The organism is uncultured Tenacibaculum sp. (assembly GCF_947502995.1).
In the GTDB taxonomy this organism is placed as follows: Bacteria; Bacteroidota; Bacteroidia; order Flavobacteriales; family Flavobacteriaceae; genus Polaribacter.
The window spans coordinates 115344-173014 of record NZ_CANNBW010000007.1 but is presented as its reverse complement, the minus strand read 5'-3'; the positions used below and the strand labels follow the sequence as shown (position 1 = coordinate 173014).

Below are 57671 nucleotides of genomic sequence, written 5' to 3'. Positions count from 1 at the left end.
AAAATTAGACGCTTTAAAAGAACTTGCTAAACAGGAAGGACTATGGAATCTTTTCTTACCAGATAATGTATTAGGACAAGGATTAAGCGTTTTAGAATATGCACCTCTTGCTGAAGAAATGGGACGTGTATATAATGCTGCTGAAATTTTTAATTGTAATGCTCCAGACACAGGAAACATGGAGGTTTTATATCACTTCGGAAACCAACAGCAAAAAGAAGAATGGTTACAACCTTTATTAGACGGAAAAATAAAATCTGTTTTCTGTATGACTGAACCTGATGTTGCTTCTTCCGACGCTACTAATATTGAAACTTCTATCATTGAAGATGGAGATGAGATTGTGGTGAACGGTAAAAAATGGTGGTCTACAGGATTAGGACATCCGAAAGCAAAACTGGCCATAGTACTAGGAAAAACAGATACTACACAAGAAAAACACAAACAACACAGTATAGTTTTGGTTCCTTTGGATACTCCTGGAGTAGAAATACAAAGAATGCAAAATACATTTGGAGCTTACGACGCTCCTGCGGGTCATGGAGAAATCCATTTTAATAATGTTCGAATTCCGAAAAAGAATTTAATCTTAGGTTTTGGTGCTGGTTTTGCTATTGCACAAGGAAGATTAGGCCCGGGTAGAATACACCATTGCATGCGTTGTATTGGCGCAGCTGAACGTGCTTTGCAATTGGCAATTATTAGAAGTGGAACACGACAAGCTTTCGGAAAACCTTTGGCTAAATTAGGCGGAAACTCTGAACGTTTTGCCCAAGCAAGGGTTGCTATAGATCAAGCTCGATTATTGACACATTATGCTGCTTGGAAAATTGATGAACAAGGTGTGAAAAATAGTATGACCGAAATTTCTGCAATAAAAGTAGCTGCTCCGAAAGTATTACAAGAAGTCACAGATATGGCAATGCAAATTCATGGAGGCGCAGGATTATCTGACGATTTTCCTTTGACTAATTTTTTCATTCAAGCGCGGGCTTTACGTTTAGCTGACGGACCAGATGAAGTGCATTTACGAATGATTTCTAGACTTGAATTTAAAAAATACTTAGGCTAATGTCGAACATTGTTAAAGATCTTGAAAAACAACAACGCTCAGGTGAAGAGTTAAATTTAGATGCTTTATTGCCTTGGATGAAAAATCATATTCCTAATATTGATTCTAATCCGGTTATTACACAATTTTCTGGTGGAGCATCGAATTGGACATATCGCTTAAAATTTGACGAACAAGATATTATTTTACGTAGAGCTCCTTTAGGTAAGAAAGCAGCTGGAGCCCACGATATGCCAAGAGAATTTTATCTTCAACAAAAATTAAAACCGCATTATCCTTATGTGCCAAAAATGATCGCCGTTTGTGAAGATGAATCTGTTTTAGGTTCTACTTTTTATCTGATGGAACGATTGGAAGGAATCATTCTTCGAAAAAATCCTCCAAGAGGAATTCATTGGGATGAAGAAACGGTTCGTAAGATCTGTTATTCTTTTTGGGATAAAATGATTCATTTACATCAAGTAGATTATAAGAAAGAAGGTTTACAAGATTTAGGTAAAGGTGAAGGTTATATTGAACGTCAAATTCTTGGATGGAATAAACGTTATGCAAATGCAAAAACATGGAATGTTCCGGCTGGGAAAAAAGTAATGAAATGGCTAGAATCAAACATTCCTAAAGAAGAAAATCTATGTATTATTCATAACGATTTTCGACTAGACAATGTGGTTATAGATCCTAGTAATCCAGAAAATATTTTAGGAGTTTTAGATTGGGAATTGGCTGCTATTGGAGATCCATTAATGGATTTAGGAAACAGCTTAGCGTATTGGGTTGAAGAAAAAGATGACTTTTTTGTAAAATCTATTCGAAGACAACCAAGTAATATTCCTGGTATGTTAACTAGAGAAGAAATTATAAACTACTATTGTGAAAAAACAGGAAGAACAATTGATGATTTCCGTTTTTACAGAGTTTATGGTTTGTTTAGACTAGCTGGAATTGTACAACAAATCTATTACAGATACTCAAAAGGATATACCAAAAACAAAGCTTTTAAAAATTTCTGGTTGGTTTCTATCTATTTGATTAAAACATGTGAAAATATTATTAAACGTAAAAAAAAACTGTTAACTAACAATTACTTTTAAGTATATATTTAATAGTAAATCTACGTCAACCTGAACTTGATTCAGGTTCTCATCATAAATTGTTGTTTAATAACACAATGAGATTCCGAAATAAATTCGGAATGACGTAAAGTTATCATTAAAACCTAGAACTGAAACTTAAAAAATAACCGCTAACTATTATCATTATGAATCTAAAAAAATTGAATGCTTTATATCCGAATAAAACTGCTTTTGTTACTGGAGCAGGATCTGGATTGGGTGCTGCTTTTGCAAAATTATTAGCTAAGAATAATTGGACACTTCATTTAAGTGACATTAATGAGAAAGCCTTAGAAAGTGTAATTCAGAATTTAAACACAAACGAGAAGGTATTTCAATATTCTTTAGATGTAAGTGATAAAAATCAGTTTGAAAATGTGGTTCATAAAGTTTATGAAAACAGTGAAACAGTAGATCTTGTAATTAATAATGCCGGAATTGGTGATGGTTTATTATTTAAAGATTATCCTATCGAAAAATGGGAAAAGATGATTGAAGTAAACTTGATGGGAACCTATTACGGTTGTCATTTCTTTGTACCTAGATTATTAAAACAGAAAAAAGGTGTTTTACTGAATGTTGGTAGTTCTGCTGGATTTATGAACGCTCCAGGAATGTCTGCTTATAGTGTTTCTAAAGCTGCTGTATTTTCACTTTCTGAATCTTTATATCATGAATTAAAACTGAATAACATTCATGTGAGTGTACTTACGCCTACTTTCTTTAAGACAAACATTATGGAAAATGCTAGTTCTAAAATGTTTAAAGGATTTGCAGAAAAGCAGATGAAACATTCTACTACCAATGCAGATGAAGTTGCTGCAATCGCTCTTGAAAAAGCTTCTGAAGGAAAGTTTCAAATTATCTATCCTAAAGATGCTAAAACTAAGTTTTTCTATAAAAAATGGTTACCAAAATTAGTTGAAAAGCAATATCAAAAAATGATGTCTAGATTGTCTCATCGCTAATGAATTACTTTTTCTTAGTGATTTCAACGCTATTGATTAACTTATCAAGTTCTTCCTTAGAGATAAAACTTTTCAGCATCATAACTGCTCCAAAAACGATCAATAAAACTCCCATTCCTTTTTTCACTTTGTAAATTACTAAAGGAGTTAGTTTAGAACGTAATTGTTTGGCTAACAGTATTTTTATTAAATCTAATGCAAAATATCCGATAACAACTTTAACAAAGTACCAGAAAATTAAATTGGGATCCATTCCTAAAAGCGGACCAACAATAACCATAATAGTTAACCAACCTGCTAAAACACCAATATTGATAAAGTTTAAGAAATAACCATTTAGAAAAAGCTTGAAATAGTTGTTGCTTTTTGGAACATCAACCTCAGATTCATCGACTTCCTTTTTGTTTTTCTTGTCTAGAAATGTGATAAATCCGTAGACTACTAAAATCAATCCACCAATTAAAAACAATCGTGGATCGTCTTTAATTTTCTCAAGTAAACTTCTACTTCCGAAATAAGCAATTAGAATGAATGTAACATCTCCTAATATCACGCCTATGTCAAAAGCAATAGCAGCTCTAAACCCTTTTAACGCACTTGTTTTTAACAACATGAAAAAAACTGGTCCGATCATTAAGGCCATAAAAGCTCCTACACCATATGCATTACTGTAATCTAAAGACTCCATTTATAGCAATTTTTGATTTATTTTAAACATCATCAAAATCTACAGTAATTGTAGGTGTTGTTGGATGTGCTTGACAAGTTAATATAAAACCTTCTTCTAATTCTTCGTCTGTTAAAATTTGGTTTTTAACCATTACGGCTTTCCCTTCAGTAACTTTTGCTATACAACTACTACAAACTCCACCTTGACAAGAATATGGTGCATCTATTTTTTTACGTAATGCTTCTGCAAGAATATCTGAATCTTGTGGCATTGTAAATGTTGTTTTTTCGTCATCTAAAACAACTGTAATTTCAGTTTCACCTTCTTTTACTTGGCTAGCTGCTGCTTCGTCAATTGATGCTGTAAACAACTCAAATAATACATTTTCTTTAGCAAAACCATTTTCAATAAGTGTTTCTGAAGCAATGTTAATCATTTCTTCAGGTCCACATAAGAAAGCTTTATCAAAAGATAGATCCTTGTAAATATTCTTTACAAAATAATTTACGTGAGCCTTATCAATTCTACCAAAAACAGCACTTTCTACATTTTCTCTACTGAATACATAACTTAAATTAAATCGTTCTGCATATTGTGCTTTTAATTCTGCTAGTTCTTTATAAAAAATAGTATCTGCGATAGTTTTATTTCCATAAACTAAAGTAAATGTTGAAGAAGTATTAGATTCTAAAACAGACTTTACCATCGATAATACAGGAGTGATTCCACTACCTGCAGCAAAACCAATATAGTTTTTATTGTTTTCTGGTTCTAAAACGAACTTTCCTTCTGGTTTAGAAACCTCTAAAAGATCTCCAACGTTTAATTTTTCATTTGCAAAAACAGAAAAAGTTCCATTTTCTACAGCTTTTACCGCAACCTTAACTTCACCACTTTTAGGTGATGAACATAAAGAATAAGCTCTTCTTACTTCTTCTCCATTAATTGATGTTTTTAATGTAATATACTGACCAGCAACAAAATTAAAATCATTAATTAACTCGGAAGTAATATCGAAAACTAAAGAAACTGCAGATGAAGTTTCTCGTATAACATTTTTTATCTTGATTGGGTAAAATTGACTCATCTCTAAAAAAATTTGAACACAAAAATACTAAAGAAAAGAGGAATCGGACGTATAAATCAACTTCAAAAACATACCTAAGATTTTTATGTATAAGAATTTTATGTATATTTGTATACCTAAGTTTTTTAGGTATACAAAAAATCTTAATCATGGGAAATCAAAAATTGTATAAAGGTTCTTTACAAACTATCATTTTAAAATTGCTTGCAGAACAAGACAAAATGTATGGTTATGAAATTACTCAAAAAGTAAAGGAACTTACGAAAGGAGAACTACAAATAACAGAAGGAGCTTTGTACCCGGCATTACATAAACTCGAAGCTGAAGGTTTGTTAGATGTAGAAGTAGCTAAAGTGGGAAATCGCTTGAGAAAGTATTATAAGTTGACTGAAACAGGAACTAAAGAAACTGTGAATCGGCTACAGCAAATGCAAGAATTTTTAAATACAATGCAGCATTTGGTGAACCCTAAATTAGGTTTAGAATAACTATGAAATTAAATGAAAAACATATTGAAAGAATAAATGATTTTTTAGAGGCAATTGGTGTCGAGTCTCTTGACATTCGATTAGAAATGGTTGATCATATTGCTTCTGAAATTGAAAATAGTGTTGATGATTTAGATACTTTTTTTAAAGATGATGGGTTTCAAACACCTTTTTTAAAATATATGTTAAGTCGAAAGAATGATATTCTAAAAAGATATAACAATCAAGTAAAACAATTGAATTGGTATTACTTAAAAAAGTTATGTAAAGAGCTATTTAATTTATTACTGAAACCTAAGTTTTTATTTACAATTACTCTTTTAATTTTAGTATTAATTAATTTTGGGTTTGTATATTTTAAAGAATTATCTATTCTATTTTTTACAACAGCAATTGCTTTATATGTTTACACTGCTGTTAAAATTCAGTTTTTCCTAAAAGGTTTTAAAGAATTACGATTTATTAAGTTTTACTCTAGAATAATTTCTCTTTTTTCATTGTTAATTCTAATTTTCCCAAGTTATATAGACGTTTACATTGAAGGAAACTATTCTGAGTTCATAATGTATCAGTCTTTATTTACTTTAATTATTACTGCTTTAATACATTTCAATTTCCATAGGAAAAGTGAAATGATTAAAAACAAGTATAACTTTTTAATTCAATAGCTATGGAAATTACAAATAAAGAAGTTACTTATATAGACAACCTATTAAAGAAAAATGGTATTAAATATTGGGATGTTAGAATTGAATTATTAGATCATGTAGTTTCTGAATTAGAAAACACAACTAATAATGTAAATTTTAAAACTGCTGTTTGGGAAGTGTTTAAAAAGTTAGGTTGGAAAGAAAATTTTAATGGTAGTTCTTTTGAAAAATTATTAAAACAACACAATGAAAATTATGCAAAAAAAGTCAGTTTAAAATTTAAAAAATATATTAAAAATTCATTTTCTAAATCTTCTATTAGTTTAGGTTCTATATTTTTTATTTACTCAATTTATTATGTTGCTCAATACAAAGAGTTATTAAAATATTTAGCTTTTACTTTCTTAGGCATAACGTTAGTTTTTATTGGGTATATAATATCTCGAAAAGCAACTTACAAATCTTTACATCTTAACCACGTAAGTAATGTAAGCTTATTTGCAATCAGTTTGTTCGGATTCATAATTAGTATAGCTGACGGACTTTTCGATGTAAATATTTTTAAACAACCAATATTAGTTTCACTAATCTTCGGTTTAACTATTATATATACAACTTTAGGTTTTTTATTTTACTTAAAAGAGTATCAAAAAACCGAATTGATTTATAAAAAATTGAAAACACTATGAAATTAACTGATACACAAATACAAGAAATTGATATTCTTTTAAAGAAAGGAGGAATAAAATACTGGGATTTAAGAATAGAAATGGTAGATCATATTGTTTCTGATATCGAACATAATGCTACTACAAATGATTTTCAATTTGAATTTGAAACTTCATTAAAAAAAGCTGGTTGGTATAAGAAGCTAAATTCAATTCACACAAGCGGTTGGAAAAAAACGAATGATATCTACAGAAAAAAATACTTTAAAGGGATACTTCAATTTTTCACTAACCCCATTAATCTGATCATATTTTCTATAGCTTTTTGTTGCTACTTTTATTTATCTACACAATTACCTTACAGCACATTCTCTAAGATTAATTTTGCTTTATTTTTTGTGCCAATTATTATCTTTTTTACTTATTCCATCATTATATGGAGAAAAAAGCTTGGTAATTCTGTAAACGTAAGTTATGGAATATTTTATTTTGGTTTAGCCTTTATGATATTGCAATCTGTTCCTAATTTCATCAAGGATTTATCAACAGATAGTCAAACTCTTATTTGGCTAATTCTTCTTCCTTTATATAGCGTAGCTTCCTATTCAGGATACAAACTATGTAAAGAATCTGTAGAAAAAATTGAAAAATTTAAAAAATTGCTAGCCTAATGAAATTAACAGATACACAAATACAAGACTTATATACATTTACAAGAAAACATTATGTTGAATATTATGATGTTCAAACCGAATTGGTAGATCATTTAGCGAATGATATCGAAGCTATTTGGGAAGAAAATCCTGAGCTATCTTTTGAAAAAGCTCGAGATACTTCTTTTAAAAAATTTGGTATTTATGGTTTTATGGATGTAGTTGAAGAAAAGCAACGTCAACTTTCAAAAAGATATTTGAAAATCATTTTACGTTTTGTAAAAGAGTGGTTTAAATTACCTAAAATTATCCTTACTTCTTTTCTAGTTTGGTTGTTTTATGAAGTTCAAAGCTTTAATCACGCATTTTACATTTATACTGCAATTTACTTTTGTATTATTTCTTTTGAGTTGATTAAAATGTTTCAATCAAGAAAAAAGATTGCTCGTAAACAAAAGGCAACTGGAAAAAAATGGATGCTTGAAAATATCATTTTAGCTCAAGGTGTAGGGAATTTAGCTCTGATTTTATTTTATATGGTTGATTTTTCTTTACCAAACAACCATAATTTTTTAGAATTAAGCCAAACTAGCAGATTTTTTTGTGCTGCCATTATAGTACTAACAATTATAATTGCTCACGTAACAGTACATGTTATTCCTAATAAAGCTGAAGAATTATTAGAAGAGCAATATCCTGAATATAAGTTAGTATAGTTTACTTTTTACCTTCAACAATAATTACAATCTCGCCTTTGGCAGGTTTCTCTGTGTAATATGATAGCACTTCTTTTACAGTTCCTCGTTTGGTTTCTTCGAACATTTTTGTCAATTCTCTAGAAACTGAAACCAAACGATCTTCTCCGAAGTATTCAGAAAAATTCGTTAATGTTTTTAATAATTTATGCGGACTTTCATAGAAAATTATGGTTCGAGTTTCTTCCGCAAGAAACTTCAAACGTGTTTGACGTCCTTTTTTTACCGGTAAAAAACCTTCAAAAACGAATTTATCATTCGGCAATCCAGAATTCACTAAAGCTGGCACAAAAGCTGTGGCTCCTGGTAAACACTCTACTTCTATATTATTTTGAATACAAGCACGAGTTAATAAAAAACCTGGATCTGAAATAGCTGGAGTTCCAGCATCTGAAATTAAGGCAAATATTTCTCCAGCTTGAATTCGCTTTACGATATTCTCAACTGTTTTATGCTCATTATGCATGTGATGCGATTGCATTGGCGTATTTATATCGAAATGCTTTAATAATTTCCCACTTGTTCTTGTGTCTTCAGCTAAAATATAATCAACTTCTTTGAGCACTTTTAAAGCTCTGAAAGTAATATCTTCTAAATTTCCGATAGGTGTTGGTACCAAATACAATTTACTCATGACACAAAGGTAGTTAATTTAATAGGTCGTTTACTATCTTCTATACTCCTATTTCCCGCAGAAGAATATTCTTCCTTTACGTAAATGAATCCAAAAAAAATGATTCCGATACGTTAATTACCTTTTTATTTATTGTACACAACACAAAAAAACTTGTTCACAACATTCAGATTATTCTAACTCTCTTTTACCCATAATTTTACAGAAGTATTTACTAAAAAACACTTTACATAACCATTTAAATAATACTATTATGAATTACTTATTAGAATTGGGCAACTGTAATCATCCCATTAAAAAAGAACTAGAAAACTTATTTGAAATCAAGAGCTATTCCCTAGAAAGTTTAAAGGAAACTGAAGCAATTATAATTGATTTGGATTCTGTAACGAAATTAGATCAAACAACTAAATCAGAAATTAAAAAGTTTGCCAAGCCTATTATTTTGATCAACTCAACAAGAGATAAAGATTTAATGAGCTCTCTATTAGGATTTGGACTTGAAACAGAAATTAGTATTGTTAATTTATACGCAAACAGTACATTTATAAATCCTCTTACAATTAACAACATTATGGAAATATCAGATGTTGTTGAAGAAACTAAAACAGTTTCAAATGAGAAAACCAAAGTCATAAAAACTTTAGGAAAATCAAAAAAAATCCCTTTAAAAAATACAAGTCAAGAAGATACACCTTCAGTTCAAGAATTGGCTCGTATAATAGAAGAGTCTATTCAAGAAGAACATTGGTTTAACAATTTATCTATAGTTAAAAAATCTGCAACACCTCCTATAAATTTACCTGCAGGACAATATAAAGTTTTTCATGTTCCTTTAAATAGAACATATAAGTTTAACGGAACAAGTCAAACAGCCGAAAATCAAATGCTAGTTGAAATTATTTTAGCTGCTTCTTTCAACCCTAAAAGTAAATATGTACAAATAAATACTGTAGGAGCGGGATTTAATCCTACAAGCGGGAAGAAAATGCAATGGGATGGCAAATACGATAGAGGATATTTTCAAAATACTATCGCTATTCACTTTGAACCTTTAAATTCTGATCGAGTAATTACCTACGAAACCTCGCCAAAAAACATTAATAAAGAATCGAGTTATACTGCTAGTAGTAGTTTTACTGTTGGAGTAGATATTTCTAAAAATCCAGGTTTCAAACCAAGCTATACGATTGGAAGTTCTGAAACCACTTCTATTTCAGATTTTGAAATTACTAACGAATCGAGTGGAAGTAAAGCTGATTGGACTTTCCAATTATCAGAAACTAAAAAATCTATGTGGGATATGTTTAAAGAACCTTTTATGAAAAAAGGACAAGTTAAATCTGTTCCTAATTTAGCTAAAAAGAATTTACAACCATTATGCAATGCTGTTTGGATGGTAAACGAAGATTCTAAAGCATTTAATGATAAAGTTGCCTATAATTTAAAATGGGAAGTAGATTATTATGAATGTTGGGTAACTGGTAATTGGACTAAATTCACAATGCATTATCAGCATTATACAGTATCTAAAATGGATAACTTTTCAGTGAATTATGCAGAAGTAACAGCATAATAAAAACTATTAATGCTCGTAAAACTCATTTCAGTTTTTTGCGAGCATTTTTAATTAACAAGTTATTTCTAATTTCCTTAAAATTATCATCATACTTTAAATAATATCTTCAAACACCTTTTCAACTGAACAATTATACGCATAACTTTATACTTTCAATTACAGTACAAATATGAAACTTCATTACCTTTGTAATATGCCAGAAAATCTATTACAAAGTATTATTTTTCCCGCTGACTTAAGAAAGTTAAATCAAAATAAATTACCCAAATTAGCTCAAGAATTAAGAGATTTTATTATTGATATTGTAGCTACTAAAGAAGGGCATTTAGGTGCTAGCTTAGGTGTTGTTGAACTTACCATAGCGTTGCATTATGTATTTAATACTCCTAAAGATTTATTGGTTTGGGATGTTGGACATCAAGCATACGGACATAAAATTTTAACGGGTAGAAAGGATAATTTTCATACCAATCGTCAACTTCATGGGATTTCTGGATTTCCAAAACGTAGCGAAAGTGAGTACGATACTTTTGGCGTTGGACATTCATCAACATCTATTTCTGCTGCTTTAGGAATGGCAATTGCTTCACAACTAAAAGACGAACATAAACATCATATCGCTGTTATTGGAGATGCATCGATAGCTAGTGGAATGGCCTTTGAAGCTTTAAATCATGCTGGAGTAACCAATGCTAATCTTTTAGTTATTTTAAATGATAATGCCATAGGAATTGATCCTGCTGTAGGAGCTTTAAAAGATTATTTAACTCGAGTTAAGTCTGAAAGAAGTGATGTTGAACAAGATAATATTTTTGAAGCTTTAAATTTTGATTATTCTGGTCCAATTGACGGACATAATTTAGAGGAGCTTATTCGTGAATTAGAACGTTTAAAGCATATTTCTGGACCTAAGTTTTTACATGTTATTACTACAAAAGGAAAAGGATTACGTCAGGCCGAAGAAGATCAGGTGAAATATCATGCTCCTGGAAAGTTTGATAAAGTTTCTGGAGATTTACTTCCAAAACCCAAGAGTATTCAACCGCCAAAATATCAAGACGTTTTTGGAAAAACTATTGTAGAACTTGCAGAACAAAACGATAAAATAGTTGGAATTACTCCAGCAATGTTAACCGGAAGTTCTTTAAAATTTATGTTAGATAAATTTCCTAATAGAACTTTCGATGTTGGAATAGCAGAACAACATGCTGTTACTTTAGCTGCTGGAATGGCCGCAGAAGGCATTATTCCTTATTGTAATGTGTATTCTACGTTTTTGCAACGAGCTTACGATCAAATAATTCACGATGTTGCTTTGCAAAATCTACCCGTGATTTTTTGTTTAGATCGTGCTGGATTAGTCGGTGAAGATGGAGCAACACATCATGGTGTTTTTGATCTTGCTTATTTACGTTGTATTCCTAACCTAACTATTTTCGCTCCACGAAATGAAATCGAATTAAGAAACATCTTATATACAGTACAGTTGGGCATAGAAAATCCTATAGCGATTCGTTACCCAAGAGGTAGAGGAGTAACTATCGATTGGCAATTACCTTTTGACACAATTGAATTAGGAAAAGGAGCTTGTTTGCAAGAAGGAAATGAAATAGCTATACTTTCTATTGGTTCTTTAGCTAAAAATGTCTCAGAAGCTTTAAAATCATCAAAAGAGAAGGATCAAGTTGCACATTACGATTTACGTTTTGTAAAACCACTTGATGAGAAGTTATTACATAATATATTTAAAAAGTTTGAAAAAATAATCACAATTGAAGACGGAACTGTAAAAGGTGGATTCGGTTCTGCCATTTTAGAGTTTGCAGCTGAACATAGTTATAAAAACCTAATTAAAGTTTTAGGAGTACCAGATGAATTTATACATCACGGAACTGTTGAAGAGTTATATGAGATTTGTGGAATTGATGCTAAGTCTATTTTATCTGAAATTGAGAATATGATATAAACAAAAGCGAATCCAAATGGATTCGCTTTTACTTTTCTATAAAAATAGTTATTCGTATAATTTCTTCTTTAAGGTTTAGATATACATATTTTTATTTATATCTCCTTACCGGAATAGCATCATAAAATCCATACCCTTTACTTGTAGAATTTTCTGATATTTCATCTTTACTTGGATTATAATAAAGGTAAATACCTTCATCAGGTATACTTTCATTCTGATTAGAAACCCAATACGAATTATCTCCAGTCAAAGCATTTATATCTACTAAACTTCTAATCACAGCACTCATTTCTTGAGAAGAAGGTAAAAACCAATTATTATATCCTCCTCCATCGTAATTTCTACATAATTTAGCAGCAAAATTAGAATCATTACAACTATTAATAATTCTTTGAGAATTAGCATAACCAGATCCAATATTTTTAGGCATACCTGGTATAGAAATATTTTTACATCCCCAAGTTACATTGTCAAAATAACCTGGTGCAGCCTCCATAAATCTCCAACCATCTGATTCACTACCTTTATCAAACACAACGTATCCTCCAGAAGGTCCTACATATCCAACAGTTTTAAATTTTAATTCTTCACCATATATTACTCGATTATCATGTGGAAAAGAAACATACGGTCTTATATAATAATCTGTATTAGGAGATAAATTATTAATTGTAAATTCAGTATCATTGAATGGAAAATGACTTGTATTTATAGAAAAATTTGATAGTGTTGGATTTGGGTTCACACTAAAAACATACCCTGTTTCAAACAAACCTGTTTCGTCATCTATTTTTTCTATTTTAGAAGATACAACCACACGTGTAGAAACAATACCTTCTATTCTAAAATTTTCAATACTTAAAACATCTTTGGTTGTAAATTCTAAATCATTTCCGTAAAACGTTTCTCCTAATTGCGTTGAAACCCATGCCCTAACATGATATGTTTGTAATGGTTCTATTGAATTTTTAATATCAATAAAAAAAGAGCCAAACCCACTCCCATCTACTACTTCTGTATAATCATTGGTTGTTGGATTCGAATTTAAGCTCCAAGCAAAACCTCTAGCCACAATTTCTACATCATCACCAATAACTCTACCATTGAACGTTAATGTTTTTCCTTTTAACTCTGTTACTGGATCAGTAATTACAGTTATTGAATTAGTATTATCCACAACGTTTTCATCTTGAGAACATGAGGTAATTATTATTAATATTAATAAAATAGTTTTTGAAAAAAAATTTTTCATAGTAAATGAATTAGTTGTTAAAATTTAGTTTAAATAAATAGCAATTATATGAAGGACTTAAAAAGGTTGTTCGTTCGATAATCTCGTTTTTTTATTTGAGCTGTACTTTTATTTTTTAAGCTCTACTGAAAATTCTTTTACACAATCAGATTGATAATTAGTTTCCACTCTAATTTTACCTTTTGTAAACCCATCGTTGATTTTGACAGTAAATGATCTTGACGTTGTTGATCCGACAATTTCTATATTAGTTCCTTCAATTATCGACCATTTCAAGTCTGTTGTATCCGGAACTTCATCAGAAATAGAAAATGTTTTTGTTTCTCCTACTTCAACTAAATTACTTTCATTATCTGATGTAATAAAATAACTACAAATTCCAGACAAGGCATTTGAATTATTTAATGTAGCATCTTCATCTTCACATGAAGATAGAATTATACTCAATATGAATATTGGTAATACTTTTAAAATTTTTTTCATTATGGATTAATTTAAATTATAATCATTTCACAAAACAAAACACACTATATATCTTTAGTATTAGTGTTTTTTATTTCATTAAAATGTGAATCTTTTAAAAGAAAAGTGATGTATTAATAGCTATTTTTTTGTTTTTCTTTACCGCAAAATTAATAAAACATAAAACTTAATAAAAAGTTTCACGTTACTTAATTGTAAAAATTATTAAAAAAAAGAGCAAACCTAATATTTAAAGTTTGCTCTCTATTTTTTTAGAAGCCAAATCCGCCTCCACCGCCTCCGGTGTTACAGTCTTGAGCATACAAAGTATATTTTTCTATATTACTTCCAGCACTATTTGATCTTCTTAAAGTTACAACATAAGTTCCAGGCTTATTGATATTCACTAAAGCTTCACTTCCATTAAAACTTGGTTGAATATTAGCATCAAAACCTCCTGGACTGATAGACCAGCTATAATTCACACATCTTTCTAAAGGCACATATAAAATATTAGCTACAGTTTTTGTACAAATGTAATTATTACCTAAATTATTAGGAACATACCCTTGTGGATAAGGTTGTAAAAAATCTGATAAAATAGGTGTTTGTGAAGGTGGAGTTGTAATTTTGCTACAACTTACTAAACTTACATCAAACTCTTTATTACAATTACCACTGTAATTTGTTTCTAAACGAATTGAACCTCCATTAAAACCAAGATTAAATTTTACAGTAAAAGATCTTGAAGTTGAAGAACCAATAACTTGAATTCCTGCACCTCTAATTACGCTCCATTTGAATCTTGTTGAAGTTGGAACATTATTAGAAACAGTAAATGTTTTAGTTTCTCCTATATTTACAGCATAACTGTCATTTGCAGTAACTATATTGAAGTCACAAATATCGCGATTAAAGATCCCTGATTCTACTTGTTTACTTGTTGAAGTTGTTTCATTGGTGATTAATTCTTCACCTTCATTTTGACATGCGTTGATTGTTGTTACCAATATGAAAATTGATAACAGTCTTAAGATTGTTTTCATTTTTTAATTATTTAAATTTAATAGGTTGTTATTTCTTAAATTATTTGATTATTTATGTATACTGAATAAACTAATATTCATAAAATAAATACTAGTTCAGTATAAAATATACTCAACAATTTAAGTGTAAAGAAAAGTGATTTTAATAGCTATTTTTTCTCTTTTCGGTTTAATCAAATTTAATAAAAAATAAAAACTTGTAAAATAATTTTATAGTTATTGTTCGGTGAAACTTATACGTAAAGTTTAACTTACGCTAACAGCATCTTCTTGATTTAGCAGAAATCATTTTTGGAAAAATAACTTAACTATTCTAAACTCTTTTTTAGTTTAGGATGGATATAATTAATCAAATCTGTATTAACTTACTAGAACCTCTTAATTAATAACATCTAAAATATCACTGTAACTATAATTCAAAGAAAATAGAAGTGCATTCTCATATTCAATAAAGATTATTTTATAAAATAAAAAAAAGCGAATCATTACTGATTCGCTTTCTAAATATATAAATAATAATATTTCTTAGTTGTTTAATGCTTCTGCTCCACCAACGATTTCTAAAATCTCATTAGTAATTGCAGCTTGACGTGCTTTGTTATAAGTTAATAATAAGTCGTCACGTAATTCCTTAGCATTATCTGTAGCCTTATGCATTGCAGTCATACGAGCACCGTGTTCGGCAGCAAATGAATCACGAATTGCTTTGTATAATTGAGTTTTTAATGACTTAGGAATTAATTCTAAAACTATTTCTTCTTTAGAAGGTTCGAAGATATAGTCTAAGCTAACATTTTTATCTCCCTCAACAGGCTTAATAGGTAAAAACTGCTCTACCATTGCAATTTGTGTAGCAGCATTTTTAAATTGATTATAGATAATTTCGATTCTATCGTAAGTACCTGCAACGTATAAATCCATTAATTGTTGAGCAACTTCAGCAGCATTATCAAAAGTTAAATCATCGAAAATACTATTGTTATTTTCAACAACATTATACTCTTTTGATAAAATGTCGTTTCCTTTTTTGCCGATAGTTAAAAGGTCAACTTCTACTCCGTTGTATGTTTCATTAATTGTACTAACAGTCTTTTTAATAATAGAAGAGTTAAACCCTCCACATAAACCTCTGTTAGAAGTAACAGCAACTAATAAAACTTTGTTTACTTCTCTTTGTTCAGAATAAGCTCCTCCTGTATTTCCTTCTAAAGTTGCACTTAAACTTTGTAAAAGTTCAGTTAATTTAGAAGAATAAGGGCGCATTGCTGTAATAGCATCTTGTGCCTTTTTCAACTTTGCAGCAGATACCATTTTCATGGCAGATGTAATCTGCATTGTTGATTTAATCGAAGTAATTCTGTTACGTATTTCTTTTAAGTTTGCCATCTATATGAACTTAAAATTGTTTGAATTTCCTCATTGAGAAATCAATGAGGAAATGTGTTTTAATTATGCTGAATATTTAGCAGAAATCTCTTTAGCTGCTTGTGTTAATACATCAGTTGCTGCATCAGTTAATTTTCCTGATTTTAACGTATCTAATGTATCTCTATGCTTTGCATTTAAGAACTCGATATAATTTGCTTCGAATTCTTTTACTTTATTTACAGGAACGTCTTTTAATAAGTTCTTAGAACCTGCATAAATAATAGCGATCTGATCTTCTACTGTAAATGGATCTCCTTGATTTTGCTTTAAAATCTCAACGTTACGTTGACCTTTAGAGATTACATTCATTGTAGCTGCATCTAAATCAGAACCAAACTTAGCAAATGCCTCTAATTCACGGTATTGAGCTTGATCTAACTTTAACGTACCAGATACTTTCTTCATTGACTTAATCTGAGCAGAACCTCCTACACGAGATACAGAAATACCTACGTTAATCGCTGGACGTACACCCGAGTTGAATAAATCAGACTCTAAGAAAATCTGTCCATCAGTAATCGAAATTACGTTTGTTGGAATATATGCAGAAACGTCTCCCGCTTGAGTTTCAATAATTGGTAATGCAGTTAAAGAACCACCACCTTTTACTTTACTCTTTAATGATTCTGGTAAATCGTTCATTTGAGCTGCAATTGAATCGTCATTAATAACTTTTGCTGCACGCTCTAATAATCTAGAGTGTAAGTAGAATACATCTCCAGGATACGCCTCACGTCCCGGTGGACGACGTAATAATAAAGATACCTCACGGTAAGCAACTGCTTGCTTAGATAAATCATCATAAATGATTAATGCTGGACGACCAGTATCACGGAAATACTCACCGATAGCAGCTCCTGCGAAAGGTGCATATACCTGCATTGGAGCAGGATCTGAAGCGTTAGCAGCAACAATAGTTGTATAAGCTAAAGCTCCTTTTTCTTCTAACATGTTAGCGATAGCAGCTACTGTAGAACCTTTTTGACCTACTGCAACGTAGATACAATATACTGGCTCACCTGCATCGTAAAACTCTTTTTGATTTAAGATAGTATCAATAGCAACAGTTGACTTACCAGTTTGACGGTCACCAATGATTAACTCACGTTGTCCACGTCCAATTGGAATCATTGCATCTACAGACTTAATACCTGTTTGTAATGGTTCCGTTACTGGTTGACGATAGATTACCCCAGGTGCTTTACGCTCTAAAGGCATTTCGAAAGTTTCTCCTTCGATTGGTCCTTTACCGTCAATTGGGTTACCTAAAGTATCTACAACTCTACCTACAACTCCTTCTCCAACTTTTAAAGAAGCAATTCTTTCAGTACGTTTTACTGTAGAACCTTCACTTACTCCAGTAGATGCTCCTAATAATACAACACCAACGTTATCTTCTTCTAAGTTTAATACGATTCCTTCTAAACCGTTACCAAAATCAACTAATTCACCATATTGTACGTTAGATAAACCGTAAACACGTGCGATACCATCACCTACTTGTAATACAGTTCCTACTTCGTTTAACGTAGCTTTTGATTCAAAATTTGTTAATTGTTCCTTTAAAATTGCTGATACTTCAGCTGGTTTAATTGCTGCCATCTTATATCTTTTGATGTATAATTAAATTTTTGGAATATAATGACTATTGTCAAATTCTCTTCTTAATTCGTTTAATTGGTTAGAGATACTTGCATCATACTGCACATCTCCTACACGTAAAATAAATCCTCCTAAAATATCTGGATTTATTACGTTTTCAATTGTTGCACTGTTTCCAGTAATTTCAACAATCTTCTTTTGGATCTTAGCCTCTAATTCTGAACTTAAAGCTACTGCAGTAGTAACTGTAGCAACTTGCATGTTCTTATAATAATCGAAAATGATAGTGTATTGCTTAGCAACACTTTCTAACATTGACATTCTTTTATTTTCAGCTAATAAGTTAAATAATCCTTTTCCGATACTATTTACTTTATCTCCGAATAAAGCATCTAATACTTTCTTTTTATCAGAAGCTTTAATAATTGGACTTTTAAGCATAGCATCTAAATCGTCACTTTCAGCAACAGTAGCAGCGATAAGCTTCATGTTATCGTTTACTTCTGCATCATTACCTTGCTCTTTAGCTAGGTTTAATATCGCTTTTGCGTAACGTAATGCTGGTCTTGACTGTTTCATTATGCTTAATTAGTTTAAAGTAACGTCTTCTAACATTCCTTCTACAAGCTTTAATTGATCATCTTGAGAAGCTAATTCTTTCTTTACAACTGTTTCAGCTATACCGATTGAAAGGTCTGCTACTTTTTTCTTTAATTCTGCAATTGCAGCTTGTTGCTCTTGCTTGATTGTTGCTTTTGCATTTTCAATCATTTTAGAAGCTTCCTCTCCTGCTTCCTGCTTAGCATCAGCAATAATTTTATCTTTGATCTCACGAGCTTCCTTCATCATTGCATCACGCTCTGCTCTCGCTTCTTTTAATAATTTTTCGTTATCAGCCTGTAAGTTTTGCATTTCCTTACGAGCATTCTCAGCTTGATCTAAAGCACTTTGAATACCTTCTTCTCTTTCATCAAGAGAACTTAAAATTGGTTTCCAAGCAAATTTAGCTAATAAAACTAATAATACGATAAGGATTACCGCTTGCATGAAAAATAACCCTGGCGAAAAATCATTTAATAACTGATCCATTATATTTAATTTATTCTTTTAAAAATCTTTTTTGTTTAATTTGAAAACATTTCCTGTAACCAACCGTTACAGGAAAATGTTTTGTTTTTGTTTCTTCTGGAATTATTTTCCTAAGATTAAAGCACCGAATGCTAATCCTTCTAATAATGCTCCGATGATGATCATCGCAGTTTGGATTTTACCAGCAGCCTCAGGTTGACGAGCAATTCCTTCCATTGCTTTTCCACCGATTTGACCTAATCCGATTCCTCCACCGATTACGATTAATCCTGCTCCTATTAAATTAAGAGTTCCTGTCATGATACTTGATTTATATAATTAAACAAATTCTTATTCTATATTAATGATGTGCATGATCGTGTTCATGCTCTTCTACTGCCATTCCAATGAATAAGGCAGATAACATGGTAAAGATAAACGCTTGTAAAAACGCTACTAATACCTCAATTACCATAATGAATGTTGCTAAAACAAAAGACATCCCTGTTGAAGCTACAGGACCAAAGTCCTTCTTTAAAACAATCATTAAAGCGATTAAGCTCATCACTACGAAGTGACCTGCTGTAATGTTTGCGAATAAACGAACTAATAACGAGAATGGCTTAATTAAAACAAACCCTACTAATTCGATTACTGCTAATATTGGTCTTAGTACTACTGGCACACCTGGCATCCATAGTGTATGTGCCCAGAAATCTTTAGAACCATTAGTTAAATATATTACCGCAGTAAATAATGCTAAACACATTGTAACTGCAATTTGACCTGTTACGTTAAATCCTATTGGAGTTAACCCTAACAAGTTTAATATCCAAATAAAGAAGAACACCGTTAATAAATATGGCATAAACTTCTTATACTTTTTCTCTCCAATATTTGGTCTAGCGATTTCATCTCTTACATATAACACCAAAGGTTCAAGAACACGACCAACCCCAGTTGGAATAGCTCCTTTTTTGTATCCTTTAGCTAAAGAACCAAAACCTAAAAACATTAATAACCCAGCGAATAACATTCCGAAAACACTTTTAGTAATCGAAAAATCTAACACTCTGTGTGCATTTGTTGCGTGATGAGTTTCATCAAAAGAAACATGCTCAGCACCTGCATCTAACTCATAAATCTTACTATGAATTTTAGCAAACTTAACACCACCTTTTTCTACAACTACATGACCATCATCATTATGATGAAATGCAGAAGACATGAAAGTTTTTAAACCTTTGCTCGTCCAAACGATTACTGGCAATGGAAAACCAACATGTTTTCTTTCACCTGCATCATTGGTATATGAATACAATGTAAAATCGTGTGAATCGGCTAAGTGATGTTTAATATAACCTTTAATAGATTCAGGAGTATTAATCTGTCCTCCTTTGCTTGGAGTTTCTCCTCCTCCAGCGAATGCGTTAAATGAAGTAAATACTAATGCTAGTATTGCTACAAACTTGATAGATTTTTTTGCTATCATCATACCTTACTAAATGTAGAATTATGGTCTCTAAATTTCCGTGCAAAGGTACACATTTAATTAAAACTACAAACTCTTTTTTGGATATAGTTTAATATCGTTCCTAAAACGTTATAGTTTAATTGAATTGCTTCTTATTTAATAGTTTAGAAATTGCGACAGCTTCAGTAATTAAAAACAGAAACAATGGCACCACTAAAGATACTCGTTCAGGTCTTGAAAGATTTTCTTTTGCAAACACAGATGCATTAAAAATTAGCACGAATAAACCTATTTTTATAAATATAGAAGCTAAATATGCATAACCTGCTTGATTGGGTAAAATACTTGCAACGAACTCAACAATTGCATAAACCACGAAAGCTGCAATAACATGAAATAAATATACTTGTAACAATGAAAAAGAAATAGTAAGTTCCTTTACTAAATAAGAATTTGTAAAATAACTTAACACAAAAAGTAATACAAGTGCTACTGCAAATAAAAGAATACGCTTAATCATTGTCTTTAGAAAAATTAATTACCTGTTTTATTACCGAGTACATGGCAATAAAAACGGCCGCTAAAGTACAAATTTTAGTATATAAGTTGTTTGAGTTAGGGTATTTATTGTCTAGCCATTCACCTAATAAACTTCCAAGGTAAATAGTAATTCCCATTTGAATGGCTATTCCACTAAAACGTGCGTATTGTTTAAGCTGACTTTTGTTTGTCTTTTTTGGCATCAGATGATTCGCTACTACCTAGCTCCTTAATTGCTCCTTTCATGTTGCATGTTGCATTGAATGCAGCACCAGGTTCAGTAGAAATTTGCCCTACGTTAACGTTACCTGTAATATTTGCTGTAGACTTAGCTGTTAAAATATTTGACACATTGAACTCCCCAGAGAATCTTCCTTCAACATCTGCATTATTACACTCTACAGTTCCGTTAATATATCCTTCTTGTCCAATGATTACTCTACCGTTAGTTTTTAATGTTCCTTCTAGAGTTCCATCTATTCTAAAATCTCCTTCAGAGATGAAATCTCCTGTAATTTTAGTTCCTCTACCGATTACATTTCTACTCGTAGATTTTCTTTCAACTGTATTGTCTTTTTTGTTTTTATTACTGAACATAAGGGAATTATTTTAAAAGTTGTATGATTTCATTTGCTTTTTGTCCTTCAATTTGATTTGCATACTTAAATGCAACAAATTCGAGAGCCTTTTTATACTCTTCTTTACTTTTGTATTTACCAATACACATTGCACGAAGTAAAGCAAATTTAGCAATTAATTCTGAATTCTCAATTTCAGAACTTAAATTATCTATTTGATTTACAGCCTCTTCATTCATATTGAACTTATACATACTGTAAATATTCTTGTATTTTTTATCTATTTCGCTAACTTCTTTTTTAGCCGTTAGCTTTGTATTTGGTTCTTTAATAATTTTTGCAAACTGAGAATCAGCGTATTTACTTAGAATCAGATTTTTCTTTTCTTCAGATTTTTCACTATCCGCTACTGTTTCGTACAACTGATACAAATGGTAATTAATTGGTAATTCTAACTCTGTTTTTTCATTCACTGCAAGTAAGCGTTCGAATTTTTCTATAGCTAAACTAGGGTTTTTGAATTGCTCTTTATAAATTAAACCTAATTGATATAGTGCTTCATTTCTATCTTTTGCTAAAGCTCTAAGTTCCTCTTTATCTTCTGGAATAGTTTTTAGATATGTAGCTACTTCGTATCTACTATTATCTTGTTTTTTTGCTTCAACTTCTTCCTCTTCTTCTTCAGACGGAACAGTTTTATCTGACCATCTCCAATTATCTTCTAAAGGTCTGCTTCCCCAAACCTTGGTAAAAGCTACTTTACCAAAACCTTTGGATTGAGAATTATAGAAATACCATTTCCCTTGATTTCCACCTCCAAAAGAAGCTCCACCACCGAATTGACTTCCAAAGTTTTGAGAATTTGCTAGTCTTTGACGTTTTTTCTCCTCTTGCTCTTTTAATTCTTCTATGTATTTTTCAAAATAGGCAGTTCTTTCGTCTGGACTCATTGCCGATAATTTTAAAATACTATCATTAGCCTTTACAATTTCTTCAAAAGATCTTAACTTATCTAGACCTTTCTTTTTTCGTTTTATTCTACGAATTCTTTTTTCATTTTCAAACTCTTCTGAAGTAGCTTGAATTACACTATCGTAAAAAGATCCTGCTAATAAATATTCTTGCTTGTTAAAATAGATGTTACCTAAACGTTCGTAGGCATACGTTTTCTGATAGTTATTATTCTTTTTAGCTTCTAATGATTTTAAATAATATCCTGTAGCTCTATCAACACTATCTCTTTTTTCCTCTAAAACACCTAAATGATAATAGAGTTCGTTATGATACTTTCTATTATCAGAATTTCTAATTAGTTTTTTAAATTTCCCTATTAAACCAATACTTGAAGAATCTTTTTCTAGATTTTTAACCAGTTCAATGTAAGCATGAATTTTATATTTTCTTGGTGTTCCTCGATTTCCTGCTAATAATTTAAAAACAGTTCTTGCAGAATCTTTACGATCTAACTCACTGTAAATCTGACCAAGAACAAATTTGTTTCTATATGATTGTTCATTCTTTGCTAAATCTGCTGACTTTTTTAAGTTATCTATTACTTTTTGAATAGTATCTGTTTTTTCATAAGCCATAGCTAAAGCAGTATGAGCAGCTTGAAGTTGAACTCCAGTTAAATTCTCTTCATTTGTATCTAAATCAACTAGTAATTTTAGTGTTTCAATTGCTAGTTTTTCATTTTCTAATCGAACATTAGCTTTAGCTCTCCAAACTTTAGTATCGTAGATTAAATCTGCTTTGGGGTAGTTGGCAATAATATAATTGAAAGCTTCAATAGCAGGAATAAAACGTTGTGTGTAATACCTTGATTTTCCTAAAAGTAAATACGCATCATCTATTTGACGGTTTTTTTCATAACCTCCAATATTCATTGAATGTTTTTGAATAGCCTTTGTAGCTTTTTCTTCAGCTCTATCGAAAGGAGTAGCTGGTTTATTTTTTTGATCGTCTTTATCATCAAAACCACTTCCTGGAGTTCCGAATTTTAACTCACCAATATTTCTTTCGTCAAACTTTATCGGTTCTAAAGGTAATCGTCTCCAGAAATTATCTGTGTAATTGGTTTCAATATTTTTTATCCCTTTTTCAAAAGCTTGCTCACCATTAAACAACACATTATATTTTGTGTTTAATACATGGAAATTTCTATTAATAACTGTGTCTTTCTTGGTACTACAAGAACACACTACAATTCCACAAATAATTAAAGCAAGTACTTTGAATAAATTTTTCATAAAAAAAAGCTCTACATGTACAACAACGAAATTTAAGCTGTTATCGTACAGGTGAGCGTAAAAATAGAAATAAAAACCTAATTTTCTAAGGAAGAGGAAAAATAGCTTTCTAATTCTTTTAAACTAAGTGCTGTTGTAGTGATATCTTTGACTAAATTTCCTTTTTCTAAAACTACAATTCTATCACAAACTTCAGTTACATGACTTAAGTCGTGACTAGAAATTAAGACTGTAACTCCTTTATTTTCTTTTAATTTTTTGATGATATTTTTAAGTCTTATTTGAGTTGTAGGATCTAAATTTGCAAATGGTTCATCTAAAATTACCACTTTTGGATTCCCCATTAAAGCCGCAATAATTCCTGCTTTTTTCTGATTCCCTTTACTTAAATCTCTTAAAAATTTCTTTTTTCCTAAGATTTCTCCGTTGAAAAACTCTTCAAATTGTTGTAAAAATGCATGAACATCTGCTTTGTTCATTCCTCTTAATTCACCTATAAATTCGAAGTATTCATTTGGTGTTAAATATCCTATTAAGAAGCTTTCATCTATAAAAGAACCTGTAAATGTTTTCCATTCTTCACTTTTATTAACCACTACATTACTGCTTGTAATTGATCCAGTAGTTGGTCGAATTAAATCTAAAAGCAAATTAAATAAAGTTGTTTTTCCTGCTCCGTTATTCCCAACTAAACCGAAAGATTCACCCGCTGGAATATCTAAAGATTGAACATTTAAAACTTCTGTTGATCCGTATTTTTTTGAAATATTTTTTACTTGTATCATAATCAATTTATTTTTTTTGGTTGAAACCGTGTATAGTTGCGTATTTATCTTTTATATATTTTTTTTCTATAAAGTTCATAATTGGATTTTTTAGAAGAATTCCTAATACACCAAAACTCGCAATAGCTAAAATACCTGCATTAAAACCTAAAAAGCTACTAACTGCCCAATACAGAATCATAGGAAAACCTGTTAAAGGAATAATGATTAAAAATTGAGTTGCACTTGTACCTTGCGTGTTTCCGAAACCATTAGCATCTAAATCTATTCTCTTTCTGTTAAAAGAACCTGACCATAATAAAAACAAGGAATTGAAACCTACATTAAAAATTGCTCCTGCAGAAATCATTAAAAACTTATCTACACCTAAATATAAATATGGAATACTTAATATGTATAAAACAAAAGTTACAGTAGACATAATTAGCCATTTACTTTCTAAGAATTTTCTATAACTAATATTTTGAGTCATAATCATCCTGTAATACTCACTATCCCAAGCCGGAATAAATTGCCCATAATTAATGGCAAAACCTCCAGTAACGAAAAGTGCTGCAAAAATTAACATGGCTGGTTTATCTGCATAAGCTTCTTGAGTAAAAAAGATTAATCCATAAAACAGGAAAATAAAAGACATTAGAAATACTGTTTTAGTTCTTTTGTTTCTCCAAATTAATCGCATTTCATTTTTTATAAAAGGAGCTAAATCACCAAATTTATCTACAAATGACAAGTCACTTGTATTTGCTTCTTTAGTTTTAGTTTGAATAGCATCGTCTAAATACAATTGACTTTTCAACTTTTTATAATTGATCACATAGAAAGTAATCAATAAAACAAATGGGATTAAAACAAAAAACCAATTAGTATATAGGCTATTAAAAATAGCAACGCTAACTCCTGTAAAATCATAAATTCCAAATTGCTGTAAAGCAACAATACTTCCTAAAAGCGTAACTAAAACGCCAAAAGCAATATTACTTTTATTGGTAATGAAATTTAAGTAGTTTGCTGCGAAAACAGTAGTTATAATTCCAATTAACCAACTTAATACGTTATTGGTAGGATAACCTTCTTTTATTAGGACAAATGAAAATGGAATAAAGAAAAATAAACTAAAAAAATTGAAAAATGATATTCCAGATTTTATAAGTGTGTAGTTAATTAATTTACTCTTTCTAATGTCAAGTATCAACAAGGGTTTGATATTCAACACAGGTAATTTCTGCATTAAATATCTAAAAATTAAATCTCCAATAACATAAAACAATAAAAAACCGTTTACAAATTCAAATGGGTCTTTATCTGGAAAAATGTCTTTGATTAAATAAAAGCCTCCTAATCCAATACCTAAAAAAGAAAGTATAATCCATAAAGCAAAAAGTCCCATGATAATATTAACTACTATTCCTTTTTGCCAAAACATAGAACGAAAAAATTGTTTCATTTCGAAACTTATAAAACGTGTAAACATAGCGATTCAATTAGTTAGGTTTTACATAAGTAGCTAAAAATTAAATTTTGTTACATAAAAAAAGCACCCAAAAAGGTGCTTTTTTATATTTCTTTTTAAAACCACTGGCAAATAATACCTCCCATTAACGCAAGAGTAACAATCCAATACCCAGCATTAATCGCGATGTAAATAAATGTTTTACGTTCAAACATAGCTTGAATAGCTAAAATTGGTAAGGCTATAAAAAAACCTAAAATACTACCATGTAATAATCCATGTTTAAAAGTTCGAAACCGAGTTCCATAGCTTTCCATTAGTGAAGTATACGTATTGTAAGCTTCTCCACTATTATTAATAAAATCTGGTTCACCAGCCAGCGTAGAATAAATTCCCATTTGATGAATTACAACTGGAAGTAAACCTAATGCTATTATAAAACTTAACACATAAGAAAGGCCAAAAATTACAGCCATATTACCACCTTTTAGGTTTTCTTCTGTAAAACTCATCTCTTTCATCCAAGCATTTTTAAATAATGGCCCATACCATATAAAACCTGTTATTAAAGGTACAAGTGCTGCTAGAGCACTAATTAAAAAATTGATTTTCATTGTTTTGTAAGTTTTAATGTTTGTTTAACTAAAAGTAAAAAAATATTCTAAATTTGTATATATCAACCAATAATCCTCAAAAAAAGTGAAAAAGATAATTGCAATCTTATACGTTTCTACAATATTTTCTTGTAGTAAAGACAACGGTATTGTTCTTAATGATAATAAAGATGATCAACCTCAAATTACCACTCCATGTAAACCCGATTTTTTAAACATTCAGTCAAATTCAACAATAGAAGTTAATTGCTTGTTAGATTTACAAGGAGAAACCATAATATTACCTTCTAATGTAAGCTTTGAGTATAAAGGAGGAAGTATTATTAATGGTGCGTTAAAGTTTTCTGGTGGAAATATTTCAGGAGAACTTTTAAATCATAAACTTACAGTTGAAGGTAATGTAAAACTAAAAAGCAACACATTCTTCTTTGAAAAAGAAAAATGGGATTTAACTGAAGGTCAAACAACTTCAGAAATTGCTTTACAGAACACTGCTAAACTTGAAAATTTATTCTTTTTAATAAAAAATCTAGGTGCTGATACTTTTAAAATTGATGAGTTAGATGCCTTCTTTGAAGTTACCAAAGTAACTAGTACAACTACTAATCAAAATTGGTATCCTTCATTAGAAGCAGTAAACCTCCCTTCAGACTTTAACTTAATAATGTCTGATAATACACATTTAAGAATTTTTCCTGCTGATCGTTATAACAGAAAATCGGGTGCAATTTTAGCAGTAAGAGATGCTGAAAACATTACTATTTCTGGTGGAAATTTTTATGGAGATAGAGATGAACGTGTATTTTCTCCTGATGATACTGGTATAGAAGGAAGTCATTTAATTCATATACATTCTGGGAGAAATATTGTTGTAGATGGAGGAAACTTTCAAGATGGTTCTTCTGGAACTTTTGCTATATATTCTTTTGGCTTTGCCTTTAATCCAGATTATAACCCAACTACAAATGTTACTATTAAAAATTGTACAATTAAAAATTCTAGAAGAATGGCAATTGCTTTAGTTGATGGTAGAAATGTAACTATAGAAAATAATACTTTTATTAATACTGGACAACCTTCTGCTAATACAGATGGAGGAGAGGTTGGTTATGCTATAAATATCGAACCAGAGCGTTTTAGAGACAGTAATGGAGAATTGAAAGAACGACAACGCGTATTTGATGTTTTAATAAAAAACAACACTGAAAGTGGAAGTAGAGGCGGTTTTTTAACATTAACTATTGGACAGGACATTACCGTAGAAGAAAACAATATTGGGACCAGAGTTGTAAGTTCTTTTACTTCTGGAATTCGTATTCGAAAAAATAAATTTAAGGCTTTAGGAGAAGCTACTGATAGTTGGGCAATGTTTATTGCTGGATCTGGTGAAACTGTTTTTGATAATGAAATTTTTGGAAATACTATTGAAGGTTATAGTTCAGGAATAATTGTAGGAACTAAAGATGCTTCTATTCATAATAATACGATACTAAATTGCGGAGCAGGAATACAAATTAGCAAAGCTGAAAATATTACTATCAACAACAATAATATAGATGTTTCTAAAAACGGAATTCAAGCTACAAATACGTATGCTAACAATATAACTTTTAAGGAAAACAAAGTGAAGACTTCAGGAAATTATAGTGTTTATTTTGCTCAAATGAATAATAAATCTGAAGATCAAAGTAAAACAGTACTTTTTGAGAAAAATACGTTTTATAATGATAAATCGCTTATTTTCTCAAATGCTTATGGGGTTACGTTCACAAATAATATAGTAAATGGTGGAATTACATTAAATAATGCTACGAATTGTGAAGTTTTAGAAAATGAAATTATCCCAATAGAAAAACACGGAATTAGTTTAAGCAATTCACTTAACAATATCAAAATAGCAAACAATCAAATTACTAAGCCAACAGGAACAACAAGTAATTACGAGTGTATAAAAAATAACTCAACAACTATTACCAACGTCACACAAAACAATAATAGTTGTAATTAAAATAAAACAGCCACCTGAATTAGGTGGCTGTTTTATTTTATCTAAGTCGAGTTTATTTAATTTTTAAAGATTTTGCTATTGCTTCTAACTCGAAAAGAAAATCTCTTTTATTTACAGACGGAGCATATGTAAATCCTTCAAAAACTACTAATCGATTATTCTTTTTATCTACAATTGTATAATTTAAAAAAGGACCAGCCATAAAATCGTTTTTCACTTCCCATTTACCACGTGTTTCATAAGCTTTCTTCCCATCTAAAGTAGTTTCATATGTGAATGGAGTATAAGCTTGTTCTGTAATCATATACATTCCTTCTCTACTTCCTGGAATAAATGCTTCTCCAATACTATCTCTAACCGATGTAATATTATCAGCAACTTTAGCTTCATCATCAAGTGGTAAAGAATAAATTAATAAATTATTAGAACCATCTCCTCTTGCAATTCCACTCATTAAATGATGACGCATCCATAAGAAATTATTTAAAGTATCTTGAACCAACTTATAACGTTCAGGAATGATGATATCAATCCCTAAATTTTCTACAGTTTTAAGTTTAGATGCATCTATACGCTCTCTTCTGAAAATACTTTGTGTAAACTTTATATCCTCATCTTTAAATAACTGTATAATTTCTTTCCCTCTTGTTTTTATAAGGTTTGTTAAATCATATTCGTCACTATACGTAGCTTTGATAACAATTTGAGGTCTTGCATCTTTATCTCTTTCTATTGAAATGCCAGTAGAATCAGATTTTTGAAATAATAAAATAGCTTTATTATTTTTAATGAACTTATTAAATCCTGAATGATCTATTTGATTTACTGAAAGTAATGTTTCTGGCTGTGGCAAACCTACTTGATGTTCACCAAAAACAGTTCTAATTTCTTCACCTGGCTTCCCATGCCAATCGGCACTTTTCATAACTACCAAAATCTCATTAGTGTTCCCTGTAGATCTTGGTAAAATTATGTCTGCTTTACTACTTCTTTTACAACTTAATAATCCTAAAGAAGTAACAAATAGTATTAATATTTTATTCATAATAGTTAGTTTTTTTAGACCTTTTACTTGATTAATCAAAAAGCATACCTTTTACATTCTTCTCGGATAAATATACAAACGTTGTCCTGCTCTTAAATTTGAATTTCTCATATTATTCCAACGTTTTATATCTTTAACTCGAACTCCAAATTTAATTGCTATTTTTCCTAAATAATCTCCAGATCTTACTTTGTAACGGATTCTTTTATCCATTTCAAAGTATTTAGGTAAAGGTTTTTCTCTTAATGAATCTTCAGTAGCTGCTAATGCATAAATTTCTTTTTCTTTCTCTAAGAAATCAATCATTTTATTTCTAGGTAAACGTATTGAGAATTTCTTCTTTTTTACAAAAGGTATAATGTCGATTTTATACTGTGGATTTAAGAAAGAAAGTATTTCAGTATTTACATCTATCTTCTCTGCTATTTGATCAAAAGAAACAGTTCTTTTTACCTGAATTGTATCAGTTTGAAAGTTAAATATTTTTGGACTTTCTGGATACAAACCTAACTCATCTGCATATTTAAAAATATACATTGTAGCATAAAAGGCAGGAACATAACCAGCTGTTTCTCTCGGTAAAAACGAACGAATATTCCAGTAATTTCTATATCCTCCAGATCTTTTGATAGCTTTTAACACATTTCCTGGACCAGAATTATAAGCCGCCAAAGCTAAATCCCAATCGTTAAAAAGTCCGTGTAAAAAAGTAAGATATTTACACGCTGCAATTGTAGATTTAACAGGATCTTGGCGTTCATCAACATAAGAGTTTACAGCAAGTTTATACTGCTTTCCTGTTCCATACATAAATTGCCATAATCCGGTAGCACCAACTCTTGATTTAATTTGTGGTCTTAACGAAGATTCTACGATCGCTAGATATTTCATTTCTAATGGAATATCATATTGATCTAAATATCTTTCAAACATTGGAAAAAAGTATTTTGCCCTAGACATTAATGCAGGATAATACTTCTTTCTATATTTTAAATAGTTATTAATAACACGCTCTAAAGCAGGATTAAAAGCTAAGTTAAATGGAGTTTCTTGATTGATTAATGCTAATCGTTCTTTTAGTAATTCTGGGGTAACAACAGGTGTTACATTAGTTACTAAATCTTTGTCGTTAATAATATAAGGTACACTATCGAAAAGTGGAGAATATAATTTTGCTTCCACTAACAAACTATCAATTCGTTTTAAATCGTCGTTTGTATAACGTTCCTTTACAATCAATTTCTTTTGTGGAATTGAATCTGTAGCTTTTAAAGATTTAATAGAATCAACTTTTGTAGCTATTTCTAATATTTCTTTCGTTCGCTGAATAGAATCTTTAGGAACTCCCTGAGCAAAAAGATTAGCAATAGTAAATAGGCTTAAGACAAAGAAGTTTTTCATTAAAATTTATACGTAACTAAAATTGAAATTCAACGGCAACTGGACAATGATCAGAATGTTTTGCTTCTGGTAAAATATAAGCTCTAGAAATCTTTTCTTTTAAGGGTTCTGTTACCATACAATAGTCTAATCGCCAACCTTTATTATTAGCTCTTGCATTCGCTCTATAACTCCACCAAGAGTATTCTTGTCGTTCTGGATTTAAATAACGGAAACTATCGATAAATCCACTATTAATAAACTTGCTTAACCATTCTCTTTCTTCTGGAAGAAAACCCGAAACACCTTTCATTTTTGGATTATGAATATCTATCGCTTCATGACAAATATTATAGTCTCCACAGATTACCAAATTTGGAATCGTTTTTCTTAATTCTGTAGCGTATTCTAGGATTTCATCCATGTAATTGAATTTAAAATCCAATCGATCACTATTGGTTCCTGATGGTAAATACATACTCATAATAGATACTTCGTCGTAATCTACACGAATATTTCTTCCTTCAAAATCCATAGATTCTATACCTGTACCATAAGCTACATGATTAGGTTCTTTTTTACAAAAAACAGCAACACCAGAATATCCTTTTTTATCTGCAGAAAACCAATATTGATACGGATATCCCGCAGCTTCAAAATCTTCAGCGTTTAATTGTTCCTTTTGTGCTTTTGTTTCTTGAATACAAATTACATCTGGATTAGCAGCTTGCAACCACTCTAAAAAACCTTTTTTTAAGGCAGCACGAATTCCGTTTACGTTATATGAAATTACTTTCATTAATTATTGAATAATTATTTTTTCTAGTTTATCTAATTCAGCTTCTATGCTTTTTAATTCTTTGAATTCCCCTTTCTCTATATTATAGATCGCCATTTTTGTTCTCTTGTGCTCTTCTCTAACCTCATCTCTATCAACATAATAAATATGTATTTGAGAATTACTATTAATAAACTCAAAACTTTGAATTTCAATATTATTAGTTACTTTCTTTAAATTCCCTCCACTTAAGTCAGACAAATACAAATCATGGTTATCACTTGAATTTAACTTACCATCTTGATTAGAATCTTCAAAAGCAATCATGTAAGCGATATATTTAATGGATAGATCCGGTTCAGGATTATTATAACCATTCGTTTTTCTTTGCTCCTCTATTTGTTTTATTGAAGCTTTTTTATTCACTAATGACCTTATGACTTTATAATTTTTATCAATAAAAATTACATTCACATATTTTAAAAATTCTTCATTAAAATCATTTGCAGAAGCTGCTGCCTTACTTAATCTCTTTTTTTCTTGATACGTTAGTAAAGAGACTGGTAAATACATATTTTCAGTATTGTATAAAGAAATAGGAGAATAATATCTTAATCCTTGTAGTGCAACACTATCTTTTTTTGCTTCTTCTAATTCTTCACCTAAAACAACACCTTGTTCATAACTATCATTATTTCCTTTAAAGAAGTCTTTTGAAATCTGATATAATACAAAGCATAAAATTAAAGGTAATAACGTACCATTAAGAATAATTAGAAATTTGATAAATTTGTTTTTCATAGCAATTAATTTCTTTTAAATATCCATTTCTGGAACGTCTCCATTCACAACCAAAGTTCCTTCAGTTGCAGCTTGAATTTCTTCTACAGAAACTCCAGGAGCTCTTTCTACCAAATGGAAAGTATTATCTTTAATTTCTAAGACTGCTAGGTTTGTAACAATTTTTGTTACACAACCAACACCTGTTAATGGCAAAGAACATTTTTTTAATAGCTTAGATTCACCTCTTTTATTGGTGTGCATCATGGCTACGATAATATTTTCAGCAGAAGCAACTAAATCCATTGCACCTCCCATTCCTTTTACCATTTTTCCTGGAATTTTCCAGTTTGCAATATCTCCATTTTCGGCTACTTCCATAGCTCCTAAAATGGTTAAATCAACGTGTTTTCCTCTAATCATAGAAAAACTTGTTGCAGAATCAAAGAAACTAGCGCCAGGTAAAGTAGTTATCGTTTGTTTTCCGGCATTAATAATATCTGCATCTTCTTCTCCTTCAAATGGGAATGGTCCCATTCCTAAAACACCGTTTTCACTTTGAAATTCAACTTCTATATCTTCACGTACAAAATTAGCTACTAATGTTGGAATTCCAATTCCTAAGTTTACATAGTATCCGTTTTTTACTTCTTTTGCTATTCGTTTTGCTATTCCGTTTTTATCTAAAGCCATGATTAGTTTCTTTGTCTTACTGTGCGTTGTTCAATTCTCTTCTCGTATTTCTCTCCTTGAAAAATACGTTGTACAAAAATTCCAGGAATATGAATTTGATTTGGATCTAACTCACCAACTGGAACTAACTCTTCTACTTCAGCAACAGTAATATTTGCCGCTCCACACATATTAGGGTTGAAATTTCTTGATGTACCTTTGAAAATTAGATTTCCAGCAGCATCACCTTTCCAAGCCTTAACAAAACCAAAATCTGCTTTAAATGCAGGTTCTAAAACATACATTTTTCCGTCGAACTCTCTTGTTTCTTTACCTTCTGCTACTTCTGTTCCGTAGCCTGCAGGAGTATAAAACGCAGGAAAGCCAGCTTGAGCCGCTCTACATTTCTCTGCTAAAGTTCCTTGAGGTGTTAACTCTACTTCTAATTCTCCAGAAAGCATTTGACGTTCGAATTCGTCATTTTCTCCTACATAAGAAGAAATCATTTTTTTTATTTGACGATTCTGTAATAATAATCCTAAACCGAAATCATCTACTCCGGCATTATTAGAAATACATGTTAGATTGTTTACTCCTAATTTTACTAATTCACTAATAGCATTTTCAGGAATTCCACATAATCCAAAACCTCCCAACATTAAAGTCATTCCACTTGAAACGCCTTCCAATGCTTCTTGGACATTATTTACTTTTTTATTAATCATTTATAATTCAGTTGTTTGTTGTTTTTTACGATTTAAAAGTCATCTGCATCACCATCTTTCTTTTCTTCATTTCCTTTTTCATCTTTCTTTTGTTCATGTTTTTCACAATCTACATTAATAGAAAGATCATTAGGCTCTTCAAAATCAGCCTTACTGATATTTAAACTTTTATCTTCATAACATTTACGCATAAAAATAGCCCAAGTTGGCAACGACATTGATGCTCCTCCACCTTTATCTAAACCAATAAAATGTGTAGAACGATCTTCACCACCTGTCCAAACACCAGTAGTTAAATTTGGAACAGTTCCCATAAACCAACCATCGGATTGATTTTGCGTTGTTCCTGTTTTACCTGCAATTGCATTATTAAACTTATATGGATAACCAGTGATATATTTTGGTCTATTATATGTAGTTCTTAATCTTGCTCCAGAACCAAACTTTGTTACACCTTCCATTAAATTTAGTACAACATAAGCAGATTCTTCACTAAGAACTTCTTTAGTTTTTGGAACAAAAGTTTCTAACACTGTACCGTTTTTATCTTCTATTTGCGTAATAAAAATTGGTGTTACACGCATTCCTTTATTAGCGAATGTTGAATATGCACTCGTCATTTCTAATAAGGTTAAATCAATAGCTCCTAATGCAATAGATGGATTTGCCTGAAACTCTGTTGAGACTCCAGCAGATTTAGCTAAACGCGCTACATTAATTGGTGAAACTTCATCAATTAAACGAGCAGTGATTACATTTACAGAATTTGCCAAAGCTCTTTGTAGAGTTAATTCTCCACCGTATTTATTTCCTGCATTTTTTGGAGTCCAATCGTCGTCCATTCCATATTTTTCTTTAGGAATTGTATATGGAGTATTTGGTAATTTATCGCAAGGAGATCTTTTTAATTGGTTAATTGCAGTTGCATATACAAAAGGTTTAAAAGTAGAACCTACTTGACGCTTTTGTTGCTTTACTGCTTCGTACTTAAAATGTTTGTTATTAATTCCTCCAACCCAAGCTTTAACATGACCTGTTTGTGGTTCTATAGAAACCAAACCAGAACGTAAAAAGTATTTATAATAACGAATAGAATCGTAAGGTGTCATTACTGTATCTCTATCACCTTTCCATGAGAATACAGTCATATCTGTTTTTGTATTAAAAGCCTTTTCAATCTCTTTATCTGATTTTCCAGCTGCTTTCATTCTTTTATAACGATCAGAGTTTGTTTTTGCTCTGTTGATAATTTTTCTAATATCATCTCGTTCTATGTCATAAAATGGCGCATTCTTATTCTTTTTATGCTCTGCGAAAAAATATTTTTGAAGATTCGACATATGTTCTGTCATAGCTTCTTCAGCATATTGTTGCATACGAGAATCTATAGTAACATAAACTTTTAATCCATCTTTATAGATATCATATAATTCACCATTAGCTTTCGGGTTTTTCTTCACCCAATCTTTCAAGAACTTTTTTAAATGCTCTCTGAAATACGTTGCTAAACCATCACTATGCCCTTCTGGAGTAAAGTTAATTTTTAAAGGTAATTTTTGTAAAGAATCTTTTTCTTGCTCGGTGATAAAACCATTCTTATACATTTGAGCAAACACCACATTTCGTCTGTTCAATGATTTTTTTCGTGATACTTTTCTATGTGGATTAAACTGGCGTGGATTTTTTAACATCGCCACAAGAATAGCCGATTCTTGTAAATCTAAATCCTTCGGTTCTTTACCAAAATAAATACGTGCAGCTGAACGAATACCTGTAGCTTTAAACAAGAACCCTTGCTTATTTAGATACATAACTATGATCTCCTTTTTTGTATACTGACGTTCTAATCGAACTGCAATGACCCATTCTTTTACCTTTTGAATGATCCTCTCTATCTTATTTGATGATGGTTTCTTAGTAAATAAATTTTTTGCTAACTGTTGTGTGATAGTACTTGCACCTCCGCCTTTTCCTAACTTAGCAACAGCTCTTGCTAAGCCTCTGAAATCAATACCAGAATGCTCATAAAAACGTTCATCTTCAGTAGCCACAAGAGCTTTTATTAAATTATCTGGTAAATCTTTATATTTTATAGGTGTTCTATTTGCTTCTAAATAATATTTTCCTAATGTTTTTCCATCAGAAGAAATGATTTCTGTAGCTAGGTCATTCTGCGGATTTTCTAATTGCTCAAAAGTTGGCAGTTCACCTAAAACTCCCCAAGACGCCAATAAAAACACTAGACATATTGATAAAATACCTCCTAGTAATAATCCCCAGAACCATTTAATTAAAGTTCTAAAATTTACAGTCTTCTTTTCACTCATAATTTATTCAATTTTTTCAATTCTAAACCCTACATCAGTAATTCCTTCAAGTTCTTGTAAACCTAGTACTTCTCCATTTTTTCTCATGGCTTGAAAAACTTGTAATTGATATTCTCCTGCTGCAGGAAACAATATTTGCTCTTTATAAAACAGTTTATTTTCTTTTATTCCAGAAAAACCAGTTCCTAAAAAATTTCCTTTCTTGTCAGTCATATCATACTCTAAAGTATCTGTAAGAAAATGACCATCTGGAAATTTTAGTTTGGTAATTAGAAATAAATTACTGTACTCATAATCGTTATTATTTCTAATATTTATAAATAAATTCTTATTTGCTAAAGTATCTTTAACTGTAAATTGAAATGTTACAGGAGTATTAATTTCCCATTTCCCTTTTTTTACAGTTGTATAATTATCGAAAATCCCTTTGGAATCACAAGAACCCAAAACCAGTAGTATTAATAGTTTATATACTATATTTTTACTGTTTATTAGTCTTTGCATTTTTGTTTCCGTTATTGTTTCTTCTTTTATTATTTCTTCGTTGATTCGAATTCTGTTTATTATTGTTGTTCTTTGGAGTATTTTGATTTTCCGGTTTTCTGTTCGGATTTCTTTTTTTGTTTTGCTGTGTTTTTTGATTAGAATTCTTCTCTTGGTTATTTGCCTGTTTTGTATTCTTTGGTCTAGGCTTCTGCTTTTGTCCTTGCTTTGGCGCTTGTTTTTTAGAATTGTTATTAGGCGATTTTTGATTCGAGTTAGAATTCGAATTGTTCTTTTGATTCTGATTCCTTCTTCTTCGCTTATTACGGCGTGGTTTTTTAGGAGTATCGAATCGAGTTAAACTATCTTGACCTACAACATTTTCAAAACTAACTTCTACCTCCTCTTCTATCTCAGAAGCATAGTCTTCTAACGGAGAACCTAATTCATTACCTTCATTCAATTCAATAATTTCAGTAACTTGATCTAAAGAAAGCTTGAACCACTTCATCTTTTCTTCTTTGTATGTGTACCAAAGCAGCTTTTTAAAGATGTCCATTTTCACAAAAATAGCTTCTCCTTTCTCTGTTTTTAAAACTACATCTTGTTTAGGGAAAGATTCTAATGCATCTAAATAAGAATCTAATTCAAAGTTTAAACAACATTTTAATTTTCCACATTGACCTGCTAACTTTAAAGGATTTAAAGATAATTGCTGATATCTCGCGGCAGCGGTATTTACCTTTCTAAAATCTGTTAACCAAGTAGAACAACATAATTCTCTACCACAAGAACCAACTCCACCTAAACGTGCAGCTTCTTGTCGCATTCCAACTTGTTTCATTTCAACTCGAATAGAAAATGCACTAGCTAAATCACGAATTAATTGACGAAAATCTACACGATCATCTGCTGTATAGTAAAAAGTCGCTTTATTTCCATCGCCTTGAAATTCAACATCAGATAATTTCATTTTTAAACCAAGTTTACTAATGATTTCTCTTCCTTTTCGTTGAGTTTCTAATTCTCTATCTCGAGCGTTTTGCCAAACATCTATATCTTTCTGAGTGGCTTTACGATAGATCTTTTTTACATCTTCACTATCTTGTTCAACCTTACGTTTTTTCATCTGCACTTTTACAAGCTCACCTGCTAGTGAGACGATACCTATATCGTGACCTGGTGAACCTTCTACAGCAACCACATCTCCCATAGAAATTCTCATCTTAGGATTACTCTTGTAAAAATGTTTTCTTCCGTTTTTAAAACGTACTTCGTATATATTAAATGGAGCTTCACCTGTTGGTAAAGTCATGTTTGATAACCAATCAAAAACAGCTAATTTATTTCCACTTCCGCATGTTCCCGTACCGCAATTTCCGTTACTCTTACATCCTTTAGGAACGCCATTCTTGTTAGTTGAGCAACTGCTACAACCCATAATTTATGTATTTGTGTAATAATCTCTTAAATCTGATGTTCGCATCAGCATCAAGAAATTAATTATATTTATTTGATTTTTAATTAGATAAAAAAAACTCTGATTTTTTCTTTATCGATTTGTAAATATAGTCATTCTATAGGAATGTGAAAATCCGTTTACTCAATGAAACTGCTAGTTCCCTAAAAATGTTTTACTAATAGCAACTACCTTTTTTAAATCGTTCGGTAACTCATCTTTATCCCAAGGATGTTTTACACCAAATACATGGTTTGCATTCTCAATAATATGAAACTCTGCTAATGGATTCCAACTATGTAAATCTTCAGCTTCTGAAATGGCTATTGAAGTATCTGCATCACCATGAATAATACAAAAAGGAATTTTTAAATTCTTTACTGCTCGCTTTATTGTTAATCGGTCTTTATTCGCTATAAAATCTTCATAAAACTGATAAAAATGTGGCATTTGCTGACCTGTTCTTCCATTTAAAACATATTTAACACCATCATTTTTCCAAGATTCTAATTCTCCTGTAGTGGCTGTTCTTCGCTTATAATCTGAAACTCCTGCAAGAGAAATCACTTTTTTCACTCTAAGATCTTCTTCAGCTTTAATACAAACAATTCCTCCTGCTCTACTATGACCTAAAAGCGATATCGTGTTCTCATTTATTTCATTCTTAAACTTTCCTCCTTGAGAACACCAATCAATAACTTTGTTTAAATCGTCTAACTCTTTTGAATAATTATTATTTCCAAAAGCTTCTAAATCTCCAAACTCTAAAGGATTTTCTGGAGTTGTTCCATTATGAGAAAAATTAAACTTCACAAAAAACAAACCAGCTTCGGCAAAAGCTTCACCCATTAAATCCCAAGCGCCCCAATCTTTGAAACCTTTATAACCATGACAAAAAATTACTACATCTTTTTTTTGATTATTAGATTTATAGAACACATCGAGTAAAATTGGTTTTTCAAATGTGCTTGGTATTTTGATGTTTTTAATTTTTTTCATTGATATTTTTTTTCAGAATATCCACAAAATACAAAAGCTCACCTAAAAAGATGAGCTTCTGTTTATTTTTAATTAAAGAATAGTTCTTAAACTACTCCTTGTGCTAACATTGCATCTGCTACTTTAACAAAACCTGCTATGTTTGCTCCTTTTACGTAGTCTACATAACCTGACTCATCAGTTCCATACTCAACACAAGCTTTATGGATATTTTCCATAATATCTTTAAGTTTTTCATCAACCTCTTCACGAGTCCAACTTAAACGTAATGAGTTCTGACTCATTTCTAAACCTGAAGTTGCTACTCCACCAGCATTAGAAGCCTTACCAGGCGCGAATAATACTTTTTCTTTGTGGAATACAGCGATAGCTTCTGGAGTAGAAGGCATATTTGCTCCTTCACTTACACAGATACATCCGTTATCTACTAAAGTTTGAGCTTCTTCACCATTTAACTCATTTTGAGTTGCACAAGGTAAAGCAACATCACACTTCACTCCCCAAGGACGCTCTCCTTTAAAGAATTTAGCAGAAGGATACTTCTCTACATATTCATTAATTCTTCCTCTTCTTACATTCTTTAACTCCATTACGAAAGCTAATTTCTCGGCATCGATTCCATCTTCATCATAAATGTATCCAGAAGAATCTGATAACGTAACTACTTTAGCACCTAATTCAGTTGCTTTTTCACAAGCGTACTGTGCTACATTTCCAGAACCAGAAACCGTTACTATTTTTCCATTGAAAGAATCTCCTTTAGTTTTTAACATACTATCAGCAAAGTATACGTTTCCGTAACCTGTTGCTTCTGGTCTAATTAAAGATCCACCCCAAGTTGCTCCTTTACCAGTTAAAACTCCAGTAAATTCGTTTCTTAATTTTTTATACATACCGAACATGAATCCGATTTCTCTTCCTCCAACTCCGATATCTCCAGCAGGTACATCTGTATTAGGGCCAATATGTCTGAATAACTCACTCATAAAGGCGTGACAGAAACGCATGATTTCGTTATCTGATTTTCCTTTTGGATCAAAATCAGAACCACCTTTTCCACCACCCATTGGTAATGTTGTTAATGAGTTTTTAAATACTTGTTCGAAAGCTAAAAACTTTAATATACTAGCGTTTACCGTTGGGTGAAAACGTAATCCACCTTTGTAAGGCCCGATAGCTGAGTTCATTTGAACTCTATATCCTCTATTTACCTGAATTTCACCATTATCATCTACCCAGTTTACTCTAAAAGAAATTAATCTTTCAGGCTCAACCATTCTTAATAATATATTTTTTCCGTGATAAATATCATGTTTAACAATATATGGTATAACAGTTTCTGCTACTTCTTGTACAGCTTGCAAAAATTCTGGTTCATGACCGTTACGTTGTCTAACCAGATCCATAAAGGCCTTTATTTTAGATTCCATAATTTAACTATTCTAAAAATGTTTTTTTTATAAAAATAATGTACAAATATAATTAATTAACTAATTTGACGGTCTAAAAAAGACCTTTTTTTGCTGATACGAAAACGTTGTAGTCGTTCATATAATTTACCAGCCTATTTCAGTAAAAAATCTTAAATTTGCCACCTAATTTGACGGATTATGTTAGAAAAGATTACAGGGTTAATTGATGAAGTTAAAAATTTTGAAACTTCATCTCCTGAAGAAATTGAAAATTTCAGAATTAAATACCTTGGTAGCAAGGGGATTTTAAAGGATTTATTTGCTGAATTTAAAAACGTTCCTAACGAACAAAAAAAAGAATTTGGACAAACAATTAATCTTTTAAAGAAATCTGCTGAGGAAAAAGTAAACACTTTAAAAGAGGCTTTAGAAAGCGCAATTGAAGATAAAGGTGTTTATGGAGACTTAACTCGACCATCTGAACCTATAGAATTAGGCTCGAGACATCCTATTTCTATTGTTAAAAACCGAATTATTGAAGTTTTTAACAGAATAGGGTTTACTGTATCTGAAGGTCCGGAAATAGAAGATGACTGGCATAACTTTACAGCTTTAAATCTTCCTGAATACCATCCAGCAAGAGATATGCAGGACACTTTCTTCATTGAAAAAAATCCTGATACATTATTACGTACACATACTTCTTCTGTACAAGTACGCTATATGGAAAAAAACGAGCCACCAATTCGAACAATTTCTCCAGGTAGAGTTTTTAGAAATGAAGATATTTCTGCAAGAGCACATTGTATTTTCCATCAAGTAGAAGGATTATATATTGATACTGATGTTTCTTTTGCTGATTTAAAACAGACTTTATTATACTTTACAAAAGAAATGTTTGGTAAGTCTAAAATCAGATTACGTCCGTCGTATTTCCCATTTACTGAGCCAAGTGCTGAAGTAGACATTTATTGGGGACTTGAAACTGAAACTGATTACAGAATCACAAAAGGTACAGGTTGGTTAGAGATTATGGGATGTGGTATGGTTGATCCGAACGTACTTAAAAATTGTAATATTGATCCTACTAAATACTCTGGTTATGCATTTGGAATGGGTATAGAACGTATTGCAATGCTTTTATATCAAATTCCAGATATTAGAATGTTTTACGAAAATGATGTTCGTTTCTTAGAGCAATTTAAGTCGGTGATTTAAATTTAGAAACATATTTATAAATAAGAGTTGTGAAATTTCAATGGTTTTTAATTGGATTTTACAACTTTTTAATTTTAATGAATTAGTAGATGAAAAAAGATATTATAATTCCTGAAGTTACAGGGATAGAAATGGCGGTTGTTTTAGAGCACAACGAAACACATGATACAGATGATTGGTATGTTTACCTAATCAATAAAAAAGAAGTAGATTTAGATATGATTATGATTGTTTCTCAGGGCTTTTCTGAAACAAAAACGACTACCGTTTTTAGAAAAAAAATTAATCAGTTACCTGCAAACGCATTTGCTAAAATAGAAATGATTCATCCAGATGTTTTTAGTTTAGCTAATAGATTTCAAGTTTCATTCTTTGAAGGAAATCAAATTCAAGAAAAAACTTTTGTTTTTGAAGCCGATACAATAAAAGAAGGTGCTTTAAGAATGATCTCTTCTTTAAATAAGAGAGGAATTATTGTAAAATAAAAAAATCCTTTTGCAATTGGGGATGCAAAAGGATTAATTTAATCAACCAAATAAATTTAAAAAACCTTCATTTATTTTTTATAATGAAAAAAACAAAACTATAAGGAATACTTTCATGTATATCACTTATTTACACTTCAAATATAGAGAGCTTTACTGTATTTTTTTGTTGATTTTCGATCTATGGATTTCTATCTATAGACAAGTTGTTTAATTTCTTCGACGAACGAATCAAAACCCTAAAAACCAAAAACTTAAGAAACCACAAAAAAAGAAGAACCCTTTTACATTTGGGGCTTGCAAAAGGGTTTATATTAGGTTTTTAAAAGTAAACCTTATAACTCTAAAAAATGAAAAAACAAAACTTAAATTGGGGATTATTAAATTAAGTTATTTCTTACTACTATTAACACTTCAAAGGTATGAAGCTTTAGAAATTTAGCGTTAAAACATTCGATATTTAGTCTTTTAATTTAGATAAAAGGTTCGTATTTATCGACGAACAGAATGTTTATCTTTTTAAACGAAAAAAAACATTAAATTGATTCATAAGTTTCTACAGTAATATCTGCTGTAACATCACCAGTATGTTTTGTAGATAATGGTTCAAAAAGTAAAATATGAACCTCTTCTTTTGCTATAGGTTTATGCAGAACTCCTTTAGGTACAATATAAAATTCACCTTCGTTTATAGTAACCGAGCTATCTTCTAAATCAATCTGTAACTGACCTTTAATAACCATAAATAATTCATCTTCATCATCGTGCTTGTGAAAAACAAATTCCCCTTTAATTTTAGCTAATAATACTTGTTGACCATTAAGTTCTGCTACCTTTTTAGGAGACCATTGATCTGAAAATAGATTGAATTTATCTTTAATGTTAATTACTTTGGACATAATTGATTTTTTTAATTTGCTTTTAAATTCACTACGTTTTCAGTTACAATCTTTGATAATTCCTTTAGCTTATTCTCTTCATATAACTTTGGTAGATCTGACAAAGGTGTTCCAACTTCAGCTTTATAGTTTATATAATCTTGAAAAATAACCCCTCCAACATTTCTTTTATTATAACTACTTCTAAAACGTACACCTCCATTATTCACTTTATAATTATAAGCTAAATAGTCGACTGTATTTGTCTTAGAATTTATCCAATAATAAAACTGATCTTCAAAATCTTTTCCTCCTCCTTCTTGATTGAAAGTAACTTGTACTACTTTATATGTTTCGTTTTTAATTGTTACTTCACCCTTATACTCTTTATTAACCGCAGCATCATTTAATTTATAAGGAAGTGTTGCAAAATAAATTACAGAATTTAACGCTTCAGAATACCTTAACTTATCTCTTTCATTAAGTGCTGTAGATTCTCCATTTATTGTTCTTGAAATCGTTCCATTGTTTAAAACGTCTTCAATAACTTTATTTTCTGTTTTTCTTTTTACTGTATATGTATAAGAATTCCCAGAGTTTTTAAATGAATATTCATTCTTTCTAAAAATAAAACTATAGTGAGCGCTTGTATATAACTCTCCTCCATGAGCTTTAATTGCCTGATTAATAATTTCATCTCCTTCAGACAAAGTAACCTTAACCTCTTTTTCGATTTTTTCTTCTTTCTTTTCTTCTGTTTTTAGCTGACATGAAATTGCAAATAATGATGTCATCAAAATTATACCTCCAAAAAAAGCTTTTCTCATTGTTTAGTTTGTTTTATTAGTACTAAGTCTGTTTTTCTGAAGCAACTTACAACTTATCTTTAAGTTTTTGTACTGTTTAAATGTTAAAGACGTCTTCTTAACTTTATTGCATGAAAAAACCACTTAAAAAATTAAGTGGTTTAATACATATTTATATTTCAGTTTTAACGTAAACTGATACTAGACTTTCCTACTTTTCTTTTACCAATATAAACATTGATACTATACTCTCCTTTATGCATAGCTGCTCTATCAACAGATATTAATGAAACGACACTTATTTTCTCTCTATCATAATCAACATTAATTAAATCATTATATGAAATTTCATTTTTTGAACCACTTCTTTCTGAAGGCACTCCATTATTGTGATCATCTAATATTTGAATGTAGATTTCTCTATTACCTATGTTAGCTAAATCATTTGGTAGTATATCAAATTTCACTCTAAAAGCATCTATTTTCTTAGATCTTGTAGTAGTTGTATATTTACCATTATTTTTTTCTTTTAAAGCTTCAACCTTAACAGAACTTATTTTTAAAATCCCTGCAACTCCAATTTTATCTTTTAAAACTTTTTCTTCAGATTTTAATTTCTTGTTAGTTGCTAGTAATGATTTATATGATTCATTACCTTCATTAAGTTTCTTCTTTGCCGAAGTATTTTCATCACGTAATTTTTTATTCTGCTCACGTAATGACTCAACTTTAAGAAAGAGTTTTCTGTTCTCTCTTTCTAATTTTGTAACCTTTAAAGAGTATTTAAAAAGTAAATCGTAGTTTACTTTTTTCATTTGCTCTACAGAATCTTTTAATGCTATGATTTTATTCATACCATTAACTACTCTTTTTGTTAACCATTTCTTTTTGGTCGTAATCTCCTTGTAATCGGCTACAATCTTGTCGAGCTCTTTTTGAAGTAGTTTCTTTTCTTTAAAAAATTCGTCTTCTAGTTCACTTTTATTTCCATGACTTTTAAATGAAAATATAATTAACGAAACTAATAGAATTACAGGTGAATACTTTAAGAATTTCTTCACCGAAGTGTTGTTTAAAACTTTCATTGCTTGGGGGATAAAAATTTAACATTCTAAATATAAACGACTTAACTTAAAGTTTTATTATCTAATTAAAGACATCATTCTAAAAACTTATAAATAAGAAGTCTAAAAACTGTAAGCTTCCTTACAATTAATTACACAACGTAATATACAAAAAAATCTGTAATAATTATTATTTTCGTTGAAAACAACTTTTATGAATGTGCAAGATTTAGTTGCAGAATTTTCTTCTTGGGTTTGGGGTTTTCCTTTATTAATACTCCTTATTGGTGGTGGTTTAACTTTATTTATTTATTCTGGTTTAGTTCCTTTCCGATATTTAGGTCATGCTGTAAATATCCTAAGAGGAAAATACGACAAACATAATTCTCCTGGAGATCTTTCACATTATGAAGCTTTATCTTCTGCTATTGCTGCAACTGTTGGTATGGGAAATATTAGCGGAGTGGCAATTGCAATTGCTACCGGTGGTCCGGGTGCTATTTTTTGGATGTGGGTTAGTGCTTTTGTTGGTATGGCAACAAAATTTTTTACTTGTAGTTTATCGATAATGTACCGAGGAAAAGACGAAGATGGAAATGTAAAAGGTGGACCAATGTATGTTATTACTGAAGGTTTAGGAAAAAAATGGAAACCTTTAGCTGTATTTTTTGCTTCTGCAGGATTAATTGGTACACTACCTGCATTTCAGGCCAATCAGTTAACACAAACTTTAATTGATGTTTTTAAAGTAAATGATAGTAATATTCAAACTTCTAAATTATTATTGGGGATTACTATCGGAATTATTACTGCTTTGGTAATTTTTGGTGGAATTAAAAGAATTGGAAAAATTGCAGGTAAGCTAGTTCCCGCAATGGTAGCTATTTATTTAATCACTGTGCTTTCTATTTTAATTTTAAAAATTGAAAATATTCCTAGTATGTTTTCTTTAATCTTTACGGATGCTTTTTCAGGAAATGCAGTTAAGGGTGGAGCATTAGGTGTTTTGATTATTACTGGTGTGAAAAGAGCAGCTTTTTCTAATGAAGCTGGTTTAGGAACAGCACCAATGATGCACGGAACAGCAAAAACTAATGAACCAATTCGTGAAGGCTTGGTAGCCATGTTAGGTCCTGCTATTGATACACTATTAGTTTGTACACTTACAGCTTTGGCTATATTGGCTTCTGGTATTTGGAAAGGTTTTCAAGGCAACGGAATATCATTAACACTAACTGCTTTTGACTCTGTTTTACCTTACGGAATTGGTAGTGTTATACTAACTATTTGTGTTTTAATTTTCGCTTTTTCAACTTTATTCACATACTCTTTCTATGGATATTCTTGTTTATGTTTTTTAACTAATACAAAAATTGGAAAATATTATAATTACATCTACATAGCAGCCATAGTAATTGCAGCAAACGTGAAATTAGATTTCGTAATTAACTTGATTGATAGCGGTTATGCTTTAATGGCAATACCAACTGTACTATCAACATTAATATTAGCTCCGAAAGTAAAAAGAGCTGCTAACGATTATTTTACGAGATTAAAAGCCGAAAAAAGTTCGTAGTTATTTTCTTAAATAAAATTTTACGCTTTTATAAAGCATAATTCCGCTGAGTATAAAAATAAGTGCACCCCACATCCAGTATGTTCCAAATGTATTGGCTGCAATATTTTGTGTGTCGGAGGTCATTATTTGTCCGTGACGTTCAAATTGCTTTGTAAATAAATAATTAAACTGAAGATAAGTACTTAAAATACATTGCAACCCTAAAAACAAAACAGTAATTGTTTCAATCTTTTTGTTTTTCAAAAACATGATAACAATTAAAGCTATTGAGATAGCGCCCAAAACAACAATTCCCCAATAGGAACGAATCCAAATTATTAAAGATAGAATCATTACTCCTGTCAGAATTCGTAACATAATTGCAGCGTGCTTTTGTGATCTTGCTGACATAATTAGAATACTTCCAGAAATAGCCGGACCAAACAATCCGCCTGCTGCAGTAAGTGCACTACAAAGATAAATGGGTAAAAATCGATTTGTTACGGAAGAATAAGCTACTCCTCCGCCATTTTGATAAATCTCTAAATAATGAAATTTTCCGCCAGTTAAAAGAGCTGTTAATCCATGTCCCATTTCATGAAACCATGTTCCTAAAAGCCTAAAAGGATATTGTATTTGAACAAAATAAGGAAGCTGTAGCAATAAAAATATGGCTACAGCTATAATTAAAATGGTATAATCTAATTTTCTTGAAATCACTTTTTGTTTTTACAATTATTCGGAAAATAATTCTGAAACTCTCTTTTTCATTTCAGAAGCTAAAAAAGTATTTGTTCCTCCGCGTTTTTCAAGTTCAGCAATCACATTTAAATAACTTTCTTTATCTAAACCCTGACTCAATTTAAACACCGTGTCTAAACGATCAACTTTAATTTCAAAGCCAGTAATGTGCGGCATCCATTTATTGGTATAAGTCTCTGGTAAATTATGGTACACAGTTGGTGAATTCTCATTTCCTTTTTCGTGAAGTAACGTAAATGCCTTCATTAATGAAACCAACTTTTCCCCTTCAAAAAAAGACATTTTTCCTTCAGCATGAACACTCATATAATTCCAGGTTGAACCTTTATTCGAATTCACACACCAAGAAGCACTCACATATCCGTTAGGTCCAGTAAAAACTGATAATACATTAGAGTTTTTCTGAAACGCTTTACAATGATCTGTTTCTTTCATCATGTGTCCTATGATATACAATTCGTCATTACGTTTCTCAACAATCACAGGAATTTGAGTAGCCACAGGTTTCCCTTCTTCGTTTACACCTGTAATTTGAACAAATGGATATTCATTAATGAAATCTAAAATTTCTTGTTCGTTTTTGGCTTTATAACTTGGTATATTGTACATACTATTTTTTACTTAACTCTTCAACTATTTGTTTTGAAGTTGTATTAATTTTCTCTTGTGTTTTGCTGATTTCTTTCTTTAAAGTTAAAGAATCCTTAACCATATCTAGTGTCTTTTCAGCAGATTTCACATACCAATCATTCCAAGCGTTAATAATTCTTACTTGAGTAGTTAAAGAATCACCTTTTGAAAGTGCAATTTTACTTTGCTCTTTTTCCTCTTGTAATCTTGCTAAAGCAGCTACTTCTATTTCATTCAAAATTGTTGTTGCAGTGGTTTTATCTGAATTTAATAGCGTATAAGCTGCTGTTAAAGAACCAACACCTACATTTTTTAAAGTTTCCTGCGATACTTTATCTAAACGATCGTTATCTGTATGATAAAACTGATCTGTAAAATGCCAAAATAGCACACTTGGAATATTGCCTTTCAAAAATGGAACATGATCACTTCCGCCTTCAAATGGATTTGTATTTACTTCCCAATTCGCAATTTTTCCTTGAGCTTTAAATTTATTAATTAAAAAGTCATTTAAATAATGAGGTTTCATTTGAGACAACTTCATTTCTGCAGCTCCCCATTCTGTATGCTTGTCTTTTCCTCTAGTCCAAATTGCACTTGGATCAGGCATTTTTTCAATTAAAAAAGTACCACCAGTTTTCTTTGTATCTTCTCCAACCATATCTAAAGAGATTCCCCATTTAATATCTTTAGCTCTAATACTATCTTCTTCTACATATCTTCTTGTAGAAACAATTTCATCTCCCCAAAGAAAGGTTAATGTTCTTTTATTTGTAAACCTATTGTTTTTTATAAATTTCGCTGTTAAAGTTGCCATTTCTAGAGCAACACCAACTCCTGTTGCATTATCGTTTGCTCCAGGCTCTTGAACATGTGCACTAAAAACTAATCTTTCTTTTGGATAAGTAGTACCTTTAATATCAGCTACAATAGTTAGCTCTTCAGATTCATAAACTTTGGTATTTACAACTGCAGTAAGTTTCACTTTTCCTTTACTTAACTCTTTTTTTAGAGCTTCTTTTGCTTTATAAGACAAAGCTATTCCCCAAGATTTAACCTCTTCATTTAAAGGAATTGTTCTGAATTGAATAGAAGTTGTATTTTTCTCAGGCTGTAAATAACTTGGATTGTTATAAGTTACTAAACCAACTGCTCCACCTTCCACTATAGCTTTTCTAAATATTCTATACGGATGAACCTCAGCAAAAACAATCTTTCCTTTTACATCTATTTTCTCTAAATTTTTAGTGTCTTCAACATAAATTACTTCTGCAGTAATTCCTTCTTTTGGTGTACTATAAGAATTTAAAGCAATCATGTTTCTATTCGTATCGTGCTGTAATAAAAAGTCCTCTTTACCTGCAATTCTTAATGAAGCATCTACAGATTCCCAGGTCGGCCTTTGCAATGGTCTTTTTTCAATACGATAGGTAAGAACATCACCTTTTTTAGCATTTTCTTCTTTTACAAATCCAGATTTTTCTAATTCTTCTGCTACTTTATATATCGATTTATTAAAACCCGTATTTCCTACAACTCTCCAATATTTTTCTACAAAAGCTGTAGTATTATAAGCTAAATCTCCTGTAAACTCTTGATTTAAAATCTCTGAATAATTAGTTGATTTTAAAGTTTTAAATTTTTGATCATCAGTTGTTTTCTTACATGAAACTACTGAAATAACAAACAATAAAATAAGAAGTGTATTTTTATACATATTACAATTTTTAATGGGCTAAAAATACACTTTTATTTTTCTGCAAAAACTTAATCTATTCTTAGATTCCTAAAAATTGATTACAACAAAAATCTTAATTTATTTATTCTAATAATTGAAGTTTTGTTATAGATGGCATGTAGGCTTTAACCATTTTGTAATCACCACTACAACAAGGAAATGAAGATACTTTCCATTTCCAAAACACTTTAAATTTTCTCTTTAAATATTTTGGGTTATCATTAAACTGTTTGTCTTTAAAAAAGAGCACAATAGTTCCTAAATCATTATTTCCAAAACCAAAATCATATACATTTTCGTTTTCATCTGTAAAATTTATATGATGGTAATCTCCAAAATCGTTTCCTGAATAGTGTGCAACAAAAGAATTTGATCTAGCTCTCCATAAATTCACTTCATAAGACAAATCTTTTTTTAGATTTTGCTTTATGTTTACTGGACAATTAACTATAAAATCATCAACAGACCAGTCAACTACCTCTTCATTACTTTTTCCATCATCTTGAGCATTTACTATAGTAAATACGAAAAACAAAACCATAAAAAAAAGTATATTCTTATACATACTACAATTTTTAATATGCTAAAAATACACTTTTATTTTTCCTATCTTTGTAATAAAAATAAAGCTATGAACTTTTTTTTGAAAAGTAGGCAGATCATAATTATAGTGATGTGTTTTTTATCGGTAAATCATCTATTTTCTCAAGTAATTATAAAATCACCTCAAACAGAAAATATTGGTGAAGATGGTTTTTCTTCTAAATTTTCAGTTTATGAAGATAAAATGGTTATTTCTGCACTTAGAGCAGAAACCAATTTTGGTAAAACTGGTGCCGTTTACGTATATAAGAAAGACAAAGGAGATTGGAATTTAGAACAAGAAATCTTTCCTTTTGATGGTAAAGAATCTGATTCTTTTGGTTTTGAAGTACAGATATTTAAAAATACTATTATTGTTAGTAGTACCAAAAACAATAAAAAAGGTGCTGTATATGTGTATAGATTTTTAAATTCTAAATGGATTTTAGATGAAAAGATAACTATTCAAACTCCTAATAATTATGACTTTGGCTATAGGCTTTCATTATTAGATGAAAATAATTTTGTAGTTACTACCTTTGAAGACTCTCAAAACGGGAAAAGCACTGCTTACGTTTACGAATACAAAGATAAACAATGGAAAGAAATTCAAGTTATTAATACTTCTTTTAATGCTTTTAATGGCTATAACGTAGCACATAACAATGATAACCTTTTCATATCTGATAGAAGATATCCTAATTCTAATGATTTTAATGGAATTGTTTATGTTTTCAAGAAAGTAAATGGTTTATGGACAGAGATTCAAAAACTAATACCTGATAGCGGAAGGACAATTGGATCTGGCTTTGGTTTTGATTTAGATGCAACCAATGAATATTTAGCTGTATCTTCTTTTGACAGAGGAGCATATATTTATAAAAAAAATATTGCAACAGGCTTTTATGAACTAGAAACTAAAATTGAAAAAAACTCTTCAGATCAGAATGATTATTTTGGTTCTTCTATTTTTATCAAAAACAATTATGTGTTAATAGGTGGTAGTAAAGTACTTCTTTATGAAAAAACAAATGGTTTATGGAAACAAAAAAAATTATTTTCTACTGAAACTACTGGTCTTTCTTATGGTTTTTGGGATGTTGAAATTCACAATGATGAAGTATTTATTTCTGCGCCTGATGATGATTTAGATAATAATTATGAAACGAATAGCGGTCTATATATCTATAATCTTAAATCTGTTCTAAATACTCCTAAAGATAAAAAAGCACAATTAACGATATCTCCTAATCCTTTGACAAATAATAAAACAAGGATAACTTTAAATTCTAACGTAAAAATAATTGAAAAAAGAATTTACGATATGAATGGAAAATTAGTATTCAAAGAAAAAAATGATAATAATATTTTAAAAACACCTTCTTTAGGAAAAGGTGTTTATTTTATTAAAATTCTAGATTTTAATAAAAATTTTTCTGTCAAAAAATTAATCGTGAATTAAGTCTTATTGTTTTATTTTAAAGTCAACGTTTCATTCTCAAAACTCAATCCTTCAAAACCAGTATTCATAAAATTTCTGATGTTTTGATGACCAGTTCCGTTAGGTTCATTAACAACCTCAGCATAATATTGTCCGAAACACGCTAAAGTTTCCTCTTGTGTAAGTTCTTGTTGAATTGCAAATGAGAATACTTTGCATGAACCTTGATTTTGAGAAACTTCATTTTCTAACACTCCGTTTTTAAATGCAGAAGGAGTAAAATTATAGTTGTCTTCTATTACAGCTATTGTTTCTGAAAAATCTATTGTCGTAGGTTCGTTTTGTAATTTATGTTTGAATTCTTGTAGTGTCATGATTTTATAAATTTATATAAGCTTTTAATTATATTTTCTAAATTTTCATTATCCTTAATTAAGTCTTCATAAGTATAATTTGAATCTATCACAAAGTTTGCTAGTTTAATTTTATATGTGTTATTTAATGTACCTGATTCTGCACTAAACTTGTTTTGGTTTTTTTCGTCTATATCATTATCTGTAAATAGTTGTCGATAGAAATCCCCTAAACCAAGATTTTCATAATCTTTTCTATCAAAAGGAATTTTTTGAGCATTTTCAACCGCTTCTTCTTTTTTTAAAATTATAGACATAAAATCTTTTACTATTTTTTTAGGAAGTAAATTTTCGATCTCTTTTACATTGGTGTTTTGATAAAGAAAATTTGCTTTATCTCTTGAAAGTTTACTCAATACCCTTTCTCTGTTCCCTTTTTTAGATTTACCGTTAGCGTTATCATTATCTGCTAACAAATAAATTTTACTAGACAAGGCAAATGAATTTATCTTTTCTTGAACTTCCTCTTCATTAAATTCTATATGATCTTCAAATAAATAGTGGGTAATCAAATTCCCTCCATATTCGAAAAAAGCAAAATCTATATCTTCCTTTAAATACGGAATCTTATCTTGTTCACAATATAATTTTAGAAACTTAGAAAGATATATTCTATCTGTTGGTCCTTCTACCCAAATCGATGTATTCGCTAATAAAACAGAAGATGTATTTACGCCTAGTTCATCTAGAATTTCTTTATCTGGTTTAATTTTTGTTTTTATCAAGTGTTTTCCTTCTTCTAATTTTTTAAATTGAAAAAAAGATACTTTATTATTTTTTAATGTTAAATCTAGAAAATGATTAGAATGTGTAGTAAAAAAATATTTTAAATTCTTTTGTTTTAAAAACTCATTATTTAGTAGTGTTTCTATAAATATTCTTTGAAATCCAGGGTGTAAATTCATTTCTGGTTCTTCTATAAAAAAGACTTCATTTTTTTCAGCCATAAAAATTGGGAATAATAATATAATTAGTGCTTGTATACCATCTCCGATTTCATGAATCCCTCTATAACCTTGCTTTTCAAAATCTAAATGAATTAATCTTGATTTTGTATCTGGAACTAATGCAACTTTTTCATTTCCAAAAAAGAACTTACTTAAAAAAAATTCAAACTCTCTAATATCCCTATTTTTAATCGAACTAATCATATCCTTTACATGACTCCAAAGTTCTAATCCAGTGTGAATATCATTATGTTCAGTAAACTCTCCTACTGCCCCAAAATATCTAACCTCAACAGCTTCTTTAAACCTACCCCCCTCTAAATCAACATTATTAAGTAGACTTCTTAAAACAGGTGTATAATTTTTTTTTGAAATCTTATGTTCCTTTGAAAAATTTAATTCTTTTTGATATTGTTCAACTAAACTTATATATTTTTTGATTTCATTTCTTACTTTTTCTGACAAAACACTTAACATTTCTTTTTTTAAGGATTCAATTTGTTTTGTCAAATCTTCATTGTTTTTATTTGAGAAGTTTTCAATTAATTCAATATTAGTAGCAATTAGATTCTTTTTATCTACTTGATTTTTTAAAAAAGGATATAATTCTTTTCCTTGTTCTAAACTCTGTGTCTGAATAGAGGAAATATAATTTGATAATTCCTTAAAATGTATTTTTTCCGAAAAATGATTCTTGTAAGAGTTAAGTTTCAATAATCCTCTCATAAATCTACTTTTACCAGAATTATTTGCACCAACAAAAAAATTAAATTGAGTTATTTCTAATTCATTATTGTTTTTTTCATAATCTAGGAATGTATTTCTTTCTTCATTGAGAAAAAAAATAGGCTCTCTCAATTCTAATGGAATATCACTACTTTCTTCTCCCCTTATAGTTAAAATCATTTGTTTTTCTTTTAATAGGAACTCTAAAAATATTACTAATTTCTTAGATTATAAAAACTAAAAATTGCTAAGTACTATAAACTTTTTCCAGTACAACATTTATAGTTAAATTTGCGCATCTAAAATTATCAAAAATGTATAGATCGCATTCTTGCGGTGAATTAAGAACATCGCATATTAATACTGAAGTTACCCTTGCTGGATGGGTTCAAAAATCAAGAGATAAAGGTTTTATGATCTGGGTTGATTTACGAGATCGTTATGGAATCACACAGTTGATTTTTGATGAAGAAAGAACTTCAAAAGATCTTATTGAAAAAGCAAAAACCTTAGGTAGAGAGTTCGTTATTCAAGTAAAAGGAACAGTAATCGAAAGAGCTTCTAAAAATCCTAACTTAGAAACTGGAGACATCGAAGTTTTAGTTTCTGACTTAACGATTTTAAACGATGCTAAATTACCTCCATTTACGATTGAAGATGAAACTGATGGTGGAGAAGATATTCGTATGAAATATCGTTATTTAGATATTCGTCGTAATCCTGTTAAAAACAGTTTATTATTCCGTCATAAAGTATCGATGGAAGTACGTAAATATTTATCTGATAAAGGATTTATTGATGTGGAAACTCCATATTTAATTAAATCTACACCAGAAGGAGCGCGTGATTTCTTAGTACCTTCTCGTATGAATGCTGGTCAGTTTTATGCTTTACCACAATCGCCACAAACATTCAAGCAATTGTTAATGGTTGGTGGAATTGATAAATATTTCCAAATCGTAAAGTGTTTTAGAGATGAAGATTTACGTGCCGATCGTCAACCTGAGTTTACACAAATAGACTGTGAAATGTCGTTTGTAGAGCAAGAAGATATTTTAGAGATTTTCGAAGGAATGACTCGTCATTTATTAAAAGAGATTAACGGAGTTGAAGTTGATAAATTCCCAAGAATATTGTTTGATGACGCTATGCGTTTATACGGAAATGATAAACCAGATATTCGTTTCGGAATGCAATTCGGTGAATTAAACGAAGTTGCACAACATAAAGATTTTAAAGTATTTAATAGTGCAGAGTTAGTAGTAGGAATTGCTGTTCCTGGTGCTGCTTCTTACACTCGTAAAGAAATAGATAAATTAATCGACTGGGTAAAGCGTCCGCAAGTTGGAGCTTTAGGAATGGTATATGTGAAATGTAACGAAGACGGAAGTTTTAAATCTTCTGTAGATAAGTTCTACGATCAAGAAGATTTAGCAAAATGGGCAGAAGTTACTGGAGCAAAACCAGGAGATTTAATTTGTGTTTTATCTGGAAACACGAATAAAGTACGTGCACAATTAAGTGCATTACGTATGGAATTAGCTGAGCGTTTAGGTTTACGTAAACCAGATGAATTTGCTCCGTTATGGGTTGTTGATTTCCCTTTATTAGAGTTAGATGAGGAAACTGGACATTATCATGCAATGCACCATCCATTTACTTCTCCAAAACCAGGTCAGATCGAATTATTAGATACAGATCCAGGAGCCGTAAAAGCAAATGCTTATGATTTAGTTTTAAATGGAAACGAAATCGGAGGTGGATCTATTCGTATTCACGATAAAGAAACACAAGCGATTATGTTCAAGCATTTAGGATTTACTGAAGAAGAAGCGAAAGCTCAGTTCGGTTTCTTAATGGATGCTTTTGAATATGGAGCCCCACCACATGGAGGTCTGGCTTTCGGTTTAGATCGTTTGGTTGCTATTTTAGGTGGACAAGAAACTATTCGTGATTTTATTGCGTTCCCTAAAAACAATTCTGGTAGAGACGTTATGATTGATGCACCTGCAACAATTGATAATGAACAATTACAAGAATTGAGTATTAAATTAGATATTCAACAACAAGAAGCATAGTTTAAAAACTAAATCGCTTCGCTTTAAGAATTAAGAATTCTATAAATAAAAATCTCGCCTAGTGCGGGATTTTTTTTATTCAAAATTTTACTTTCTTTCTATATTGCTTTTGCTATACATACTCTTTTATTTGTCGTTTGTACATAGATTTCTTATTTATCAAAATTTCATGTTTTTTTAAATTACATTTGACTCATGAAAAAAAGAAAAAAGCTAAAAATTACACTATACGTCTTTTCTATTTTACTCTTAGGTGGAGTTACAACTTTTGCAATACTGTATTATAATTTCTACGGGAAATTTGAAATTGATACGCAGCAATTCTCTCATCATATTGGATATATAGATCAAGAAAAAGCTTTATTAAACGATACATACATACTTTGTGGAGATCGAAGTATTTACAAAATACATCATGGCGCTCCTGATGATGCTTTTAAAGGAAGTAAAAAACAGTTTAAAAACTTTATCCTTTCAAATTATAAAAACGAGTCTTACACCGATTCTGGATATTTAAACTTTCGATTTTTAATAAACTGCGAAGGAAACGCGGGTTGGTTTGAAATCATTGAAATGAATCTAGATTTAGAGGAAACTCCATTGAATAAAAACATGGTGAAACAGTTACTAAAACTAACTTCAGATTCTAGAAATTGGGCAGTTTTTTCTTATAAAAATCAGCCAAGGAATTATTATATGTACATATCTTATCGCATTGAAAATGGAAAAATTGTCGAAATACTACCTTAGTTTACTTATTTGCTTTAGTCTTTTCACTTCTTGCAAAGAGAAAGTAAATCAAATGGGAAAAACAGAACAAAGAGTTTTAGCTGAAAAAGTTTTTAAAGAAGGATCACACTTATATCAGGGTTCTCCAAAAAGCATGACTAGAATTCAAAAAGCTATTGAAATTGACCCAACATATGCCGAAGCCGTTAGAGAAATGTCTGTCGCGTATTTAAAAAGAGGAATACCTCACTTGTGGAAAAAACACATGGATAAAGCAGTTGCTCTAAATCCTGAAGTTTGGCAAGGTTACAGAGGCTATTGTTATTTATGGTTTTACAGAGATTATAAAAAAGCTATTGCAGATTTTAACGCTAGTGATGCATTAAATCCAAGCTTTACTGATGCTCCTCAAGGTCATAGTGTTGATTATTGGAGAGGAATTGCCTACTTAGGATTAAAAGATTACAAGAACTCTTTAAAATACTTTGATAAATATATAAATGAAGAAATTGAGAAATTCGGAACCCGTACTATAGAAGTTACAACTTATTTGTACAAAGGAATCGTTTATTATGAAATGAATGATTTTGAAAAAGCTAAAGAAAATTTCGAACTGTTATTGAAAAACTCATACGATGTTTATGCTGACGGAAAATACTATCTAGCTCTTATTTTGAAACAAGAAGGAAAAA

57 protein-coding genes (2 of these 57 cut by a window edge) are annotated in these 57671 nt (G+C 30.4%); 18 read left to right on the top strand and 39 right to left on the bottom strand.

Features of this window, described 5'->3' with window-relative positions; genetic code table 11:
• The 3 genes from Q1A46_RS07650 to Q1A46_RS07640 all read left to right on the top strand — a co-directional run.
• Positions 1 to 1072: the 3' portion of an acyl-CoA dehydrogenase family protein gene (locus Q1A46_RS07650; RefSeq protein WP_299676214.1), read on the top strand. Its footprint begins 152 nt before the window's first position; only the last 1072 of its 1224 coding nucleotides appear in the window; its start codon lies beyond the left edge, outside the window; it ends in the stop codon at positions 1070 to 1072.
• On the top strand, positions 1072 to 2163 hold the full coding sequence (locus Q1A46_RS07645; protein ID WP_299676211.1) for a phosphotransferase family protein: 1092 nt from the start codon (positions 1072 to 1074) through the stop codon (positions 2161 to 2163). The genes Q1A46_RS07650 and Q1A46_RS07645 overlap by 1 nt, the downstream gene beginning before the upstream one ends.
• Positions 2164 to 2330: 167 nt before the next feature.
• Positions 2331 to 3152 carry an SDR family oxidoreductase gene (locus Q1A46_RS07640; protein WP_299676208.1) on the top strand — a complete coding sequence of 274 codons (822 nt, stop codon included), beginning with the start codon at positions 2331 to 2333 and terminating at the stop codon, positions 3150 to 3152.
• A gap of 4 nt (positions 3153 to 3156) precedes the next feature.
• Here the strand turns inward: Q1A46_RS07640 and Q1A46_RS07635 are convergent, their stop codons facing one another.
• Entirely contained in the window at positions 3157 to 3840 is a 684-nt protein-coding gene (locus tag Q1A46_RS07635; RefSeq protein WP_299676205.1) for a LysE family translocator, read from the bottom strand.
• 22 nt (positions 3841 to 3862) lie between these two features.
• Positions 3863 to 4909, bottom strand: coding sequence for a ferredoxin--NADP reductase (locus tag Q1A46_RS07630; RefSeq protein WP_299676202.1), 1047 nt, complete (start codon positions 4907 to 4909; stop codon positions 3863 to 3865).
• Positions 4910 to 5058: 149 nt separating this feature from the next.
• Here Q1A46_RS07630 and Q1A46_RS07625 point away from each other — a divergent pair, with 149 nt between their 5' ends.
• From Q1A46_RS07625 to Q1A46_RS07605, 5 genes are read left to right on the top strand one after another with little or no spacing between them, the layout of a single operon-like run.
• Positions 5059 to 5397 (top strand): PadR family transcriptional regulator, encoded by a 339-nt coding sequence (locus Q1A46_RS07625; protein ID WP_299619689.1) that lies wholly within the window; start codon positions 5059 to 5061, stop codon positions 5395 to 5397.
• A gap of 2 nt (positions 5398 to 5399) precedes the next feature.
• A complete protein-coding gene (locus Q1A46_RS07620; protein ID WP_299676199.1) occupies positions 5400 to 6065 on the top strand; it encodes a hypothetical protein in 666 nt (221 codons plus the stop codon).
• Between the two features lie 2 nt (positions 6066 to 6067).
• Positions 6068 to 6736, top strand: a complete 669-nt coding sequence (locus Q1A46_RS07615; RefSeq protein ID WP_299676196.1) for a hypothetical protein — start codon at positions 6068 to 6070, stop codon at positions 6734 to 6736.
• Positions 6733 to 7386, top strand: coding sequence for a hypothetical protein (locus tag Q1A46_RS07610; RefSeq protein WP_299676193.1), 654 nt, complete (start codon positions 6733 to 6735; stop codon positions 7384 to 7386). The genes Q1A46_RS07615 and Q1A46_RS07610 overlap by 4 nt, the downstream gene beginning before the upstream one ends.
• Complete coding sequence (locus Q1A46_RS07605) at positions 7386 to 8084, top strand: hypothetical protein (protein ID WP_299676190.1); 699 nt, start codon at positions 7386 to 7388, stop codon at positions 8082 to 8084. The genes Q1A46_RS07610 and Q1A46_RS07605 overlap by 1 nt, the downstream gene beginning before the upstream one ends.
• Position 8085: 1 nt before the next feature.
• On the opposite strand, the gene rsmI is transcribed toward Q1A46_RS07605, so the two are convergent.
• Entirely contained in the window at positions 8086 to 8757 is a 672-nt protein-coding gene (gene rsmI / locus Q1A46_RS07600) for a 16S rRNA (cytidine(1402)-2'-O)-methyltransferase (protein ID WP_299676187.1), read from the bottom strand.
• 253 nt (positions 8758 to 9010) lie between these two features.
• Between rsmI and Q1A46_RS07595 the strand changes: the two genes are divergently transcribed.
• On the top strand, positions 9011 to 10333 hold the full coding sequence (locus Q1A46_RS07595) for a hypothetical protein (protein ID WP_299676184.1): 1323 nt from the start codon (positions 9011 to 9013) through the stop codon (positions 10331 to 10333).
• 196 nt (positions 10334 to 10529) lie between these two features.
• The gene (gene dxs / locus Q1A46_RS07590) at positions 10530 to 12302 is read left to right on the top strand and encodes a 1-deoxy-D-xylulose-5-phosphate synthase (RefSeq protein ID WP_299676267.1); all 1773 of its coding nucleotides are present in this window, start codon (positions 10530 to 10532) and stop codon (positions 12300 to 12302) included.
• A gap of 91 nt (positions 12303 to 12393) precedes the next feature.
• Here dxs and Q1A46_RS07585 read toward each other — a convergent pair whose 3' ends face one another.
• The 16 genes from Q1A46_RS07585 to Q1A46_RS07510 all read right to left on the bottom strand — a co-directional run bounded on the left by Q1A46_RS07585 (position 12394) and on the right by Q1A46_RS07510 (position 26856).
• A complete protein-coding gene (locus Q1A46_RS07585) occupies positions 12394 to 13557 on the bottom strand; it encodes a hypothetical protein (RefSeq protein ID WP_299676181.1) in 1164 nt (387 codons plus the stop codon).
• A gap of 108 nt (positions 13558 to 13665) precedes the next feature.
• The gene (locus tag Q1A46_RS07580) at positions 13666 to 14040 is read right to left on the bottom strand and encodes a hypothetical protein (protein ID WP_299676178.1); all 375 of its coding nucleotides are present in this window, start codon (positions 14038 to 14040) and stop codon (positions 13666 to 13668) included.
• Between the two features lie 251 nt (positions 14041 to 14291).
• Positions 14292 to 15065 carry a hypothetical protein gene (locus Q1A46_RS07575; RefSeq protein ID WP_299676175.1) on the bottom strand — a complete coding sequence of 258 codons (774 nt, stop codon included), beginning with the start codon at positions 15063 to 15065 and terminating at the stop codon, positions 14292 to 14294.
• 525 nt (positions 15066 to 15590) lie between these two features.
• Positions 15591 to 16451, bottom strand: a complete 861-nt coding sequence (gene atpG / locus Q1A46_RS07570; RefSeq protein WP_299676172.1) for an ATP synthase F1 subunit gamma — start codon at positions 16449 to 16451, stop codon at positions 15591 to 15593.
• Positions 16452 to 16514: 63 nt separating this feature from the next.
• On the bottom strand, positions 16515 to 18095 hold the full coding sequence (gene atpA / locus Q1A46_RS07565) for a F0F1 ATP synthase subunit alpha (protein WP_299676169.1): 1581 nt from the start codon (positions 18093 to 18095) through the stop codon (positions 16515 to 16517).
• A 21-nt stretch (positions 18096 to 18116) separates the two neighbouring features.
• A complete protein-coding gene (atpH, locus tag Q1A46_RS07560; RefSeq protein ID WP_299676166.1) occupies positions 18117 to 18674 on the bottom strand; it encodes an ATP synthase F1 subunit delta in 558 nt (185 codons plus the stop codon).
• 9 nt (positions 18675 to 18683) lie between these two features.
• Positions 18684 to 19184, bottom strand: coding sequence for a F0F1 ATP synthase subunit B (locus Q1A46_RS07555; RefSeq protein WP_299676163.1), 501 nt, complete (start codon positions 19182 to 19184; stop codon positions 18684 to 18686).
• Positions 19185 to 19286: 102 nt separating this feature from the next.
• The gene (atpE, locus tag Q1A46_RS07550) at positions 19287 to 19484 is read right to left on the bottom strand and encodes an ATP synthase F0 subunit C (RefSeq protein ID WP_095068859.1); all 198 of its coding nucleotides are present in this window, start codon (positions 19482 to 19484) and stop codon (positions 19287 to 19289) included.
• Between the two features lie 40 nt (positions 19485 to 19524).
• Complete coding sequence (gene atpB / locus Q1A46_RS07545) at positions 19525 to 20658, bottom strand: F0F1 ATP synthase subunit A (RefSeq protein WP_299676157.1); 1134 nt, start codon at positions 20656 to 20658, stop codon at positions 19525 to 19527.
• Positions 20659 to 20773: 115 nt separating this feature from the next.
• Positions 20774 to 21157 carry a DUF6168 family protein gene (locus Q1A46_RS07540; RefSeq protein WP_299676154.1) on the bottom strand — a complete coding sequence of 128 codons (384 nt, stop codon included), beginning with the start codon at positions 21155 to 21157 and terminating at the stop codon, positions 20774 to 20776.
• The gene (locus Q1A46_RS07535; RefSeq protein ID WP_299676151.1) at positions 21150 to 21380 is read right to left on the bottom strand and encodes an AtpZ/AtpI family protein; all 231 of its coding nucleotides are present in this window, start codon (positions 21378 to 21380) and stop codon (positions 21150 to 21152) included. The genes Q1A46_RS07540 and Q1A46_RS07535 overlap by 8 nt, the downstream gene beginning before the upstream one ends.
• On the bottom strand, positions 21349 to 21774 hold the full coding sequence (locus tag Q1A46_RS07530) for a polymer-forming cytoskeletal protein (protein ID WP_299676148.1): 426 nt from the start codon (positions 21772 to 21774) through the stop codon (positions 21349 to 21351). Before Q1A46_RS07530 ends, Q1A46_RS07535 begins: the two co-directional genes overlap by 32 nt.
• Positions 21775 to 21781: 7 nt before the next feature.
• A complete protein-coding gene (locus tag Q1A46_RS07525) occupies positions 21782 to 24004 on the bottom strand; it encodes a tetratricopeptide repeat protein (protein WP_299676145.1) in 2223 nt (740 codons plus the stop codon).
• A 77-nt stretch (positions 24005 to 24081) separates the two neighbouring features.
• The gene (locus Q1A46_RS07520) at positions 24082 to 24789 is read right to left on the bottom strand and encodes an ABC transporter ATP-binding protein (protein ID WP_299676142.1); all 708 of its coding nucleotides are present in this window, start codon (positions 24787 to 24789) and stop codon (positions 24082 to 24084) included.
• 7 nt (positions 24790 to 24796) lie between these two features.
• Positions 24797 to 26236: a DUF5687 family protein gene (locus Q1A46_RS07515; protein ID WP_299676139.1), complete on the bottom strand. Its 1440-nt coding sequence runs from the start codon at positions 26234 to 26236 to the stop codon at positions 24797 to 24799.
• 122 nt (positions 26237 to 26358) lie between these two features.
• Positions 26359 to 26856 carry a DUF1761 domain-containing protein gene (locus tag Q1A46_RS07510; RefSeq protein WP_299676136.1) on the bottom strand — a complete coding sequence of 166 codons (498 nt, stop codon included), beginning with the start codon at positions 26854 to 26856 and terminating at the stop codon, positions 26359 to 26361.
• Positions 26857 to 26941: 85 nt separating this feature from the next.
• On the opposite strand from Q1A46_RS07510, the gene Q1A46_RS07505 reads away from it, so the two are divergent.
• The gene (locus tag Q1A46_RS07505; RefSeq protein WP_299676133.1) at positions 26942 to 28864 is read left to right on the top strand and encodes a right-handed parallel beta-helix repeat-containing protein; all 1923 of its coding nucleotides are present in this window, start codon (positions 26942 to 26944) and stop codon (positions 28862 to 28864) included.
• Positions 28865 to 28916: 52 nt separating this feature from the next.
• Here the strand turns inward: Q1A46_RS07505 and Q1A46_RS07500 are convergent, their stop codons facing one another.
• From Q1A46_RS07500 to gdhA, 11 genes are all read right to left on the bottom strand, one after another.
• On the bottom strand, positions 28917 to 29909 hold the full coding sequence (locus Q1A46_RS07500; protein WP_299676130.1) for a DUF4837 family protein: 993 nt from the start codon (positions 29907 to 29909) through the stop codon (positions 28917 to 28919).
• 51 nt (positions 29910 to 29960) lie between these two features.
• A complete protein-coding gene (locus Q1A46_RS07495) occupies positions 29961 to 31310 on the bottom strand; it encodes a lytic transglycosylase domain-containing protein (protein WP_299676127.1) in 1350 nt (449 codons plus the stop codon).
• 16 nt (positions 31311 to 31326) lie between these two features.
• The gene (locus Q1A46_RS07490) at positions 31327 to 32088 is read right to left on the bottom strand and encodes an exodeoxyribonuclease III (RefSeq protein WP_299676124.1); all 762 of its coding nucleotides are present in this window, start codon (positions 32086 to 32088) and stop codon (positions 31327 to 31329) included.
• A 3-nt stretch (positions 32089 to 32091) separates the two neighbouring features.
• Positions 32092 to 32868, bottom strand: a complete 777-nt coding sequence (locus Q1A46_RS07485; protein WP_299676121.1) for a hypothetical protein — start codon at positions 32866 to 32868, stop codon at positions 32092 to 32094.
• 15 nt (positions 32869 to 32883) lie between these two features.
• Positions 32884 to 33540: a CoA transferase subunit B gene (locus tag Q1A46_RS07480; protein ID WP_299676118.1), complete on the bottom strand. Its 657-nt coding sequence runs from the start codon at positions 33538 to 33540 to the stop codon at positions 32884 to 32886.
• 2 nt (positions 33541 to 33542) lie between these two features.
• Positions 33543 to 34244 carry a CoA transferase subunit A gene (locus Q1A46_RS07475; RefSeq protein ID WP_299676115.1) on the bottom strand — a complete coding sequence of 234 codons (702 nt, stop codon included), beginning with the start codon at positions 34242 to 34244 and terminating at the stop codon, positions 33543 to 33545.
• Between the two features lie 32 nt (positions 34245 to 34276).
• Entirely contained in the window at positions 34277 to 36571 is a 2295-nt protein-coding gene (locus Q1A46_RS07470) for a penicillin-binding protein 1A (protein ID WP_299676112.1), read from the bottom strand.
• Positions 36572 to 36574: 3 nt separating this feature from the next.
• Positions 36575 to 37075 (bottom strand): gliding motility lipoprotein GldH, encoded by a 501-nt coding sequence (locus Q1A46_RS07465; RefSeq protein ID WP_299676109.1) that lies wholly within the window; start codon positions 37073 to 37075, stop codon positions 36575 to 36577.
• On the bottom strand, positions 37053 to 38495 hold the full coding sequence (locus Q1A46_RS07460; protein WP_299676106.1) for a regulatory iron-sulfur-containing complex subunit RicT: 1443 nt from the start codon (positions 38493 to 38495) through the stop codon (positions 37053 to 37055). The genes Q1A46_RS07465 and Q1A46_RS07460 overlap by 23 nt, the downstream gene beginning before the upstream one ends.
• Positions 38496 to 38669: 174 nt before the next feature.
• Positions 38670 to 39512: a S9 family peptidase gene (locus tag Q1A46_RS07455; protein WP_299676103.1), complete on the bottom strand. Its 843-nt coding sequence runs from the start codon at positions 39510 to 39512 to the stop codon at positions 38670 to 38672.
• A gap of 86 nt (positions 39513 to 39598) precedes the next feature.
• Positions 39599 to 40942 (bottom strand): NADP-specific glutamate dehydrogenase, encoded by a 1344-nt coding sequence (gene gdhA / locus Q1A46_RS07450; protein ID WP_299676100.1) that lies wholly within the window; start codon positions 40940 to 40942, stop codon positions 39599 to 39601.
• A gap of 180 nt (positions 40943 to 41122) precedes the next feature.
• On the opposite strand from gdhA, the gene pheS reads away from it, so the two are divergent.
• A complete protein-coding gene (pheS, locus tag Q1A46_RS07445) occupies positions 41123 to 42142 on the top strand; it encodes a phenylalanine--tRNA ligase subunit alpha (protein WP_095068839.1) in 1020 nt (339 codons plus the stop codon).
• An 89-nt stretch (positions 42143 to 42231) separates the two neighbouring features.
• Entirely contained in the window at positions 42232 to 42627 is a 396-nt protein-coding gene (locus Q1A46_RS07440; protein ID WP_299676095.1) for a hypothetical protein, read from the top strand.
• 536 nt (positions 42628 to 43163) lie between these two features.
• Here the strand turns inward: Q1A46_RS07440 and Q1A46_RS07435 are convergent.
• From Q1A46_RS07435 to Q1A46_RS07425, 3 genes are all read right to left on the bottom strand, one after another.
• A complete protein-coding gene (locus Q1A46_RS07435) occupies positions 43164 to 43526 on the bottom strand; it encodes a cupin domain-containing protein (RefSeq protein WP_299676092.1) in 363 nt (120 codons plus the stop codon).
• An 11-nt stretch (positions 43527 to 43537) separates the two neighbouring features.
• Entirely contained in the window at positions 43538 to 44332 is a 795-nt protein-coding gene (locus Q1A46_RS07430; RefSeq protein ID WP_299676089.1) for a DUF6503 family protein, read from the bottom strand.
• A 164-nt stretch (positions 44333 to 44496) separates the two neighbouring features.
• Complete coding sequence (locus Q1A46_RS07425) at positions 44497 to 45372, bottom strand: hypothetical protein (protein WP_299676086.1); 876 nt, start codon at positions 45370 to 45372, stop codon at positions 44497 to 44499.
• Between the two features lie 217 nt (positions 45373 to 45589).
• Between Q1A46_RS07425 and Q1A46_RS07420 the strand changes: the two genes are divergently transcribed.
• Positions 45590 to 46951: a sodium:alanine symporter family protein gene (locus Q1A46_RS07420; RefSeq protein WP_299676082.1), complete on the top strand. Its 1362-nt coding sequence runs from the start codon at positions 45590 to 45592 to the stop codon at positions 46949 to 46951.
• Here the strand turns inward: Q1A46_RS07420 and Q1A46_RS07415 are convergent, their stop codons facing one another.
• The 4 genes from Q1A46_RS07415 to Q1A46_RS07400 form a co-directional block, all read right to left on the bottom strand.
• Positions 46952 to 47653 (bottom strand): M50 family metallopeptidase, encoded by a 702-nt coding sequence (locus tag Q1A46_RS07415; RefSeq protein WP_299676079.1) that lies wholly within the window; start codon positions 47651 to 47653, stop codon positions 46952 to 46954.
• A gap of 15 nt (positions 47654 to 47668) precedes the next feature.
• A complete protein-coding gene (locus tag Q1A46_RS07410) occupies positions 47669 to 48304 on the bottom strand; it encodes an FMN-binding negative transcriptional regulator (RefSeq protein ID WP_299676076.1) in 636 nt (211 codons plus the stop codon).
• A gap of 1 nt (position 48305) precedes the next feature.
• A complete protein-coding gene (locus tag Q1A46_RS07405) occupies positions 48306 to 50042 on the bottom strand; it encodes a M28 family peptidase (protein ID WP_299676073.1) in 1737 nt (578 codons plus the stop codon).
• A gap of 103 nt (positions 50043 to 50145) precedes the next feature.
• On the bottom strand, positions 50146 to 50628 hold the full coding sequence (locus tag Q1A46_RS07400) for a hypothetical protein (RefSeq protein WP_299676070.1): 483 nt from the start codon (positions 50626 to 50628) through the stop codon (positions 50146 to 50148).
• Between the two features lie 108 nt (positions 50629 to 50736).
• Between Q1A46_RS07400 and Q1A46_RS07395 the strand changes: the two genes are divergently transcribed.
• Entirely contained in the window at positions 50737 to 52107 is a 1371-nt protein-coding gene (locus tag Q1A46_RS07395; protein WP_299676067.1) for a T9SS type A sorting domain-containing protein, read from the top strand.
• Positions 52108 to 52118: 11 nt separating this feature from the next.
• Here Q1A46_RS07395 and Q1A46_RS07390 read toward each other — a convergent pair whose 3' ends face one another.
• Both Q1A46_RS07390 and Q1A46_RS07385 read right to left on the bottom strand, forming a co-directional pair.
• Positions 52119 to 52460 (bottom strand): HopJ type III effector protein, encoded by a 342-nt coding sequence (locus tag Q1A46_RS07390; RefSeq protein WP_299676064.1) that lies wholly within the window; start codon positions 52458 to 52460, stop codon positions 52119 to 52121.
• Positions 52457 to 54352: an ATP-binding protein gene (locus tag Q1A46_RS07385; RefSeq protein WP_299676061.1), complete on the bottom strand. Its 1896-nt coding sequence runs from the start codon at positions 54350 to 54352 to the stop codon at positions 52457 to 52459. Before Q1A46_RS07385 ends, Q1A46_RS07390 begins: the two co-directional genes overlap by 4 nt.
• A gap of 134 nt (positions 54353 to 54486) precedes the next feature.
• Between Q1A46_RS07385 and aspS the strand changes: the two genes are divergently transcribed.
• The 3 genes from aspS to Q1A46_RS07370 form a co-directional block, all read left to right on the top strand.
• Positions 54487 to 56250, top strand: coding sequence for an aspartate--tRNA ligase (aspS, locus tag Q1A46_RS07380; protein WP_299676057.1), 1764 nt, complete (start codon positions 54487 to 54489; stop codon positions 56248 to 56250).
• A 195-nt stretch (positions 56251 to 56445) separates the two neighbouring features.
• Positions 56446 to 57000, top strand: a complete 555-nt coding sequence (locus Q1A46_RS07375) for a hypothetical protein (RefSeq protein WP_299676054.1) — start codon at positions 56446 to 56448, stop codon at positions 56998 to 57000.
• A gap of 52 nt (positions 57001 to 57052) precedes the next feature.
• Positions 57053 to 57671: the 5' portion of a tetratricopeptide repeat protein gene (locus Q1A46_RS07370; protein ID WP_299676051.1), read on the top strand. It continues 140 nt past the right edge of the window; the window shows 619 of its 759 coding nt (coding positions 1–619); its start codon is at positions 57053 to 57055; the stop codon falls past the right edge of the window.

Excerpts from the sequence above, each read along its gene's own strand:
- Q1A46_RS07645 (WP_299676211.1), top strand. The coding sequence starts at position 1,072 with ATGTCGAACATTGTTAAAGATCTTGAAAAACAACAACGCTCAGGTGAA.
- Q1A46_RS07640 (WP_299676208.1), top strand. The coding sequence starts at position 2,331 with ATGAATCTAAAAAAATTGAATGCTTTATATCCGAATAAAACTGCTTTT.
- Q1A46_RS07635 (WP_299676205.1), bottom strand. The coding sequence starts at position 3,840 with ATGGAGTCTTTAGATTACAGTAATGCATATGGTGTAGGAGCTTTTATG.
- Q1A46_RS07630 (WP_299676202.1), bottom strand. The coding sequence starts at position 4,909 with ATGAGTCAATTTTACCCAATCAAGATAAAAAATGTTATACGAGAAACT.
- Q1A46_RS07625 (WP_299619689.1), top strand. The coding sequence starts at position 5,059 with ATGGGAAATCAAAAATTGTATAAAGGTTCTTTACAAACTATCATTTTA.
- Q1A46_RS07620 (WP_299676199.1), top strand. The coding sequence starts at position 5,400 with ATGAAATTAAATGAAAAACATATTGAAAGAATAAATGATTTTTTAGAG.
- Q1A46_RS07615 (WP_299676196.1), top strand. The coding sequence starts at position 6,068 with ATGGAAATTACAAATAAAGAAGTTACTTATATAGACAACCTATTAAAG.
- Q1A46_RS07610 (WP_299676193.1), top strand. The coding sequence starts at position 6,733 with ATGAAATTAACTGATACACAAATACAAGAAATTGATATTCTTTTAAAG.
- Q1A46_RS07605 (WP_299676190.1), top strand. The coding sequence starts at position 7,386 with ATGAAATTAACAGATACACAAATACAAGACTTATATACATTTACAAGA.
- rsmI (WP_299676187.1), bottom strand. The coding sequence starts at position 8,757 with ATGAGTAAATTGTATTTGGTACCAACACCTATCGGAAATTTAGAAGAT.
- Q1A46_RS07595 (WP_299676184.1), top strand. The coding sequence starts at position 9,011 with ATGAATTACTTATTAGAATTGGGCAACTGTAATCATCCCATTAAAAAA.
- dxs (WP_299676267.1), top strand. The coding sequence starts at position 10,530 with ATGCCAGAAAATCTATTACAAAGTATTATTTTTCCCGCTGACTTAAGA.
- Q1A46_RS07585 (WP_299676181.1), bottom strand. The coding sequence starts at position 13,557 with ATGAAAAATTTTTTTTCAAAAACTATTTTATTAATATTAATAATAATT.
- Q1A46_RS07580 (WP_299676178.1), bottom strand. The coding sequence starts at position 14,040 with ATGAAAAAAATTTTAAAAGTATTACCAATATTCATATTGAGTATAATT.
- Q1A46_RS07575 (WP_299676175.1), bottom strand. The coding sequence starts at position 15,065 with ATGAAAACAATCTTAAGACTGTTATCAATTTTCATATTGGTAACAACA.
- atpG (WP_299676172.1), bottom strand. The coding sequence starts at position 16,451 with ATGGCAAACTTAAAAGAAATACGTAACAGAATTACTTCGATTAAATCA.
- atpA (WP_299676169.1), bottom strand. The coding sequence starts at position 18,095 with ATGGCAGCAATTAAACCAGCTGAAGTATCAGCAATTTTAAAGGAACAA.
- atpH (WP_299676166.1), bottom strand. The coding sequence starts at position 18,674 with ATGAAACAGTCAAGACCAGCATTACGTTACGCAAAAGCGATATTAAAC.
- Q1A46_RS07555 (WP_299676163.1), bottom strand. The coding sequence starts at position 19,184 with ATGGATCAGTTATTAAATGATTTTTCGCCAGGGTTATTTTTCATGCAA.
- atpE (WP_095068859.1), bottom strand. The coding sequence starts at position 19,484 with ATGACAGGAACTCTTAATTTAATAGGAGCAGGATTAATCGTAATCGGT.
- atpB (WP_299676157.1), bottom strand. The coding sequence starts at position 20,658 with ATGATGATAGCAAAAAAATCTATCAAGTTTGTAGCAATACTAGCATTA.
- Q1A46_RS07540 (WP_299676154.1), bottom strand. The coding sequence starts at position 21,157 with ATGATTAAGCGTATTCTTTTATTTGCAGTAGCACTTGTATTACTTTTT.
- Q1A46_RS07535 (WP_299676151.1), bottom strand. The coding sequence starts at position 21,380 with ATGCCAAAAAAGACAAACAAAAGTCAGCTTAAACAATACGCACGTTTT.
- Q1A46_RS07530 (WP_299676148.1), bottom strand. The coding sequence starts at position 21,774 with ATGTTCAGTAATAAAAACAAAAAAGACAATACAGTTGAAAGAAAATCT.
- Q1A46_RS07525 (WP_299676145.1), bottom strand. The coding sequence starts at position 24,004 with ATGAAAAATTTATTCAAAGTACTTGCTTTAATTATTTGTGGAATTGTA.
- Q1A46_RS07520 (WP_299676142.1), bottom strand. The coding sequence starts at position 24,789 with ATGATACAAGTAAAAAATATTTCAAAAAAATACGGATCAACAGAAGTT.
- Q1A46_RS07515 (WP_299676139.1), bottom strand. The coding sequence starts at position 26,236 with ATGAAACAATTTTTTCGTTCTATGTTTTGGCAAAAAGGAATAGTAGTT.
- Q1A46_RS07510 (WP_299676136.1), bottom strand. The coding sequence starts at position 26,856 with ATGAAAATCAATTTTTTAATTAGTGCTCTAGCAGCACTTGTACCTTTA.
- Q1A46_RS07500 (WP_299676130.1), bottom strand. The coding sequence starts at position 29,909 with ATGAATAAAATATTAATACTATTTGTTACTTCTTTAGGATTATTAAGT.
- Q1A46_RS07495 (WP_299676127.1), bottom strand. The coding sequence starts at position 31,310 with ATGAAAAACTTCTTTGTCTTAAGCCTATTTACTATTGCTAATCTTTTT.
- Q1A46_RS07490 (WP_299676124.1), bottom strand. The coding sequence starts at position 32,088 with ATGAAAGTAATTTCATATAACGTAAACGGAATTCGTGCTGCCTTAAAA.
- Q1A46_RS07485 (WP_299676121.1), bottom strand. The coding sequence starts at position 32,868 with ATGAAAAACAAATTTATCAAATTTCTAATTATTCTTAATGGTACGTTA.
- Q1A46_RS07480 (WP_299676118.1), bottom strand. The coding sequence starts at position 33,540 with ATGGCTTTAGATAAAAACGGAATAGCAAAACGAATAGCAAAAGAAGTA.
- Q1A46_RS07475 (WP_299676115.1), bottom strand. The coding sequence starts at position 34,244 with ATGATTAATAAAAAAGTAAATAATGTCCAAGAAGCATTGGAAGGCGTT.
- Q1A46_RS07470 (WP_299676112.1), bottom strand. The coding sequence starts at position 36,571 with ATGAGTGAAAAGAAGACTGTAAATTTTAGAACTTTAATTAAATGGTTC.
- Q1A46_RS07465 (WP_299676109.1), bottom strand. The coding sequence starts at position 37,075 with ATGCAAAGACTAATAAACAGTAAAAATATAGTATATAAACTATTAATA.
- Q1A46_RS07460 (WP_299676106.1), bottom strand. The coding sequence starts at position 38,495 with ATGGGTTGTAGCAGTTGCTCAACTAACAAGAATGGCGTTCCTAAAGGA.
- Q1A46_RS07455 (WP_299676103.1), bottom strand. The coding sequence starts at position 39,512 with ATGAAAAAAATTAAAAACATCAAAATACCAAGCACATTTGAAAAACCA.
- gdhA (WP_299676100.1), bottom strand. The coding sequence starts at position 40,942 with ATGGAATCTAAAATAAAGGCCTTTATGGATCTGGTTAGACAACGTAAC.
- pheS (WP_095068839.1), top strand. The coding sequence starts at position 41,123 with ATGTTAGAAAAGATTACAGGGTTAATTGATGAAGTTAAAAATTTTGAA.
- Q1A46_RS07440 (WP_299676095.1), top strand. The coding sequence starts at position 42,232 with ATGAAAAAAGATATTATAATTCCTGAAGTTACAGGGATAGAAATGGCG.
- Q1A46_RS07435 (WP_299676092.1), bottom strand. The coding sequence starts at position 43,526 with ATGTCCAAAGTAATTAACATTAAAGATAAATTCAATCTATTTTCAGAT.
- Q1A46_RS07430 (WP_299676089.1), bottom strand. The coding sequence starts at position 44,332 with ATGAGAAAAGCTTTTTTTGGAGGTATAATTTTGATGACATCATTATTT.
- Q1A46_RS07420 (WP_299676082.1), top strand. The coding sequence starts at position 45,590 with ATGAATGTGCAAGATTTAGTTGCAGAATTTTCTTCTTGGGTTTGGGGT.
- Q1A46_RS07410 (WP_299676076.1), bottom strand. The coding sequence starts at position 48,304 with ATGTACAATATACCAAGTTATAAAGCCAAAAACGAACAAGAAATTTTA.
- Q1A46_RS07405 (WP_299676073.1), bottom strand. The coding sequence starts at position 50,042 with ATGTATAAAAATACACTTCTTATTTTATTGTTTGTTATTTCAGTAGTT.
- Q1A46_RS07400 (WP_299676070.1), bottom strand. The coding sequence starts at position 50,628 with ATGTATAAGAATATACTTTTTTTTATGGTTTTGTTTTTCGTATTTACT.
- Q1A46_RS07395 (WP_299676067.1), top strand. The coding sequence starts at position 50,737 with ATGTGTTTTTTATCGGTAAATCATCTATTTTCTCAAGTAATTATAAAA.
- Q1A46_RS07390 (WP_299676064.1), bottom strand. The coding sequence starts at position 52,460 with ATGACACTACAAGAATTCAAACATAAATTACAAAACGAACCTACGACA.
- Q1A46_RS07385 (WP_299676061.1), bottom strand. The coding sequence starts at position 54,352 with ATGATTTTAACTATAAGGGGAGAAGAAAGTAGTGATATTCCATTAGAA.
- aspS (WP_299676057.1), top strand. The coding sequence starts at position 54,487 with ATGTATAGATCGCATTCTTGCGGTGAATTAAGAACATCGCATATTAAT.
- Q1A46_RS07375 (WP_299676054.1), top strand. The coding sequence starts at position 56,446 with ATGAAAAAAAGAAAAAAGCTAAAAATTACACTATACGTCTTTTCTATT.